The sequence below is a fragment of the Belnapia sp. AC561 genome (genome assembly GCF_979252845.1).
The window spans coordinates 1-53636 of the sequence record NZ_CEEDBP010000042.1 but is presented as its reverse complement, the minus strand read 5'-3'; the positions used below and the strand labels follow the sequence as shown (position 1 = coordinate 53636).

Here is a 53636-nt window from a genome sequence, read left to right as displayed (position 1 = left end):
ACCGCGGGGTGGAGCAGCCCGGTAGCTCGTCAGGCTCATAACCTGAAGGTCACAGGTTCAAATCCTGTCCCCGCATCTCCCCCAACTCACACCCACAGGGCGCTGACCAATCGGTCAGCGCCTTCGCCAATTCCGGGCCTACAAAAACCCAATCGAAACCCACGGCACCGCTGCAATCACCATCGTCCCGATCAGCAGCGCCAGCATATACGCCCAGATCTCTCGCATTCCCTCATCCGGGCCGATCCGGCTAATCGCGCAAGCCGCGTAATACCCCACACCAAATGGCGGCGCGAATAGCCCGATCCCCATCGAGAGGATCACCACCATCGCGTAGTGCACCTCATGCACGCCCATGTCGCGCGCGATAGGGAACAGCAGCGGCCCAAACAGCACGATCGCCGGAATGCCTTCCAGCACGCTTCCCAGCACGACGAAGGCGAGGATCGAGACCGCGAGAAACCCCGCCTGCCCACCCGGCAGCCCGGCCATCATCATGGCCAGCTGGCGAGAAAAGCCGGATTGCGTAAGCGCCCAGGCCATAGCCGTCGCCGCCCCGATGATGAGCAGGATGGCCCCCGACAGTGCCGCGGTATCAACCAGCATCGGCACCAGCCGTCTCCAGTCGAATTGTCGATAGATCAACAACCCGGCCAGAAAGGCATAGGCGATGCCGATGGTCGACACTTCCGTCGCGGTGGCAACGCCCTCCACAACGGCAGCCCGGATCAAGAAGGGCAGCGCAAGCGCCGGCAAGGCGATAACGAAAGCCCGTCCGATCTGCCGCCCATCGAGCTTCGGCGTCCGGGACAGATCCTGCCCACGGTGTCGCCACCACACCACGCCGCACAATACGAAAGCCAACAAGGCACCCGGCAGCAGCCCACCGGTAAACAGCGCCCCGATGGAAACGCCGGTGACCGAGCCTATGGTGATCAGCACCAGGCTTGGCGGCACCGTCTCGGTCTGTGCCCCCGTCGCCGACAGCAGCGCGACCAGATCACCCGGCTTTGCGCCTCGCTCCCGCATCTCGGGAAACAGCACCGGCGCAACCGCCGCCATGTCAGCCGCCTTGGCGCCGGAGATGCCGGAAACCAGGTACATCGCCCCCACCAGCACATAGGACAGTCCGCCCCGCACATGCCCCAGCAGGCTGGCCAGGAAGCGGATCATCGCCCGCGCCATGCCGGTCATCTCGATCAGGCTGCCGAGAAAGATGAAGAGCGGCACCGCCAGCAGGATCAGGTGCGACATTCCCTCATCCATCCGGCCGACCACCACCATCACCGGCACCCGTGTCGTCAGCGCCAGATAGCCGAAGGTGGCGAGGCCGAAGCAGAAGGCGATCGGCACGCCAGCCAAGACAGTCGCTGCGACGAGGCCGACGAAGAAGATCAGCAGGTTGAGGTTGCCGAGCGGCTTCAACGCCGGCCCGGCCAGCAGAAATGCCCCGGCCACCACCCCGACCAGCGCTGCAGCCACCAGGGCGCGACCGAAACCGGCCATCCGAAACAACCGCACAAGCGCGACCAGCAGCATCAGCCCGAGCCCGACCGGCAGCGCTGCCGCCCGCCAACTGCCCGGGATCTCCATCGCCGGGGTCACGATGAAGCTCTCCTCGATCATGTAATCCCAAGCCGGCTGCAGCAGCATCAGCAGGAAGCCGATCGGCGCTGCCACCGCCAAGGCTTCGAGGAAATGCCGCAATCCCGCAGGTGCCAATGCCACCAGTGCAGTCATCCGCATGTGCTCGCCACGGCGGAAGGCGACCACGGCGCCCAACATCGCCAGCCAGAGAAACAGCACCGAAGCCAGTTCATCCGACCAGACGAGCGAGTTGTGGAAGACATAGCGGGCCAGGATGCCGGTCAGCAGCAGCATCGTCTCCGCCGCCACCAGCGCTGCCGCCGCAAGCTCCACGACCCGGCCTAGCTTGGCTTCCACCAATCCAGGCCAGGATCTGCCAAGGCCAGGCTGCACCATGCTCGTCAGGCCAGCTTGCCGGTGCTCTGCTCGAGGATGGACCAGGCCTCATCCCCATAGCGCGTCTTCCATTGGCCATAGAAGCCGGCCTTGCGCAGGGCCTCGCGGAAGACCGCGGCATCCACCGTATTGAAGGTCAGCCCCTGCTTCGCCAGCTCTGCCTGCAGGCCGGCGTTGAGCTGCGCCGTATCGCCTCGTTCCGCCAAGGCGGCAGCGTTCCAATGCTTCGCCACGATGGTCTGCGCCTCGGCCGGCAGGGCAGCCCAGGCGCGGCGATTCCCCAGCATCCAGAAGCCGTCCCACATATGGTTGGTCAGGGCGCAGTATTTCTGCACCTCGAACAGCTTGGCGGTGGAGATGATCGCCAGCGGATTCTCCTGGCCATCCACGACCCGCGTCTGCAATGCGGAATAGGTCTCACTGAAATTGATGCTGGTCGGCGCGGCGCCGAAAGCCTGGAACAGGGAGGTCCAGAGCGGGCTGACCGGCACCCGGATCTTGAAATTCTGCAGATCCTCCGGCCGGGTGATGGGACGGGTCGAGGAGGTGATCTGGCGGAAGCCGTTGTCCCAGATGCGGTCCATGACGACGAGGCCGGCCCGGCCGATCTGCGTCCGGATATGCGCGCCGAGCGGCCCATCCATCGCCTTCCAGACCGCGTCGTAATCGGTGAAGGCGAAGCCCACGCCATTGATCGAGGCCGCAGGAACCAGCGTCGACAGAATCAACCCGGACAGGGTGAAGAATTCGATGGCGCCCGACCGCACCTGGCTGAGCATGTCGGTATCGGAGCCAAGCTGGTTGTTAGGAAAGATCTGAATCTCGACCCGGCCGCCGGTCTCAGCCTTGATCGCCTCCGCCGCTTCCCTGGCACGCAGGTTCATCGGATGGGTCAGTGGCAGGTTGTTGGCATATTTGTAGCTGAACTCGGCCGCCGCAGCGGGGCGGCTTCGCAGCATGGGCATGGCAAGGGTGGTCGCTGCCATGGCACCCAGCAGGTGCCGGCGGTCAAGACTGGCCATGGTTTCCTCCATATGCGGACCTGGGGCGGTGTGTCCCCGGTCTGTCTTTTTGTGGGCCGAGGCCCTGATCCGGTGATAGGCCAAGTATGCCCCGGCGGGGAGGCCCCATTTGCCTGAGGTACCTGCCATGGCCCGGACATGAAAAAGGCCTGGATGCTCTCGCACCCAGGCCTTGTCAGCAATCGCCGCCGCTGATGCGGCCGCGATGTCAGTCGACGGCCGCAACCAGGCTATAGACCGAAGCCTGATCCAGGTTGTAGCGCGTCGGCGTCAGGCTGCTCAGCTTCACGCTGGCATTGCTGCTACGGAACAGGCTGAGCGCCAGTTCCACCTCCCGCGAAAGCTCCTGCTCGGCAACGCTGGCCATCTCATAGCCGTCGAAGCCCGCGAGGTAACAGGACTGGGTGCCGAGCGCCTTGGCGGCGCCGAGCGCCAGCCCGAGCGGACCGGTATCGGAAACCGGGCCGATATGGTCGGGCTGGTCCATGTGCAGCGGCTGCGCCTGGAACACCGAAAGACCGATATCGTCCGGCAGGCAGCCCTGCACCCGCGGCGGGGTGGGGACGACGACTGCGGCGATGCCGGAGAGATGGTCCCGCGTGCCGGTCCGGAAAGCGTCGTGGCCGGGCAGGCAGAGCAGCTGGGTGCCGCCGATCTTCGACGCCAGCGCCAGATGCCGGGAGCTGGCGAACACCACCAGCGCATTGGTCTTGGCAACGAAGCGGCTGATCGCGCTGATATGCCGCGGCACGGAAGGGCCGCCACCGATCAGCAGCACGGTCTTCGAGGCGAAGCTCGAGGCCTGCAGGTCCGGATAGGCCTTGGTATCGACGTCACCGCCGCTCTGCCGCTGCAGGGCCTGGATGATCGAGAGAACCGAGTAGCGGTTCTTCGAGATCCAATCCATGACGTCCTTCTGCGGCAGGTTATTCGCGCCGGAAAGCATGTAGGGCAGGTTGGTGCCCCACTCGTAGACCTTGCGCAGCCCATCGAAAGGCGCCACCGCGCTGCTGAGCGCCTGGTAGTCCAGCGGCTCGTTGCCGCCCTGGCCCGCCAGGTGGATCAGCATGGTTTCGGTGCGCAGGTTGCCGGCGCCGCGTCCCATGCCGGTGAAGGTGCCATCGACCACATCGGCACCGCCCTCGATCGCCGCCAGCGTATTGGCGAAGGCGAGGCACATGTTGTCGTGCCCGTGGAAGCCGATGGTCTTGTTCGGTAGCGCCTCGCGCAACTCGCGGAACAGCTTCGAGACAGCGGACGGCACGCAGCCGCCGTAGCTGTCGACCAGCGCGATGCTGTCGTAGCTGTCGGCTTCGCTGAAGGCGGTGCTGATCTGCGACAGGTCATTCTGGAAGGTCGACAGGTACATGACGTTGAAGCCGACCTTCAGGCCGATCTTCTTCAGCCCCTTGGCGAGGGCCACGCCATGAGCGAGCGCCTTCGGCGCAACCGTGATGCGCACGAGGTCGACGATATCGGCGATCGGCGAGAAGAGCGCGCTGAGGCGCTCCGGCTGATGGTTCTTGCCATCGATGATCACGACGACCTTCTGATCGGGCCGAAGGATGCCGCGGACCATCTTCAGAATTTCTGGCGTCAGGAAATAGTACTCGCCGAAGTAACCTTCGGCCGGATCATTGACGAAGCCAACCTCGACATAGGTGATCGGCAAGCGTGCGACGCTGGCCAAATACGTCCGGACGACTTCGGGATCGAAATCCCAGTTGGTGTAGTACCCGCCATCACGCAAAGTGCAATCGAGTACCTGGACCATGGGACCTCCTGCGGACGGCCGAAAACAAATGGACGAACTGGGCTGATTAACTACCATAACGTGCCCGAGAGGAGCAATCCCCAACCGGGAGTGTCCAACTGGGCCAAGCCAAAGTGGAACCGGCGCTTCCCCTTCCTTCGCAGGTCACGACTTATGGCAGTTGACGCCCTAGATCGTGTCGTCCTTTGAAATCGGCTGAAAGTAACGGTTCGTAATTCCGAGCCAAGCGACCAGAGCGCCGCTTCATCCAAACCAACAGCAGTGTTGCCTTGCCGATGAGTTAATGCCGGGCGCTAGGTCCGGCCGAGCCTGATTGTCCGCCGAGCCCGGACTCGATGCGCCGCCAGTACCACGCCATCCGCGCCTCGGGACGAGACCGGCATCACTCACACGGCGTTACAGTCTGCCCTCGGATGGCGGCAATCCGGCCCTGATCATGCCTTGACCCCAGGCCCATGATCCGGCGTCGAACATCCTTGCAGGAGGACACCATGCGTAGCCTTCTTGTCGCCGCCGCTCTCGGCCTCGGCCTTCTCGCCGCCGGCGCTACCGGCGGAGATGCCGCTGCCAGCCCCTACCGCGGCACCACCCCGGCCATGGGCCCGATGGTCATGCCCGTGCATTACGAGCATCGCGGCTACCACCGTCCGCACTACGTGCCGCCGCCGCGCCATCACTGGCGGCACGCCCCGCCTCCGCCTCGCCATGGCTGGCGCCATCCGCGCGCCCATCACTATCAGTACGGCGCCCGCTGAAAGGTCTCTCCCCTGCCGCAACGGCGGCAGGGGAGCGCATCCCGGCAACGAAATCTCTCCCGGCCCGGCCACCCCGCAGGCCCGTCACGATTTCCGGGCCCAATGCCGTGGCGGATTGACTAGCGCAGGACTTGCCCCCAAATCGAAGGAGAGGCCGTTGCATGCCCGTTCGGGGCGCATCGCCATGATCCTGGCCCAGCACTGACCCGATGCGTGCCGACCCGGAGGGCGCCCCGCCCACCGGTTGCCCTGCTCCCGGAGTGGCTATGACCCGTGTGAACATCGCCCAGCCGGACATCACCTTGATGCTCGACAATGATGGCGTAATCCGCGGCGCCTCGCTCTCCAATGCCGTCGAATCCGAAGCCTTCACCGATTGGCTCGGCCGTCCCTGGGCGGAAACCGTGGGCGAAGTGGGCAGCGACCGGGTCCGCCGCATGCTGGACGATGCCCGCCGCAACGGTGTCTCCGCCTTCCGCCAGGTGACCCAGCGCTTCCCCAGCGGGCTGGAGATGCCGGTCGAATACACCACCGTCCGGCTCGGCGGTGCTGCGGGCCTGCTGGCCGTGGGCAAGAACCTCCAGGCCGTCGCCGAGCTCCAGTCCCGCCTGATCGCCGCCCAGCAGGCACGGGAGCAGGACTACTGGAAGCTGCGCGAGATCGAGACCCGGTCCCGCCTTCTCTTCGATGCCTCCTCCGAAGCCGTCCTGCTGGTCCGTGCCGATACCCTCCGCATCGTCGAGGCCAATCCGGCGGCGATCCGCGCCCTCGGCATGGCCCCGGGCTGGGAATTCCTGCGGGAGGTCGCACCCCGCGACCACGATGCCCTGCAGAACATGCTGCAGCGCGCCCGCAAGCATGGCCGGGTACCCGGCATCCTCATCCATGTCGGTGCCGACCAGGCCCCCTGGGTGGTGCGCGCCTCGATGATGACGGCGGAGCCCGGGCTGGTCTTCCTGCTCCAGCTCGGCCACGTCGGCTCCCCCTTGCCGGCCCCCACGCCGGCCAATGGCATCCCGCTCGATGAGCTGATGGACCGGCTGCCGGACGCCTTCCTCGTGCTCGACCCGCAGGGCTGCATCCGCCGCGCCAACCAGGCCTTCCTGAACCTGGTGCAGGTCACCACCGAATCCTCGATCCTCGGCGCAAGACTCGGCCGCTGGCTTTCCCAGCCCGGTGCCGCCGCCTCCATGCTCTTTGCCCAGCTGCAGCAGCACGGCAGCATCCGCCTCTATGCCACGCAGCTGACCGGCGACCTGGGCGCCGAGGCCGAGGTCGAGATCTCCGCCGCCGGCGTCACCGAAGGCGGCAGCCCCTTCATCGCCATGGTCATCCGCGACGTCAGCCGCCGCCTGCCGATGCATGACGTCCAGGATCGCCTGCGCGCCGCCCTCAGCGCCGTCGCGGAGCGGATCGGCAAGACCCCCTTGCCCGTCATGGTGCGCGATACGGCGGAGGTCGTGGAGCGGCATTGCATCGAGACCGCGCTGCGCCTCACCCATGGCAAGCGCACCGCCGCCGCGGAATTGCTCGGCCTCAGCCGCCAGAGCCTCTATGCCAAGCTCGAACGCTACGGCATCGACGATGCACCGGAAGGGGCGCGGGAGGCGATTGGGTGAACCGCGGGTTCACGCAAGCCCCTTTCCCCTCGCCGGCCTTTGGCCAGGCCGACCTCTCGAATTGCGAGCGGGAGCAGATCCACCTCGCCGCCTCCATCCAGCCGCATGGGGCCCTGCTGCTGGTGCGGGAGGCGGATGGGATCGTGGTCCAGGCCAGTGCCAATGCCGGCGCGATGCTCGGCCGACCCGACGGCCTCCTCGGGCTGTCGCTGCGTGACCTGGGCGGCGACCTGGCGGAGCGCATCGCCCCGCACCTGGCCGACCCGCTGCATGCCTTGGCCGCCCCGGTGCGCTGCCAGGCCGGCACCCCGCCCGCCGGCTTCGACGGCACCCTGCACCGCCCGCCCGGCGGTGGCCTCATCATCGAGCTGGAGCCCGCCGCCGAAGCCGCCGATCCTTCCGCCACGGTGGAGCGCGTCCTGCAGGCCGTGCTCGGCACCTATTCGCCGCGCGTGCTCTGCGACGAGGCCGCCCGGCTGTTCCGTGAGGTCACCGGCTACGACCGGGTGATGATCTATCGCTTCGACGACGAGGGGCATGGCGAGGTCGTCGCCGAGGACCGTCGCCCCGGGGTCGAGGCCTATCTCGGCAACCGCTACCCCGCCACCGATATCCCGCAGATCGCCCGTCGGCTCTATGAGCGCAACCGGGTCCGGGTACTCGTCGACGTGGACTATGCCCCGGTTCCCCTGGTGCCCCGGCTTTCGCCGCTGAGCGGGGAGGAACTGGACATGTCGCTCTGCGTGCTGCGCAGCATCTCGCCGATGCATGTGCAGTACCTGCGCAACATGGGCGTGGCCGCCACCCTGGTCGCCTCGCTGATGGTCGGCGGCAAGCTCTGGGGCCTCGTCGCCTGCCACCATGATACGCCCCGGCCGGCACCCTTCGGCATCCGTGCCGCGGCCGAGCTGCTGGCCGAGGCCGTGGGCACCCGCCTCGCCGCCCTCGAATGCTTCGTCCAGGCGCAGGCCGAACTCTCGGTCCGCCGGCTGGAACAGCGCATGATCGAGGCGATCTCGCGCGAGGGCGACTGGCGCTCCGCCCTTTTCGACAATGCCCATAGCCTGCTGCAGCCGGTCGGTGCGACCGGCGCCGCGCTGCTCTTCGAGGGCCAGACCCTGACCGCCGGCGAGGTGCCCGGCACCCTCGAGCTGCGCGAGCTGGGCCGCTGGCTGGATGGCGCGTCGCGCTCCGCCTCGCATGGGCCGGTCATCGCCAGCACTGCGCTGGGCCTCGAGGAACCGCGCTTCGCCGCCCTCATCCCCATCGCCAGCGGCATCCTCGCCACGCCGGTCTCGGCCTCTCCCGGCGAATACCTCGTCTGGTTCCGGCCGGAGCAGATCCGCACCGTGACCTGGGGCGGCGATCCGACCAAGCCGATGATCGTCGGCGACGACCCCACCCAACTCTCGCCCCGGCGCTCCTTCGCCCAATGGCATCAGGTGGTGGAGGCGACGGCGGAGCCCTGGACCCCGACCGACCTCGCCACCGCCCGGCTGGTCGGCGCGACCGTGACCGATGTGGTGCTGCAATTCCGCTCGGTGCAGATGCTGATCGCCCAGGACCAGCTCAACCAGGTCCGCCAGCAGGTCGGCATCTCCGACCAGCCGGTGGTGGTGGCCGATGGGGAGGGTCGGATCCAGCTTGCCAACGCGGCCTTCGACCAGCTCCTGCCCCCCCTGGGCCAGGCCCCGGCCACGGCTGGGCCGCGCCACATCGAGGATCTGCTGCCGCATTTCGAGGACTCCCCCGACGTGCTGCGGCGGATGCGCGACGTGCTGGAGAATGGCCGCAACTGGCGCGGCGAGGTCCGCATCCGCACCCCGGACGGCACCCGGCCCATGCTGGTCCGTGCCGATCCGGTCTATTCCGCGCCGGAGCGGGTGCTGGGCCACGTCTTCCTCTTCACCGACCTCACCGAGCGCAAGGCGGCCGATGCGGCCCGGCGCCGCTTCCAGGAAGGCATCCTGGCCGAGCAGCAGCCGAAGCCCGGGCGGCTGGATTCCGCGGCCGACCTGGTCTTCCGCAACCTGCTCGCCACCGTCGTGGAGAATGCCCAGCTCGCGGCCCTGGAAATCACCGATGGCGTCGATGTCGCCCGCATCCCCGCCATGCTGGACAGCGTGCGCAGCTCCGCCGCCCGCACCGCGGCCGTGCTGGAGCACCTGATCCGGCATGCCATCCAGGCTGCTGCCCCAACCGCCACCACCCCGGCCACCACCCGTGACCGGGACGCCGGCTGACCCATGGCCGTCTCCGAGGCCCGCGCCTTGCTGCGGGACGCAACCGCCGAGGTCCATGCCCGGCTGCATGCCGTCCCCGCTTTCGAGGCCCTGGCCGCCGGCCGGCTTTCCCTGGCCGGCTATGCCGGGTTGCTGCACCGGCTGCTCGGCTTCCATGCCGCGGTCGAGGAAGCGCTCGCCGCCGCGCCCCCGCTCCGGCCCTATGGCATCGACCTGGCCGAGCGACGCCGCAGCGCCGCCCTGCGCGCCGACCTCGCCGCCCTCGGCCTGCCGGAGGCCGGGCCGCTGGCACCGCTGCCGCCCCTCGGCACCGCCGCCCGGGCCCTCGGCTGCCTCTACGTGGTCGAAGGCTCGACCCTCGGCGGCCGCCAATTGGCCCGCGGCCTCGATCATCTGCTGCCGGCCGGGACGGTCGCCGGGCGCGCCTTCCTGCTTGGCCACGGGCCGCGGCACGGGGCCATGTGGCAGGCCTGCTGCGCCGCCATCGAGGCCTGCGGCACCGAGCCCGGTGGCCTGGCCGGCATGGCCGCGGCGGCGACGGAAACCTTCGCCGCCTTCGAGGCATGGTTCGTCCCAGCGGGGCAGCCGCTGCCGCAATCCTGCCTGTCCTCCTCTGTACCCTAGCCGCGCCGGGCTGCCCCGGCTAAGGAACGGCCATGTTGCGCTCTGCCCCCCGCGTCCGAACCGCCGCCCCCGCCATCCTGCTGGCCGCGGCCATGCTTGGCATCGCTGCCCCGGCGAAGGCGCAGATCCCGCCCCAGTCCCAGGCCGCCGCCCAGGCCAACCGCATCGTCGCCGTGGTGAATGGGGAGGTCGTGAGCCGCTCCGACGTCATCGGCCGGGCCCGCCTCTTTGCCCTCAATGCCGGCATCGCCGTGGCGCCGGAGGTGCTGGACCGCCTCACCCCCCAGGTCACCCGGCTGCTGATCGACGAAAGGCTCCGCCTGCAGGAAGTCCAGCGCCGCCGCCTGCCGGTGACGGATGCCGAGGTCGCCGAGCAGATCACCGAGCTGGAGCAGCGCAACAACCTGCCGAGCGGCGCCCTCCGCGCCCAGTTGCGGCAGATCGGCATCCAGCCGCGCGTCCTCTATGACCAGATCCGCACCCAGATCGGCTGGGGCCGCCTGCTGCGCCAGCAGCTCGGCCCCAATGCCATGCCCGCGGATTCGGAGGTCCAGGAGACCATCCGCAATGCCAAGGCCCGCGCCGGGCAGCCGGAATTCCTCGTCTCCGAGATCTTCATCCCGATCGACGACCCGCGCACCGAGCCGGATACCCGCCGCTTCGTCGATGAGGTGATCCGCCAGCTTCGCGCCGGCACGCCCTTCCCGGTGGCGGCGACCCAGTTCAGCCAGGCGCAGACCGCGCTCCAGGGTGGCGACCTCGGCTGGGTCCGCAAGGAGGACGTGGACCCCGAAGTCGCCGCGATCGTGGAACGCATGCCGCCCGGCGCCATCAGCAATGCCATCAAGGTGCCCGGTGGCTACCAGATCGTCGCCCTGCGTCAGCGCCGTGAATCCGGCCGCGACCTGGCCACCCTGCTGACCATGCGGCAGGCCTATTTCCCCTTCTCCGGCACGCTCGACCCCAACAACCCGACGCAGCAGCAGCGCGACCAGGTGGAGAAGGCCCAGCGCCTCGCCGCCGGTGCCCGCAGCTGCGATGCGGTGGAACAGGCCGCCCGGGGCAGCGGCAGCGGCGGCGACCGGCCGGTGGACCCGGGCCAGATCCGGCTCGAGACCGTGACCCCACCGCCGCTCCGCGCCATGCTCGCCAGCCTCACCCCCGGCAAGGCTTCGCAGCCGATCCTCACGCCCGATGGCGTGCTGGTCATGATGGTCTGCACCAAGGAACAGCGGAACCTCGCCGAATTCACGCCCGAACAGGCGCAGCAGCAGTTGCTGCGCGACCGGGTGGAGCTGCTCTCCCGCCAGCTCCAGCGCGACCTGCGCCGGCGTGCCACGATCGAGATGCGGAGCTGACCGACCTTCCCGCCGAGGGACTTCCCTCCCTCAAGGACACCATCGCCCGGCATGGTCTGGACGCGCGGAAATCCCTCGGCCAGCACTTCCTGCTGGATGAGGGGCTCTGCCGCCGCATCGCCGGCCTGGCCGGCGACCTGGCGGGCAAGCATGTGCTGGAGGTCGGCCCCGGCCCCGGCGGCCTGACCCGGGCCCTGCTCGCCGGCCCGGCCGAGGCGGTGGTCGCGGTGGAGCTCGACCGCCGCGCCGTGGCCGCGCTGGCCGAGCTGGAAGCCGCCTATCCCGGCCGCCTCAGGGTGATCGAGGCCGATGCCCTCGGCGTCGATGTCGCCGCGCTGCTGCCGGCGCCCCGCGCCATCCTCGCCAACCTGCCCTACAACGTGGCAACGCCCCTGCTGGTCGGCTGGCTGCGCCATGCCGCCGGCATCAGCGCCATGGCCCTGATGTTCCAGCAGGAAGTGGCCGAGCGCATCTGCGCCGCGCCCGATACCAGCGCCTATGGCCGGCTGGCGGTGCTGGCCCAATGGCGCTGCAAATGCGAGCTGCTGCTGCGCCTGCCGCCCGGCGCCTTCACCCCGCCGCCGAAGATCTGGTCCGCCGTCGTCGGCTTCACCCCGCATGCCGAAGACCCCGGCGACACGCTGTTCCGCAGCATGGAGCGGCTGACCGCCGCCGCCTTCGGCCAGCGCCGCAAGATGCTGCGTGGCTCGCTGAAGTCGCTGGGCGATGCGGAAGGGCTGCTGGCGGCAGCCGGGATCGACGGCCAGCGCCGGGCGGAGACGCTGACGGTCGGCGAATTCGACCGGATGGCGCGGGTCCTGGCAGGGCGCTGAACGACCGGATCATCCGCGGTTCCACCCCAGCTCCCACTTCCTGCTATGCAGCGCCGATGACCCCAGACAAAGCCTTCGAGATATTCCTGGTGACCGTGCCGGGCCTGGAACCGGCCCTCTGCGCGGAGGTGCGCCTCAAGGGGTTCAAGCAGCCGAAGGCCATCCCCGGCGGCGTCGTCCTCAAGGGCGGCTGGCCGGAGGTCTGGCGCGCCAATCTCTGGGTCCGCGGCGCCGGCCGGGTCCTGGCGCGGCTCGACCAATTCCCGGTCGTGCATCTGGCCCATCTCGACAGCCGGGCCCGCAGCATTCCCTGGGCCAGCGTCCTCCGCCCCGACGTGCCCTTCCGGGTCGAGGTTTCCTGCAGCAAGTCGCGCATCTACCACAGCGATGCCGCGGCCGAGCGGTTCGTCACCGCTATCCGGGAGACGCTGGGTGCCCCGCATGCGGCGGATGCCGCCGTCCTGGTCCGCGCCCGCATCGACCGCGACATCTGCACGGTCAGCGTCGATACCTCCGGCGAGCCGCTCTACAAGCGCGGCTACAAGCGGGCGGTCAATCCGGCGCCGATGCGGGAAACCATGGCCTCGCTGTTCCTGCAGGAATGCGGCTACACCGGCCAGGAACCGCTGCTCGACCCGATGTGCGGCGCCGGCACCTTCGTCATCGAGGCGGCGGAGATCGCCGCGCGGCTCAACCCCGGCCGCGCCCGTGCCTTCGCCTTCGAGCAACTGGCGACCTTCGATGCCGCCGCCTGGCAGGCCATGCGTGCGGTGAAAAGCAGCCGCACCCCCGCCGCTGGCTGCCACGGCAGCGACCGGGACGCCGGCGCCATCGAGATGAGCCGCGCCAATGCCGAGCGCGCGGGTGTTGCCGGGATCACCGAGTTCCGTGAAGCAGGCATCGCGGACCTGACCCCGCCCGCCGGACCGCCCGGCCTGGTCATGGTCAACCCGCCCTATGGCACCCGCCTCGGGGAGAAGGACATGCTGGGCCCACTGTACCAGTCGCTCGGGCAGACGTTGCTGCGCCGCTTCAAGGGCTGGCGCGTCGGCCTCATCGCCAGCGACCCCGCGCTGGCGCAGGCGACCGGCCTGCCCTTCCTGCCGGGCGGCCCGCCGGTGCCGCATGGCGGCCTGCGGATCTCGCTGTACCGGACCGGGCCGCTGGGCTGAGGTCCCGCCTCAGCGCACCCCGAACCACCCGACCAGCACACCGAGCGTCACCACCGAGAGCACGGTGCTGACCAGCACCGTCGCCCCCGACCGCGCCGCGCCCACCTGGTAGCGCTGCGCCAGCAGGAAGGCGTTGGCCCCGGTCGGCATCGCCGCGGCCACCACCGCCACCGCCGTCTCCAGCGGCGAAAGCGCCATCGCCCAGGCCACCAGCCACACCAGCGCCGGCATCGCCAGCAGCTTGAGCACGGTCGCCAGCACCGTCTCCCGCCAGCCCGCGGTAATATCGAATTGCGCCAGGCTGCCGCCGAGGCAGAACAGCGCCACCGGCGGCCCGGCTCCGCCCAGCAGGCCGAGCGTCTGCTTCAGCACGCCCGGCGGCGGCGGCAGCCCCACCAGCCGCCAGACCATGGCCGCCGCCACCGCCATGACGATCGGGTTGCGCGCCACGCCCAGCAGCGTCGCCCGCAGCACCCGCCGCCAGGGCGCATGGGCATGCAGCCCGATCTCGGCGACGATGGTCGCGGTGCCCAGCAGCACCATGGAATGCAGCGCCAGGATCGCCAGCAGCATCGCCAGCGCCGGCGGCCCGAAGGCGGCGAGGATGAGCGGGATGCCCATCATCGCGGTATTCCCGAAGGTTGCATCCAGCGCCAGCATCCCAGCCGGCCCCAGCGGCAGCCGCCGCCGCGCACCCCAGAGCGTCGCCGCATAGAGCGCCGCGGTGCCGAGGAAGAAGGCCAGCGCCGCCCGCCCGCCGCCCATCTCCGCGCTGGTCCCGCCGAGGAACAACAGGGACGGCATGCAGAAGGTGAAGACGAAGCGGGTCAGCGCCTGGAACCCGGCCTCGTCCAGGAAGCGCCGCCGCGCCATCAGCCAGCCCAGGCCGATGATGATGAAGACCGGCCCGACGACCTCGAGAACGGCCTGCATCTAGCCGCGCAGCAGCCCGGCGACGAAATCCCCGAGCCAGGGCTGCCGCGCCCGCCGGGTGCGCGCCGCATGCAGGATGGCGCGGGCAGCGGCCACCGTCGCCGCGAAATCCTCGTTCACCAGCACATGGTCGAACTCGTCCCAATGCGCCATCTCGGTGCGGGAGGCGACCATGCGCCGGGCGATCTCATCCTCCGGATCGGTGCCGCGGCCGCGCAGCCGCCGCTCCAGCTCCGCCAGGCTCGGCGGCAGCAGGAAGATGCCGACCACATCCTCCGGCATCGCCGCCTTCAGCAGCCGGTGGCCCTGCCATTCGATGTCGAACAGCACGTCCCGCCCGGCCGCCAGCGCCTGCTCCACCGGGGCCCGCGGGGTGCCGTAGGACCGGCCGAGGAAGCCCGCATGTTCGAGGAATTCCCCGACTTCGATGCCGGCCGCGAATTGCTCGGGGCTGCGGAAGAAGTAGTGCACCCCCTCCTGCTCGCCGGGCCGCGGTGCCCGGGTGGTGGCGCTGACCGAAAGCTGCAGCTCCGGCTCCAGCTCTAGCAGGGCGCGGGAGATGCTGGTCTTGCCGCCCCCGGGCGCCGCCGCCAGCACCAGGCAGCAGCCCTTCCGCACATGGCTCATTCGATTCACGCTCCGCTCCTCGGCCTGTGGCCTGCGGGGCTGCACGATCGAACGAGGCTCATTCGACGTTCGCCGCCTGCTCCTTCAGCCGCTCGATCGCCGCCTTCAGGTCAAGCCCGATGCGGGTGAGGGCGACCGAAGCCGATTTCGAACAAAGGGTATTAGCCTCCCGCACGAATTCCTGGGTGAGGAAATCGAGCTTGCGCCCGGCTCCGTCGCCGGCGGCCAGCAGGGCGCCCGCCGCCTCGATATGCGCGGCCAGCCGGTCCAGCTCCTCCCGCACGTCGGATTTCTGCGCCAGCAGCGCCACTTCCTGGGCCAGCCGCTCCTCCGGCACCCGCGCCGTGCCGGCCTCGCCGAGCAGCGCCGCGAGTTGTTCCAGCATCCGCGCCCGCTGCGCCGCCGGCTGACCCACCGCCTCGGCCGCGGCCGCCTCGCGCAGCCCGGCGATCTCCGCCAGCAGTCCGCCGAGGATGCCCTGCAGCTTGGCGCCCTCGGACTGCCGCGCCTCGACCAGCCCGCCCAGGGCGCGGTCGAAGGCGCTGGCGAGGTCGCGCCGCTTGCCCTCCTCCAGCGCCTCGTCCGGCTCCGGCACCTCGGTGCGCATCACCCCGGGCAGGGCCAGCAGCGCCTCGGCGCGGGGCGCCATGCTGCCGCGGATCCGGCCGGCGATCTCCAGCGCCAGGGCCAGCGCCTGGTCCAGCGCGGCACGGTCCACCGTCAGCCGCGGCCGGTCCTCCCGCTTCAGGGTCAGGCTGGCGGAGATATTGCCGCGCTTGAAGCGGCGCCCGGCCGCCTCCCGCAGCGGGGCCTCCAGCGCATCCAGCCCATTCGGCAGCCGCAGCCGCAGGTCGAGCCCCCGGCCATTGACGCTGCGCAGCTCCCAGACGAAGGCGGTGCCATCGGCCAGCGTGCCACTCTCGCGCGCGAAGCCGGTCATGCTCATAAGAAGTCCCATGCCCGGGGTTGTCCCGCGCGTTGGGGCGGGATGCAAGCGATGGGTGCGCAACGGCATGTGCTGATAACCGGGGCCTCGGCGGGGCTTGGCCATGCCCTGGCACTGGCCTGCGCCGCGCCGGGGGCCGTGCTGCACCTGTCCGGCCGCGACGCCGCGCGGATCGAGGCCGTCGCCGAGGCCTGCCGGGCCAAGGGCGCCACCGCCTGGCCCCGCGTGGCCGATGTGCGGGATGCCGCGGCCATGGCCGCGTGGATCGGCGGGGCAGGGCGCCTCGATCTCCTCATCGCCAATGCCGGCATCTCCGCCGGGACCGGCGGCGCGGTCGAGCCCGCCGCCACCGCCCGCGCGGTCTTCGAGACCAATGTCACCGGCGTGCTGAATACCGTGCTGCCGGCGCTGGAGGTCATGGCCGCGCAGGCCCCCGGTCCGGATGGCCTGCGCGGCCGGGTCGCGGTGGTCGCCTCGGTCGCCGCCTTCGTCGCGGCCCCGGGCGCCCCGGCCTATTGCGCCAGCAAGGCCGCGGTCCAGCGCTGGGCCGAGGCACTGGATGCCACCGAGCGCCGCCGGGGCATCCGGCTGCATGCCATCTGCCCCGGCTATATCCGCACGGCGATGACGGCACGCAACGAATTCCCCATGCCTTTCCTGATGGAGGCCGAGGAGGCTGCCCGCCGCACCCTGGCCGGCATCGCCGCCGGCCGCACCAGGGTGGCCTATCCCTGGCCGGTCTACTGGGGCGCCCGGCTGGCCGGGGCCCTGCCGCTCGGGTTGCGGGCGGCGCTGTTCAACCGCCTTCCGGCGAAGGCGGCCCAACTGGATTAGGGTTTGGATTGAGCTTCTTGCTGGCCCGCTTGGCCAGCAGGTTCAGCCCCTCAACGGCCGTGGCGAAGGCCATGGCGGCATAGACGAAGCCCTTGGGGAAGTGGACGCCGACGCCCTCGGCCACCAGTACCATCCCGATCATCACCAGGAAGGCCAGGGCCAGCATCACCACCGACGGGTTGCGCTCCATGAAGCGGGACAGCGCATCCATCGAGAAAAGCATGGCGATGACCGAGACGACGATGGCGGTGGCGATGATCCAGAACTCCCGCGTCAGGGCGACCGCGGCCAGGATGCTGTCCACCGAGAAGACCATGTCGAGCAGCAGGATCTGGATCACGGTCGGCCAGAAGCTCGCGGTGACGCCATCCGCCGCATGGCTCTCGGCCTGGGACTGGGGATCCACCCGGTGATGGATCTCGATCACCGCCTTGCCGATCAGGAACAGCCCGCCGCCCAGCAGGATCAGATCCTTGCCGGAGAATTCCAGCCCCAGCACGGCGAACAGCGGCCGGGTCAGGGTCAGCAGCCAGGAGGTCGCGGCCAGCATTCCGAAGCGCATCAGCACCGCCAAACCAAGGCCGATCCGCCGCGCCAGGACCCGCTGCTCCACCGGCAACCGGTTGGACAGGATGGCGATGAAGACAAGGTTGTCGATGCCGAGCACCACCTCCATGGCGATCAGCGCGAACAACGCGACGATGATTTCGCTTTCCATACTTCCTCGTCTCCCGGCCGGGCGGCGTAACGCTTCTTCACCCGGACTGTTGCCGCCCGGGCTTGGATCAGCTTGCGGCGGCCCCACCTCGAAACAAGGTGCCGGAATCGGAGAGATTGATTGCGCATTGCTGGTGAAATGATGCTTGGCCTGCGGCTGGCCCGGCGGGAGCTGCGCGGCGGCATGCGCTCGCTGCGGATCGTGCTCGCCTGCCTGGCGCTGGGCGTTGCCGCCATCGCCGCGGTCGGCACCCTGCGGGCCGGCATCCAGGCCGGGCTGCTGGCCGATGGTGCGCGCATCCTGGGCGGCGATGTCGAGGTCCGCGGCGGCGCCCGGCCGCTGCCGCCCGAGCTGCGCGCCTGGGCCACGGCCCGTGGCGCCTCGGTCTCCGCCATCACCACCATGCGGGCGATGCTGGTCGCCCCCAATGCCGAACGGATGCTGGTCGAGCTGAAGGCGGTGGATGCCGCCTATCCGCTCTATGGCGCCCTGGTGCTGGAACCGGCGGTCCCGCTGGCCCCCGGCACCGTGGCGCTGGACCCGCTGGTGGCCGAACGCCTCGGCCTGGCGCTGGGCGACATGGTCCGCATCGGCGAGGCCCAGCTCCGGCTGGTGGCCCTGGTCGCGCAGGAACCCGACAAGGTGGCGACCCCCGCCATCTTCGGCCCGCGCGCGCTGATGACGCAGGCGACCCTGGCCACCACCGAACTGATCCAGCCCGGCAGCCTGCTGCAGCACGACCTGCGCCTGCGGCTGCCCGCCGCCGCCGCCGCCGACCCGACGGCCGAGGCGCTGCGTACCGAATTCGCCCGCGAGGGCTGGCGCATCCGCACCGCCGGCTCGGCCGAGCCGGGGATGAACCGCTTCCTCGACCGCGCCGCCTCCTTCCTGACCCTGGCCGGGCTGACCGCGCTGCTGGTCGGCGGCATCGGCGTCGCCACCGGGGTGCGCAGCTGGCTGGACGCCCGGGCCAGGTCCATCGCCACCTTGCGCTGCCTCGGCGCACCCTCCTCGGTCATCTTCCTCAGCTACCTCATCCAGGTGCTGGGCTTGGCGCTGCTCGGCATCGTCATCGGGCTGGTGGCCGGCTACGGGCTGACCTGGGCGGCGGCGCAGGCCCTGGCCGGGGCGCTGCCGGTGCCGCCGCGCCTGGCGCCCTATCCGCGGCCGCTGGTGCTGGCCGCGCTCTATGGGCTGCTGACCGCGCTGGCCTTCGCGCTCTGGCCGCTCGGCCGGGCGGCGCGGATCTCCGGCGCGGCGCTATTCCGCGATGCGGTGCAGCCGGCGGGCGGCTTCCCCGGCTGGACCGTGCTGGCGATGAACGGGCTGGCGGCAGTGGCGCTGGTCGGGCTGATCGTGCTGAGCTCGGGCGACCGGCGCTTCGCCGCCGGCTTCTGCGCCGCGGCGGTGGGGGCGCTGCTGCTCTTCCGCCTCGGCGCCTGGGGGCTGGTGGCGCTGGCCCGCAGCCTGTCCCACCTGCGCCGTCCGGCACTGCGCCTCGGCCTCGCCAACCTGCACCGGCCAGGGGCGCCGACCGCGCTGATGGTGGTCTCGCTCGGCATCGGCCTGACCACGCTCGCCGCCATCACCCAGATCGAGGGCAACCTGCGCCTGCAACTGGTCAACGAGATGCCGGGCAAGGCGCCGAATTTCTTCTTCATCGATATCCAGTCCGACCAGGCCCAGCGCTTCGACAGCCTCGCCGCCGGCATCCCCGGCGTGGTCGAGGTCAAGCGGGTGCCGAGCCTCCGCGCCCGGGTCGTCGCGGTGAAGGGCGTCCCCGCCGAGCAATGGGAAACCACGCCCGAGACCGCCTGGGCGCTGCGCGGCGACCGCGGCCTGACCTATTCGGCGCAGCCCCCGGCCGGGACCCAGGTGGTCGCCGGGGACTGGTGGCCGGCCGACTATCGCGGCGCGCCGCTGCTGTCCTTCGATGCCACCATCGCCAAGGGTTGGGGCGTCGGCATCGGCGATACCATCACGGTCAACGTGCTCGGCCGCAACATCGACCTGAAGATCGCCAACCTGCGCAACGTGGACTGGCGCGGCCTCGGGGTGAACTTCACCCTGGTGGCCTCGCCCGGGCTGCTGGAGGCGGCGCCGCATACCCATATCGCCACCGTCCGCGGCGATGCGGCGCAGGACGGCACCATGCTGCGGGTGCTGACCGATGCCTTCCCCAACATCACCGGCATCCGGGTGCGGGATGCGCTGGAGGCCGTGGCCGCGCTGCTCGGCCGGGTCGGCACGGCGCTGACCGCGATCGGCGGCGTCACCCTGCTGGCCGGGGCGCTGGTGCTGGCCGGCGCGGTGGCGGCCGGGCAGCGGCAGCGGGTGCGCGATGCGGTGGTGCTGAAGACCATCGGTGCCACCCGGGCGCAGATCCGCGCCGCCTGGACGGTGGAATACGCGCTGGTCGGGCTGGTGGCCGGGGGCCTTGCGGCCATTGCCGGTAGTGCCGCCTCCTGGGCCGTGGTGGTGCTGGTGATGCAGGGACAATGGGTGCTGCTGCCCGGGACGCTGGCCGCCACGGTGCTGGGCTGCGCGCTGCTGACCTTGCTCTGCGGACAGGTCGGTACGGCGCTGGCGCTGCGGGCCCGCCCTGGCCCCTTGTTGCGGAATGAATAGGCCGGTGTTCACACTTCTTCACGTGTATCCGGCCCAGGCCGTGACCATATGATGCAATGCCGGCGGTTCCCGCGCGCGCCGGCAGGGCGAAGTGCTCGGCCGCTGCCGATTCCCGTTGAAACGGGTTACAGCTTCTCCATATAACCCCGCTGCGGGGATAACCCCCTTTGGGAGGTTCGAGACACCTATGGCCCTTCAACCCGACTATCGTTACACGACGAATGCGCCTGGCTGGGGTCGCACGGCGACTGCCGACGCGGCCGCCGTCGATGCCGGGCTCCGGGGGTACATGCTCCGGGTTTACAACTGGATGGCTTCCGGCCTGGTGCTGACCGGCATCGTGGCCCTTCTGGTTGTGACGGTGCCCGCCTTGCAGGAGCTGTTCTACACCGCAGCCCGCACCCCGAGCGGCCGCATCGTGATGCAGCCGACGATCCTCTTCTGGGTCGCCACGCTCTCGCCGCTCGCCTTCATGCTGGTGCTGAGCTTCGGCTACAACAAGCTGAGCAAGTCCACCGCGCAGATGCTCTTCTGGGCCTTCTGCGCCTGCATGGGCGCCAGCCTCAGCAACCTGGCCTACCGCTACACCGGCGCCTCGATCGCCAGCACCTTCTTCATCACCGGTGCGATGTATGCGGGCATCAGCCTCTATGGCTACACGACCAAGGCCGACCTAACGAAGATGGGCAGCTTCATGATCATGGGCCTGATCGGCCTGATCATCGCCGGGCTGGTCAACATGTTCCTGCAGTCCTCGGCGCTGCAGTTCGCCATCAGCCTGATCGGCGTGGTGGTGTTCCTGGGCCTCACCGCCTTCGACACCCAGCGCATCAAGTCGGACTATGTCGAATACGCCTATGCCGAGGGCACCGAGGAGGCCGGCAAGCGCAGCGTGATGGACGCGCTGGGCCTCTACCTGAACTTCATCAACCTGTTCCAGATGATGCTTCAGCTGGTCGGCGTCCGGCAGGGCAGCGACTAACCGGCGAAAGCCAAAGAAAGGCCCCGGGGAGCGATCCCCGGGGCTTTTTTTATGCCCGCGCTTTCGGCGGCGGTGGCGTCAGCGGGCTGGGCCCGGCTGCGGCGCCATGCCGATCTGCTCCGCCTGCGCCCCGCTATCGGGCCGTGGCTTGGCCAGCACCGGTTCATCCCCCAGCGGGGTGGAGATGATCGGTTCGAACTGGCCCTTGCCATCCTTCATGTGGCTGAAATAGCCATAGGAGAAGCGATTGGCTTCCATCCTGCAGGAAGCTGTTGGGGATCGGCAGCACCCTTTCCATCCCGCCCGGCTCCTCGATCACCACCATTGCTGCTGGTGCATGGCGTCGCGGGCATCAGGAAGGACAGCATGTCCTGCATGCCCGGATCATCCGTCATGCCATAGAACCGCACCGCCAGCGCCCGGCCGGTGCCTCGGCGCAGACATTGGCATACATGCTGTTTGCGCTGTGGCGGCGGCATCCCGGACCGCATCCAGCACCGCTTGCGGCGCTACGTGATGGATCATGTGCCCCGCCCCCGGGACGATCCGCAGCCGGCTTCCGGCCAGGCGCCGGTGCAGGTGGCCCGAGTGGTAGCGGGTATCGAGCACCTGGTCCGCCGCGCCGGCGACGATCTGCACCGGCAGGTCCAGCGTGCCGGCCCGGCGCAGCAGCCCCAGTGCGTCGGGCAGCATCGTCGCGGTATCCGCGGCGCTGGCCCCGAATTGGGAGGGACGGATCGCCAGGGCCAGCGGAAATTGCGTCTCGAATTCTGCGCTCACCGGCTGCGGCGCGAAGGACTGGCGGATGAGCCATCGTCCCAACAGCCAGCCGAGCGGTTGGCTGATGGTATGGCGCAGCAGGCCGCCCAGCAGCGGCATTGCCGCCAGTGCCACGAGCGGGACATCCAGCCGGAGGCTCGGCCGGAAATAGCCCGAAAGCAGTACCAGCGCGCCTGTTTCCTTGGGCTGGTCGAGCGCCATGGCCAGCGCGACCAAGCAGCCCCAGGAATGGCCGACCAGGACCGGCCGAGGGAGGCCCAATTGGCGCAGCGCCTGCCGGATCAGCCGGGCCTGCGCCCTGGCGTTCCATCCCCGGCCGGGCCGCTCGCTATGGCCGAAGCCGGGCCGGTCGAAGACCAGGACCCGGTGCCCTGCGGCGGCCAGCGCCGCGGGCAGGCCGCTGCTGGTGAAATCCTCCACCGAGGCGCCATTGCCATGCAGCAGCACGACCGGGCTGCCCTTGGGGTCACCCTGCTCGAGGACATGCAGGCGGATACCCGCGACGGCGATGACACGGCCAAGCGGCGGATGGCGCCGCTCGCTTCGCCGCGCGACCAGATGATTGGCCAGCGCGGCACCCGCCAGCGCCAGGGCGATGCCGCCCAGCATCGGGACGGACAGGCGTGGCCAGGCTCGCCGGCCTCGGGTCATGCCATGCCTCAACTCAGGGCCTCCGCTCAAGGCCGCAACTGCAGGATCCGGCCCCGCGCCTCGTCGGTCAGAATATACAAGAAGCCATCCGGCCCCTGGAGCACGGTCCGCAGCCGCGTCCGGTTCCACAGCAGGCGTTCCTCCCCGGTCACCCGGTCCCCCTGCGTCGCCAGCCGCACCAGCCCCGGCGGGTTCAGTGCCGCGACGAAGAGGCTGCCGCGCCAGGCGGGGAAGGCATCCCCGGTATAGAAGGCGATGCCGGAGGGGCTGACTGAGGGCGTCCAGTAATGGATCGGCTCCTCCATGTCCGGCCGGGACGCCCCTTCGCCGATCCGGCTGCCGTCATAGTCCACCCCATGCGTCACCACCGGCCAGCCGTAATTCTGGCCCGGCCGCAAAATATTCACTTCATCCCCGCCGCGGGCGCCGAATTCCGCCTGCCACAGGCCGCCGGTCCAGGGGTTGAAGGCCAGGCCCTGCGGATTGCGGTGCCCATAGGTGAAGATCTCCGGCCGCACCCCGGGCCGCCCGACGAAGGGATTGTCACCCAGCGCCGCACCCTGGCGACCCAGCCGCAGCACCTTGCCGCCCAGGTCGTCCAGCCGCTGGGCCCGCTGCTTCTTCACCTGCCTCTCGCCGGTCGAGAGGTACATCGCCCCATCCGGCCCAAAGGCGATCCGGCAGCCATAGTGGTTGCGACCTTCCTCCTGCGGCGGCGTGGCATCCAGCACCGGCGTCACCGCCTCCAGCCCACCGGCATCCTGGGCCAGCCGCGCCCGCGTCAGCCGCGTCAGCGCACCGCCCTGCACCAGCATGGCGTGGCAGAGGTAGACCTCGCGGGTGGTGCTGAAATCGGGCGCCAGGGCGATATCCAGCAGGCCGCCCTGGCCGCGCGCCTCGACCGCGGGCACCCCGGCCAGCGGCGGCGAGACCACGCCGTCGCGCCCGACCAGCCGCAACCGCCCTGGCCTTTCCGAGACCAGCAGCCGGCCATCGGGCAGGAAGGCGCCACCCCAGGGCCGTTCCAGCCCGGTGGCGAATTCGAGGATGCGGAAGGGGGTCTGGGCCGCGGCGGGTAGCGCCAGCAGCAGGGCAAGACCGGCGAGGAAAGGATTCATCCCGCCGATTTGGGGTTCCCGGCCGGGCCGGGAACCCCGGCAGGCTTACGCGAGGGCGCCGGCGATCCAGTCCTTCAGCGCGCCCTTGGGCATGGCGCCGACCTTGGTGTCCAGCAGCTTGCCGTCCTTGAACAGCAGCATGGTCGGGATGCCGCGCACCGCATACTCGTTCGGGGTGCCCGGGTTCTCGTCGATGTTGACCTTGGCGATGGTCAGCTTGCCGCCGTACTCCTGGGCGATATCGTCCAGGATCGGCCCGACCATCCGGCAGGGGCCGCACCACTCCGCCCAGAAATCGACCAGCACGGGGCCGGAAGCATCCAGCACGTCCTGCTTGAAGCTGTCGTCGGTCACGGCCTTGGTGTGTTCGCTCATGCGCTTGCGCCTTGCTCGGAGGGGCCGGGAAGGTCCCAAATCTTGCAGCAAATTCGGAACTCGGGCGGTCGCGGTCAAGGCCACCACCCAAGCGGGTCCGTCATGCGTGGAAGACAGGCATCCCCGGCAGGTGCCGGTCAAGCAAATCCGCCGGCAGCGGCATCAACCGGGCGCCATAGGTCCAGACCAGGGCGCACTCCACCACCCGCCCGGGGAAGGCCTGGCGCAGCACCGCGCGGTAGGCCGCCATCTGCCGCAGGTACAGCGGCGCCACATCGGCCGGCTCGGTCGGCGGCGGACGGTTGGTCTTGTAGTCCAGCACCAGCACCCGGTCCGGCGTCACCACCAGCCGATCCACCTGGCCGGTCACCAACCGCCCGTCCAGCCGCCCGGCGATCGGTGCCTCGGCCAGGCTATCCTCGCCGAAGGCGGCCATCACCTCCGGCGCATCCAGCAGTGCCAGCACCTCGGCCAGGATCTCCGCCTGCTCCTCGCCGGTCAGCCCATGGCCGGGCCGGGCGAGGAAGCGCTTCGCCGCCGCCGAGCGTTCGGCCGCCGGCCGCTCCGGCAGATGCTGCAACAGCGCATGCACCACGCGGCCGCGGCGGAAGCGCCGCCCGCCCGGATCCGCCGCGCCATGCGGCGCCGCGGCCGGCGTCTCATGCTCCCCGGGCAGGGCGGAAGGGTTGAGCGCCGCTTCCAGCACCTCGGCCGGCGCCGGGCGATGCGCCCAGTCGGGTAGCGGCATCAGCGCCGCGGCACTGGGCGTGGCGGCTTGCGGCACCGCCGCCTCCTGCGCCGTCTCCAGCCGCCAGCAGGGGCCGCCCTCGAAGTCGCACCCCGCCGGCGCATCGAAGTCGCCGGGGGTGAATTCGGCCGGGACCGCATCCTCCAGCCGCATGAAGCCGTCCCGCACCAGCGCGTACCAGCCCTTGGCCTCCTTGCCCCAGCCGCAGACCAGCAGCCGGTCCTCGGCCCGGGTCAGCGCCACGTAGAGCAGTCGGTTCTCCTCCTCCTGCCGCTTGCGCTCATCGGCGGCGAGCACATCGGCGAAGGCGGCCGCGTGGAATTCCTTGCGCGGCGCCCAGAGCGGCATCGGCACCCCGTCCAACTCGCCCCAGCGGATCTCCTGCCGCCCCTGGCCGCCGCCGACATCGGGGATGATGACCACCGGCGCCTGCAACCCCTTAGCGCCATGCACGGTCATGATCCGCACCGCATCGGCCGCACCCTCCGCCTCCCGCTTCACCTCGGCGCCGCCGCGGCGGAGCCAGTGGACGAAGCCCTGCAGGCTGGGCGGATGCCGGGCCTCGTGGTCCAGCGCGGCGTTCAGCACCTCGTCCAACGGGTCGGCCGCATCGGGGCCGAGCCGGGCCAGCAGCCGCGCCCGGCCGCCTTCCTCCCCCAGCACCCCGGCCAGCAGGCAATGCGGGGTGATGAGGTCGGCCCGGTCGGCCAGCCGCGCCAGCCAATCCGATGCCCGGCCGAGCGCGTCATCCGCCCCGCGATGCTGCATCAGCGCGCCGAACAGCGATCCGCTGCGGCCATGCGCTAGGGTGAACAACTGGTCCTCGTCCAGCCCGACCAGCGGCGACTTCAGCAGCGCCGCCAATTGCAGGTCGTCCTCCGGCAGCAGCAGCACGTCGCAGAGCGCCAGCAGGTCCTGCACCGCGATCTGCTCGACCAGCTTGAGGCGGTCCACGCCGCCGACCGGGACGCCCTTCTCCTTCAGTGCCCGCACCAGCCGCTGGATGAAGGCGGTGCGCCGCCGCACCAGCACCAGGATGTCGCCCGGACGGACCGGCCGCGCCCGTGCCGGCAGATCCTCGCGCCCGACCATGGCGGCGATCCGTGCCGCCAGCGCCTCGGCCAGCAGGGCAGGGGCATCGGCCACCGCCTCGGGGGATTCCGGCACTTCCCAGGGGGTCGGCTTCGGCTTGTCCGCCGGCCGCAGCAGCGGCCAGAGCTCGACCGTCCCGGCATGGCCCGCCCGGTCCGGCAGATGCCGCAGGACGGCGCCATCCGCCACCACCCCGGCCCGTGCCTCGCCCTCGGCGAAGACCGCATCCACCAGCCCGAGCACCGGCGCGGTGGAGCGGAAGGAAACGTTCAGCTCGACCTTCTCGAAACTCCCGCCCTGGCCGACGACCCGCCGCTGGTAGGTCGTCTCCCAGGTGCCGAAGCCGCGCGCATCGGCGCCCTGGAAGCCGTAGATCGCCTGCTTGATGTCGCCGACCGCGAAGATGGTCCGGCCGATCGGCTTGCGCCGCTCCGCCTCGGCGGCGGCCCCGGCGCCGGCGAAGAATTCCTCGGTCAGCGCCGCGGCGATGCCCCATTGCGCCGGGTTGGTATCCTGCGCCTCGTCCAGCAGCACGTGGTCGAGCCCGCCATCCAGCTTGAACAGCACCCAGGCGCTGCCGGGGTCCTTCAGCACCCGCTGGGCGATGGCGATCAGGTCGTCATAGGCCAGCAGCCCGGCATTGCGCTTGCGCGCCTCGTAATGCTCCAGCACCGGGCCGGCCAGGGCCAGCAGCGCCTCGGTCGCCTGCAGCAGCCGGCAGGCGGCCAGCCGCTGCTGCCCGGCGAGGATGCGCTCGATCTCCGCCGCCATCGCCGGATCATTGGCGAGGGCGGTGCGCGGCGTGCCCTTCTCGGTCAGGAAGCAGCTCGGCCAGGCTTCCCAGTTCTCCACCCGGGTCTCGGGGTCCTGCGTCAGCCAGGCGCGCATCTTCGTCGCCAGATCGCGGGGGATCTTGTTCTTGTGGTTCAGCAGCGCCGCCGCCGCCCGGGCCAGCGCATCCGGCACGTCGCAGAGCGCGGCGGTCACGCTGCCGACGTCCTCGCCATCCTCCAGCCGCAGCAGCCGGCCCAGCCGCAGCACCAGCCCGGGCAGCCCGTTGCTGGCGCGCAGGCATTCCGCCAGCTTCTCCCGGTCGCGCATCAGCGCATTCACGGTTTTCGAGAAATCATCCGCCCCGACCAGCCCGGCCAGCAGCGCCACCTGCGCGCGCGGCGTGGCATTGGCCGCCAGCACCGCCTCCCGCGCATCGGCCAGCAGGCTGGCGGCGTCCATGTCCTCCAGCACGCTGAACTGCGGCGGCAGCCCGGCCTCCAGCGGAAAGGCATGCAGCAGGGACTGGCAGAAGGCATGGATCGTCGAGATCCGCATCCCGCCGGCCAGCTCCAGCACCTCGGCAAACAGCGCCCGCGCCCGGACCCGCAGCGCCTCGCTCGGCGTGCAGCCGAGGCCGAGCAGCTCGGCATTCAGCTTCGGCTCCTCCGCCACCGCCCAGTCGCCGAGCTTGCGCGCCAGCCGCGTCGCCATCTCGGCCGAGGCCGCCTTGGTGAAGGTGAGGCACAGGATGCGGTTCGGCGCCTGGCCATCCTGCAGCAGCAGCCGCAGCACCCGGTCGGTCAGCACCTTGGTCTTGCCGGACCCGGCCGAGGCCGAGACCCAGGCCGAACGCTGCGGATCCGAGGCCAGCTGCTGCCGGTCCGCCGCCTGCTGACGCGCCGTCCTCGTCTCATCCATCAACGGCATCCTCCGCCCCGGCCCATTCCGCCCGGCGCGACAGATGCTGGTAGTCATCCCCCGCCGTCTCCCGCCCCGGATGCGGCCAGGCGGTGAAGGGGGCGGAGCCCAGCAGGAAGCGCGCCGCCAGCGCATTCACCTTGCCGATCGCCTCCTCGGCCAGGGCGGCGATCTCGTCGCGCTCGGTCTGCACCGGCAGCACCTCGCCCGGCTTCGGCCCGCCGGTCAGCTTCCAGTAAACCAGCGCCCCGGCATCCCCCGCCGCCAGATGCGGGAAGGCGCCCCGCGCCGCCATGGCCGCTTCCAGCACGAGCTGCGGCTTGTGGCCTTCCTTGACCGCATTCTTCGAGGGCACCGTCCCGGTCTTGTAGTCGAGGATCGCGAACTGGCCATTGGCCAGCACGTCGATCCGGTCCGCCCGCGCCCGCAGGGTCACCACCCTTCCATCCGGCTGGCGCAGCGGAAGCTCCCCCGCCAGCTCGGTCAGGCTGCGGGCGATGCCGTTGCCGGCCCGCGCCTCGGCCTCCTGCCGCACCACGAATTCGCCGATCCGCGCTAGGCGCGGCTGCCAGAAGGCCAGCAGCCCCGGCCGCGCCCCGGCCTCGGCCAGCGCCACCTCCGCCGCCTCGTCGAACATGGCCCGCGCCGCATCCGGCCCCGGCCAGGGCCCCGCCGCCAGCCGGCGGACGAAGCGCGCCATCGTCGCATGCACCAGGTTGCCATAGTCGGAAGCCCCGACCTCCGCATCCAGCGGATCCACCGGATTCAGCCGCAGCACCCGCCGGGCATAGAAGGCATAGGGGTCGGCCAGCAGCGTCTCGACCTCCGTCACCGAAAGCTGCTGCGGTCTGGCCGCCGCCGGCGGGCGCGGTGCCGGACGCTCGCAGGGGGTGACCCGGGCCGGGCGATCCAGCGCCGCCGCCCAGCCGACCGCCTCGCTCATCCCGAGCAGCAACCCCTTCGGATAGGCCTCGCTCACCTGCCCACGCAGGAAGGTCTCCAGCCGGGTCAGCCAGCGGGCCGGCACGGTCGGCGCCCCGCCGCGCTTGGCCGCGCGGGACAGCACCGCCTCCGGCGCCGAGCAGGCGGAAAACAGGAAATCGGCGCAGACCCGGCCGATCCGGGCCTCGGGCTCCGGCAGGCCGAAGTCGCGCCGCATCGGCCGGCTCATCCAGGGGCCGGGATCGGTCGCCAGCGGCCAGACCGTCTCGTCCAGCGCGCCCAGCACGACGCGGTCGAAGCTCAGCAGCCGGGCTTCCAGCAGGCCGAGGATCTCGACCCGCGGATGCACCCCGCCATCCCGCCCGCGGCTCCCCCGCAGGCTGGGCGCCGCCGCCCCATCCATCGCCGCCTCGAACAAGGCGGGCCAGGAGGCCGGGGCAAGCGGCGGCAGCAGGCCGATCGCCGGCTCGAGGCCCGCGAGGTGCGAGGCCAGCGCCTCGCCTTCCTCCCCGGCATAGAGCCGCAACCCGCCGGCCACGAGGTCGGTCGCCGCCAGCGCCTCGGCCGCCGCCAGATGCTCCTCCAGCAGCCCCAGCGGCGGCCGGGCGATATGCCCCGGCAGGCTGGTGAAGGGCCCCAGCGCCTCGGCCAGCCGGTCGATCAGCGCCATCACCTCGGCCAGGACCTCCGCCCGGTCCTCCCGCTTCAGCCCGGCCTTCGCCGCCGCGCGCAGCCCTTCGACCCCCGGCGCCGGCCGCGGCCCGCGCAGCGCCGCACGTTCCAGCCGCCGCGCCGCCCGGACCCAACGGCCGCGGTCCCAGCCGCCAGCGCAGATCGGATGCTTCAGCACCGCCAGCAGCGGCACCGGTGCCAGCTCGCTCGCCGCCATCTCCGCCAGCAGCCGCAGGAAGCTGCCGGTCGGCGTCTCCCCCAGCGGCTCGCCGGCCGAATCATCGGCGGTGATGCCATGCCGGGCCAGCTCGGAGGAGACCCGTCGGGCGAGGTCGCGGTCCGGCGTCACCAGCGCCGCCCGGGCGCCCTCCTGCTCCAGCGCCTCGCGCAGGGTCAGGGCGATCGCCGCCGCCTCGGTCTGGGCATCGGGCGCGACCAGCAGCGACATGCCGCGCATCGCCGGGACCCAGTCGGAGGGCACGCGGGATTGCCAGGCCGGCAGCCCGGCCGCCGGGCGCAGCGCCATGCCCAGCAGATCCGGCCGGCGGATCGGCGCCGCCTGATCCACCGCCTCCTCATCCGGACAGCCATGCCAGCGCTTGATCGCGTCCTTCTCGACCCCGAGCGCCGTCAGCAACCGCCGCTGGCCGCAGAAGGGATGCGTCGGCGCCTCCGGCACCACCTCCCAGACCTTGGCCTCGGCGGAGGAGGCATCGACGCCATGCAGCACCACCATGCCCTGCGGCAGGTCATGCGCGATCACCCGCAGCAGTTCCTCCGCCGCCGGGATGGTGCCGCCGACGCCGATGCCGGCGGCGATCACCGGATCGGCCGGCGGCCTCTCCTGCCAGTCCCGCGTCTGCGCCCGCAGCGCCTGGGCCCGACGCATGCCGATATCGAGCAGGCCGGCTTCCTCCAGCCAGCCCTGCCAAGCCGCCATGATGCCGCGCAGGAAGGTCAGGGTGATCTGCCAATGCGCCGCATGGGTTTCCGGCACCAGTCCGGCCAGCCGTTGCAGCCAATGCTCGGCCAGTGCCTCCGGTGCGGTCCCGGCCAGCAGCTCGAGGTCCTTCTCCTCCAGTGCGATCTCGTCCAGCAGGGTCGCCAGCGCCCCGGCCAGCGACCAGGCCTGTTCCGGCGTCGCCGGCCCGCCGCGGTCGCGCGGCAGCTTCAGGATGAAGCCGGTCAGCACCGCCTGCCGCCGCAGCGGATCCACCGCCGGCGGCAGGTCGAGCAGCGTCGGCAGCGCCAGCTCGTCCGCATCCTCGGTGGAAAGCCCGGCCAGCGCCCGCATCCGCGGCAGCAGCAGGGTCTGGCCCTTGGACGCCCGCAGGAAGGCGGTCCGCAGCGCCCGGGCCGAGCGCCGGGTCGGCAGCAGGATGGTCACGCGGGAGAGCCGCTCCGGCGCATCCCCCGGAATCGCCGCCAGCACCCCGGCGGCCAAGCAATCGAGGAAGGGCAGATGCGTCGGGATATGGAACAGCGGCACCCGGCATCCCCTTGTTCTAGAATAAGGCCTTCACCAGCCCCGCCTGCATCGAGGCCTCGGCCCTTTCGAGGTCGGCGGGGGTCGAGAGGTGGAACCAGATGCCGTCATGCACCGCGGCATAGAGACGGCCCGATTCGATGGCCCGATCATACAGCAGGTTGAGGCTGAAGGCGCCCTGCGGCGCATCGGCGAAGAAGCCCGGCGTCAGGATCTGCACGCCGGAGAAGATATAGGGCGCCAGCTCCATCTCCTTCGGCCGCCGCACCCGGCCCATCGGGTCCAGGTGGAAGTCGCCGCGCCCGACCTCGCCATCGACCTGCGCCGTGCGGACCACCAGCAGCAGCCCGTCCATCACCGCCGGGTCGAACAGCGAGGCCATGCGCGCCAGGGCCGGGAAGGGCCCGTCCAGCACCACGCTGTCGCCATTCACCACCGCGAAGGGCGCCTCGCCCAGCAGCGGCAGGGCGCGGGTCACGCCGCCGCCGGTCTCGAGCAGCGTCTCCTCCCGCTGCAGGGTGACCGCCGGGCTGGCGCGGCCGGCGACCGCGGCGGCCACCTGGTCGGCGTGCCAATGCGCATTCACCACCGCCTGGCCGATGCCCACCGCCTCCAGCCGGTCCAGCGCCCGGTCCAGCAGGCTGCGCTCCTGCAGCAGCAGCAGCGGCTTGGCGGTCGTCTCGGTCAGTGGCCGCATCCGCAGGCCGAGGCCTGCGGCGAGCACCATGCCATGGGTGAGGGGGATCACGCGGCCTCCAGGGGATTGCGACGCAGGTCGCGCGGAACATGAGTATCGAGGAATTCCCGCAGCGGCGCACAGGCCGGCTGCGACAGGGACCGGTCGAGCAACGCCCAGCAGCGCGGCCCATGGATCAGATAGCCCGGCTTGGCATCCCGCCGCGCCAGCCGCACCCAGAGGGAGGCCACCCGCAGGTGCCGCTGCGCCCCGCAGGCCGCCATGGCGCCGAGGAATTCGCCCCGGTCCAGCCCCGGCCGCGCGGTGAGATAGGCAGCGACCGCGGCCCGCCGCGCCGCCGCCGGCACGTCCCGCCGGGCATCCTCGACCAGGGAGATCAGGTCATAGGCGGGATGGCCGATGGCGGCGTCCTGGAAGTCCAGGATGCCGGTGCGCCGCGGCCCGCTGCGGCGTTCCAGCCGCATGAGATTGGCCGGGAAATAGTCGCGGTGGACGAAGCCGCGGGCCGCGGCGAAGGGCGCCAGCATCGCCCCCAGCGCCGCATCCAGCCCGTCCCGCACCTCGGGCCCGGCGGGGCTGCCGAAGGCCGCCGGCCACCACCAGTCGAGGAAGGTCGCCGCCGTGGCGCGGGCCATCGCCGCGGCGTCCCAGGCGGGCAGGCCGGGCGGCACCGGCGCGGCATGCAGCGCCGCCAGCGTCTCGGCCGCCTCGGTATAGAGCGGGACCGGGTCGGCCCCGGCATCCAGCAGCGCCGCATGGGTCGCGTCGCCGAAATCCTCGAGGATGAGGAAGCCCGCCGCCTCATCCGCGGCGATGATCTCCGGTACCGAGAGCCCGGCCTGGAGCAGGTGCCGCGCCAGCCGGGCGAAGGGCCGCACCTCCTCGGGCGGCGGCGCATCCATCAGCAGCGCCGGGCGCGGGCCGCCGACCAGCCGGGCATAATGCCGGAGGCTGGCATCCGCCTGCAGCGGCCGCCGTTCGGCCGCCGCATAGCCATGCGCGGCGAGGAAGGGTTCCGGATATCTCATTCCAATTCCTGTATCCGATCCGGCCAGCCTTCGAGGGTTGCGATACGCTCATCCTCCGTCCCGCCCTGCGCCAGGGTGAGCGTCAGCGACCCCTCCGGCCGCAGGTGCCCCAGCCGCTCCGGCCATTCCACCAGCACCACCCCGCGCCGCGCCTCGTCCCAGCCCAGCTCCGTCAGGTCGGCCGGGCCGGAGAGGCGGTAGAGGTCGAAGTGATGCACCTCCAGGCCGGAGGGCAGGTCGTAGCTCTGCACCAGGGTGAAGCTGGGGGAGGGCACCTCCAGCGCCGGATCCCCCGCCAGGGCCCGCAGCAGGGCGCGGGCGAAGGCGCTTTTACCCGCGCCCAGCGGCCCTTCCAGCAGCACCGCATCGCCCGGCCGCAGCAGCGGCGCCAGCCGCCCGGCCAGCCGGCCGGTCGCCTCGAGGTCGGGGAGGGTCAGGGTGATCGGGCCTGGCATCGGGGTCCGCGAAGAGGGAGACGGGCTTGGTCGCCGCCGGCATATCCTCTAAGACCCGCCGCCTGTTCGGGGAAGATGCCCATGGCGGCGGTACTGCCCGGCCTCGGTGCCTCAGGCGCCACGGTCGAGACGGATGTGGCGATCATCGGCGCGGGCCCGGTCGGGCTTTTCGCGGTGTTCGAATGCGGGATGCTGCGGATGCGCAGCGTGGTGATCGATGCGCTGGACGCGATCGGCGGCCAATGCACCGCGCTCTATCCGGAGAAACCGATCTTCGACATCCCGGCGCATCCGGCGATCGAGGGCGCGGCGCTGATCCACCGGCTGGAGGAACAGGCGGCGCCCTTCGCCCCGCTCTACCTGCTCGGCCGTCGGGTCGAGGGCCTCGCCCCCACCGAGGACGGCTACGCGCTCCTCACCAGCGCCGGCGACACGGTCCGTGCCAAGGCCATCATCATCGCCGCCGGCGCCGGCGCCTTCGGCCCCAACCGCCCGCCGCTGGCCGGCCTGCCGGGCTACGAGGCCTCCGGCGGCGTCCGCTACCTGGTCTCGAAGCGCGAGGAATTCCGGGGCAAGCGCGTGGTCATCGCCGGCGGCGGCGACAGCGCGGTCGACTGGGCGCTGTCGCTGAAGGAGATCGCGGCCAAGGTCACGGTGGTCCATCGCCGGCCGAAATTCCGCGCCGCGCCGGAAAGCGCCGCCCGGCTGGACGAGGCCGCCGCCCGCGGCGAGATCGAGCTGGCCATCCCCTACCAGCTGCACGGGCTGGAAGGCGACGGCAGCACCCTGACCGGCGTGGTCCTGGCGACCCTCAAGGGGGAGGAGAAGACCATCCCCGCCGACCACCTGCTGGCCTTCTTCGGCCTCTCGATGGAATTGGGCCCGATCGCCGACTGGGGCCTCGGCCTCAGCCACAGCCATGTCACCGTGGCGCAATCGACCTGCGAGACCAGCCTGCCCGGCGTGCATGCCATCGGCGACATCGCCACCTATCCCGGCAAGCTGAAGCTGATCCTGCAGGGCTTCTCCGAGGCGGCGATGGCGGCCCATGCCATCCACCCGCGCGTCTTCCCGGGCGAGGCGCTGCACTTCGAGTACAGCACCAGCAAGGGCGTGCCGGGCGCCTGAGCGCCTTCGGCCGCCGCAACCGAAAGCGCCCGATGACCTTCGCCGCCACCCCGACCCGCCGCCGCCTGGCCCAAGCCGGCCTCGCCCTGGCCGCCGCGCCCACCCTTGCCAGACCCGCCCTGGCCCAGGCCCCTTGGCCCAGCCGGCCGATCACCCTGGTCATCGGCTATGCCCCCGGCGGCCTGACCGACGTGATGGTGCGGATGGTCGCGGAGCGGCTGGGCCGCGAACTGGGCCAGACCGTGGTGGTGGAGAACCGCAGCGGCGGCGGCACCTCGATCGCCTCCACCGCCGTCGCCCAGGCCCGGCCGGACGGCTATACGCTGCTCATCGGCACCAACAGCCTCGCCATCAACCCGGCGCTGCAGCCCGGCAGCACCCCGCGCGACCCGCTGAAGGAGCTGCAGCCGATCGGGCTGGTCTACTACAGCCCCTTCGCCCTGGCGGTGCAGCGCTCGGTCCCGGTCGAGGACCTGGCCGGGCTGGTCGCCTATGCCAAGGCCAATCCCGGCAAGCTGAACTACGGCAGCTCGGGCAATGGCTCGGTCAACCATCTGCTGACCGAATTGCTGCTGCAAAAGGCCGGGGTGCGGATCGAGCACGTGCCCTATCGCGGCGCCGGCCCGGCGCTGCTGGACCTGCGGGCCGACCGCATCCAGATCTTCTACGCGACGCCGCTCGACGTCGCGCCGCTGCTGAACGACGGCACCGTCCGGCTCGTCGCCATCTCCGCGGCGGAGCGGCTGCCGACCCTGCCCGACCTGCCCTCGGTGGCCGAGGCCTTCCCCGGCTGCGCCGGGGTGCTGTGGCAGGGCCTCTTCGCCCCGCCCGGCACGCCCGAGCCGGTGCAGCAGCGGCTCTATGCCGCGCTGCGCGCCACGCTGGAGGATCCGGCGCTCGGCGAGCGGGTCACCCAGCAGGGCGTGGTGCTGATGCAGGGCGACGCTGCCGCGCTGCATGGCCTGCTGGCCTCGGAGATCGAGACCTGGGGCAAGGTGATCCGCGCCAGCGGCATCAAAGCGGAATAGAGCGTGATCGCCTGAGGCGGTAACGCCGAAAGGCGCGGATCACGGTCCAGCGCCGGTCACGCCGCCAGCAGGGCGGCGAAGCTCGGCGCCCCGCCCGCCAGCTTCGGCTCCCGCTGCAGCAGCCGCAGTGCGGCATTGCCATAGGCGACGAAGCGGTCCGCATGCGCCCCGCTGCCCAGCGGGTATTGCAGCATCCGCCAGCGATTGGCCTCCGAGGCATCGTGCCGCAGGCTGCCTGCGTTGTAGATGCAGGCGACCACCGGCGGGTCCAGCCGGCTCCGCCCGGCGGATTGGGCGATGCAGGCCGTGCCGGCCGCGATGGAAAGCTCCGGCCGGCGCAGTTCCTCCGGCGCCACCGGTCGCCCCAGCACCCCGGATGCGGTCGAGACCAGGGTCTGCATGCAGCCGATCGAGACGCGGTGGGGCGTCTCGGCATAGCCGCGGAAGCCCGGCTCCCGCCGTTCCGCACTGGCCGCCGCACGGGCATCGGCCGCCCCGCCGCAGGTCTCGGTGCAGAGGCAGGCGACGATCAGCTCCACCGGCACGCCATGCTGCCGTGCCGCCGCCTGGATCGGCGCCGGGAACCAGTCCCGCAGCACCCGCGCCACCGTCGCGTCATGCGCCGCGCTGGCGGCGACCGTCCCGCTCTCCAGCACCACCCCCGCCGCCGTCAGGGCCCAATTGGTGCCGCCGCCGAAGCGGGCATGCGGCTGCGCCAATTCGGCCAGGGCCGCCGGCGCCAGCCAGGCCGCCGGACCGCTGGCCCGGGCCACCGCCTGCCGTTCCGCCGCCAGCGCGGCGGCATCCCCCGGCACCGGCGGGCCGAGCCGCAGCCGGGCCCAGACCTCCGGCCCGGCGATCCCGTCCACCGCCAGGCCGCAGCCGCGCTGCAGGGCTTCCACCGCCTCCGCCGTGCGGGGGCCGAACAGCCCATCGGCCGCGCGCACCATCGAGGCCACCGCCCCCGGCCAGCCGCCTGCCTGCAACCGCGTCTGCAGCCACAGCACATCCTCCCCCCGCAGCATCGGCCGGGCCAGCCGGAGGGTGCGGGTCAATTCCATCGAGTCGCTCATGGGCAGCCATGGCTCCGGTTCTGTGCGGCAAGGGCCGTGGCCAGCAGGCGGGATTGCGCCTCCCGGCCCGGGATGGCGGCGGCGGCGCGGCAGGCGGCCGGGACGGCGGCCAGGCTCTCGCAGCGCCCGGCGCCGGGGGGCCGCAGCAGCGCCGCCGCGAGCTGCGCCGAGCCGGCGAGGTAGCAGCCTTCCGGATCCGCCGGGGCATCCCGGCGCAGGCCATCGGCGGCCAGCCGCTGCGCGGCGATCATCTCCGCCGGCTCGCCCACCCCTTCGGCCAGCGCCTGCATCGCCGCATGGCCGAGGCTGAGCAGCAGCGGTCGCGGCGCCCCTGGCCCGGCCGCCGCCCGATAGGCCGTGACGGCGCAGCCCAGCCGTCCCAGCGCCCGGCAGGCCTCGGCCCGGATCGCCTGCGCCTGGCGGCATTCCGGCGCCGGTCCGGCACAGGGCGGGGCGCGGTCGGCGATGGCGGCATGGTCGCCCCTGGCCAGCGCCGCCTTGTCCGTTTCCAGCCGCTGCACCGCGCAGCCGCCCAACAGCAGCAGCACCAGCAGCGGCCTCACGGCACCACCCCGGCCGCCATGGCCTCCGCCGCGGCAAGCTGATGCCGCAGCAGCGCCATCGCCTCCTCCCGCTTGAGGTCGGGGCTGCTCGCCATCCCGGTCAGCAGCAGCACCAGGCTGTCGAGGTCGCGGCAGCGCGGGTCGCATCGCAGCATCGCCAGCGCATCCCGCAGCGCCTGCTGCGGCACCGGTGCCACCCCCGTCACCCCGGCCGGGGCCAGGTCGATCGGCACCGCATCCACCGCGTCCAGCGCCTTGTCCAGCAGCCGGCCACGGAATTCCTCCAGCCCGGCCGCGGCCTCATCGGCGCTGGCGAAGCCGCCCTGCGCCAGCAGCGCCTGCCGCGCCACACCGCTCTCCTGCCGGACAAGCGATGCCAGCCGTGCCGCGGTGGCGAAGCGCTCTGCCGGTGCCAGGGCTTCGGTCAGGCAGATGCGGGCGAGGATCGGCGACTGCTCCAGCGCCGCGAGCGCCACCGCCGCATCCACCGGCCCGGGCGGGAAGAGGTTGGTCGTATAGGGCCGGTCCAGCACCCGCGCCTTCCAGCGCTCGAAATGCTCGGTGCCCTGGGCCATAGCCTGGAAGGCGCCGACCCCCACCGCCGCCACCAGCCCGGCCGGCCCGCCCAGCCCCAAGCTTCCCAACCCGAACAGCGCCGCGCCGCGCAGCCCGGCCAGCGCATCCGCGATCACCCCCGTCGCCGGGTTGTCGCGGCCGACGAGGCCCTGGATCAGGCCGGAGGCCGCTTCGGCCGCGCCGGCGATCGCTGCGGCATTGCCGCCATGCAGCGCCGCCGCCGTAGCATCCAGCACCTCCCGCGCGCCGGCCGTCGCCGCCTCGGCCCGCTGCGCCAGCGCGGAGCCCGGTGCCAGCCGTGCCGCCAGCCCGGTCGCCACCCCCGCCGCATCCAGCACGCCGCGCGCCGCCGCCAGCGCCGTGCTGCCGGACGCCGCCTGCCCCGCATCCGGAGACGCGGCCGGCGGCGCCGTCCCCGGCCGCGTCTCCGCGCTGCGGGTGACGAAATAGAAGCTGATGACCGCGCCGATGAAGCCGGTCAGCGCTTCCGCGCTCGCCAGCCCCAGCGGCTTCTGCAGCCCGATCAGCAGGAAGCCGAAGATGATGATGAAGCAGGAGATCAGCGCGCGGATGGTGCCGTCGGGGACCCCGCAGGGCAGCTCGGTCAACCGCGCCAGTGCGGGAGCACCGCCGACCCGCGCCTCCGCCAGCAGCCGCCCGGCGAGGATCGCCAGCAGCCAGGCCATCCCGGCCACGAAGACCACCAATGCGCCGATGACCAGCCCCACGGACCAGGCCATCGGCGTCACCTCCTGTGCCAGGGCCGGCAAGGGCCCGCAGCTCAGGAGAATGGCGGTCGGGGTCCGTGACACTCGCATCGCGCCCTCCTGCAATCGGCAGGAAGGAACGTATTAGCAACGGACCCGGAAGTAAAGCTTATTTTCCTAAAGCGAGGATTTAGTGCGTTCCCGGTCCGCTCTGCAGCTTCGCCCGCAGCCGCTCCGCATCCGCCTTCGGCACCTGCACCTGGAGCCGCACGTCAGACCCCTCACAGAGGATCTCGGCGCTGCGACGGTCCACCGGGCCCTCCCGCACCAGCGTCTCCAGCGCCAGCTTGGCGCTCTCCTGGTCGGGGAAAGGCTGGGTGATCGTGACCTGATCCTTGGTCGCAGCCGGCTTCGAGCCCGCCGGATGCATCATCTCCCCAGGCGGAACGGCACGGGACCCTTGCGAGGTCGTGTTGGACACCGGGTCGCTCGCCGGGAAGGTCTGCTCCACGCCCGCCTCCACGTCATCGTCGGAAGTCGTCGCCGGGTGCTTGTCACTATTCTGGGTCATGGCTGGTCCTCTTCACTCAACGCCCAGAACGCACCGCCACCGGACGGGTTCGCGCAGCCATTTCGGCCCTGAGGCCGATCCACCATCGACCTGTCCTAGGAATTCCGCCCCATCCCCGCCTGCGCCGCCGGCGCGGGGAGGATGGTTGCAGTGCAGCACGATCGGGCGCAGCACTCGCCCCGGCGTGGCGCCCCCAGCCTGGAGAACCCCGATGGATCCCGTCCCTTGCCCCTTCGGCCGCATCGCCCTCGTGCTCCAGGGTGGCGGCGCGCTCGGCTCCTACCAGGCCGGCGTCTACCAGGCGCTGCATGAGGCGAAGCTGGAACCCGACTTCCTGACCGGCGTCTCGATCGGCGCGGTGAATGCCGCGCTCATCGCCGGCAACCCGCCGGAGCGGCGCCTCGCCGCCCTCCGCGAATTCTGGGACCGCATCACCGCCCGCCGCATCTGGCCCTTCGCGCCCGATGGCGACGACCTCCGCCGCGCCCGCAACGGACAGAGCGCCCTGGCGACCATCGCCCTCGGCACCCCCGGCTTCTTCAAGCCCAACCTGCTCAACCCATTCCTCACGCCGCGCGGCGCCACCGGCGCCACCGCCTTCTACGACACCAGCCCCTTGAAGCAGACGCTGGAGGAGCTGGTGGACTGGGAGCTGCTCGCCCAGCCCGGCGGCCATCCCCGCCTCGCGGTCGGCGCCGTCAACGTCACCACCGGCAATTTCCAGTATTTCGACAGCGCCGCGCAGCGCCTCTCGCCCGAGCACATCATGGCCTCCGGCGCCCTGCCGCCCGGCCTGCCCATGGTGAAGATCGACGGCGGCTGGTTCTGGGACGGCGGCCTGGTCTCCAATACCCCGCTGCAATACCTGCTGGAGGACGAGACCGACGGCCGCGACGCGCTGGTCTTCCAGGTGGATCTCTTTCCCGCCCGCGGCCCGCTGCCGCGGGACATGAACGACGTCTTCAGCCGGGAGAAGGACATCCGCTTCTCCTCCCGCACCCGGATGAACACCGATGCCTTCACCCGCCAGCGCCAGTGGCAGCTCCGCCTGAAGCGCGCCCTGGCCAAGGTGCCGGAAGCGGCGCTGACGGCGGAGGAGAAGGCGATGCGCGACCAGCTCGCCACCCTGCCGCAGCTCGCCATCCTGCAGCTGGTCTATCAAGCCAAGGTCTACGAAGGGCAGGCCAAGGACTATGAATTCGGCCCCGAGACCATGCGGGAGCACTGGGCCAGCGGGCATGAGGATACCGTCCGCACCCTGGCCCGGCGGGACTGGCTGCAATTGCCGCCCGAGGACCCCGGCATCGTCACCCACGACCTCCACCGGGAGGCCGAGTAGCGCGCCTATCCCGCGCGCCGCCCCTTCCAGATCTGCCAGCCGATCGCGGCGAAGACGACCAGCATGAAGCCGAGGCCGACCGGCCCGGCCCAGTCCTCCACCAGGTGGAACTGGTCCTCCAGCAGATAGCCGGTGCAGGCCAGCCCGCCGGTCCAGAGCCCGGTGCCCAGCGCCGTCCAGGTGTAGAAGACCGTCCGCGGCAGCGCGACCAGCCCGGCCGGGATGGAGATGCCGGTGCGGATCCCCGGCATCATCCGCGCCAGGCAGACCGCGGCCGGCCCGTTGCGCCGCAGCGCTTCCTCCGCCTTCAGCACGATGTCCCGGCTCAGCCCGACATAGCGGCCGAAGCGGTCCACCATCCGCCGCATCCGCTCGGCGCCATAGGCCCGGGCCAGCTCGTACCAGAAGGCATTGCCCACCAGGGACCCGGCGACGCCCGCCAGCACCACCCCGGGCAGCCACATCTGCCCGCGCGCCGCGGCGAAGCCCGCCAGCGGCATGATCACCTCCGAGGGCATTGGCGGGAACAGGTTCTCCGCCACCATCAGCAGGAAGACCCCCGCCAGCCCGCCCGAGGCCACCAGCCCGGCTGCCCAATCGATCATCGGGCGATCATCCGGCGATCACGGCGTGGTGCGATAGAGCAGCAGCGTGACCCATCGGCCGCGGGAATAATTGAATCCGGTCACGCTGGCGATCTCCTGCGGCAGGAGGCTGAGGATGGTGGCCTGCTGGCGGAAAGCAACCTCCGCCCGGTCCCCCACCGCAACAACCCGGCCTGGGCCACCGGCCAGGAACTGGGCAGCATCGGCACCGGTCCGCAACAATCGCACATCCTGGCCCAGGGCGAAAAGCACGGAAGGCTCGGAATAGCTGGTGATGCCGAACTGGTTGGCGGGCAGGTTAGGCACCCTTGCCGCCAGCACCTCCGCCAGTCGCGGCGCGACCCAGAACGGCGTCAGCCGCGGCACCACGCCTTCCAGCACCAGTGCATAGAAGGGCACTGCCAGCAGCGCGCCGAGCAGGCCCGCCCGGCCGTATTCCCGCCGCCGCGCCGCACCCAGCAGCAAAAAAAGCAGCAGCGCCGCCAGCGGCAGCAGCACCAGCCCGGCCGGCAGCAGGGCCCGCAGCAGATACCAGGACAGGCCCTGCGCCGCGATCGCCATGCCCGCCGCGACCCCGACCAGCGCGGCCACGCCGGCCCAGCGCCAGCCCCGGGCCGGCAGCCGCCGCACCGGGTCCATCGCCCAGGCCGCGCCCAGCAGCATCAGTGCCGGGAACAGCGGCAGGGTATAATGCGGCAGCTTGGTCTGCACCGCCTCGAAGACCAGCCAGGACGGCACGACCCAGGCCAGCAGGAAGCGCGTCGGCGGGTTCAGCCGGTCCCGCCAGGCATTCGGCAGGGCACACAGCACGATCCAGGCGCCGGGGAAGGCGGCGATGCCGAAGCTCAGCAGGTAGAAGCCGGGCGGCCCCCAGTGTTTCTCCTCGCCCGAGCCGATCTTGGACAGCATGTCGCCGCCCACCGCCTGCTCGAAGAAGCGCCCCTCCGTGGCGATGCCGATGGCGACGAACCAGGGTGCCGCCGCGGCGATCATCAGCGGCACGCCCCACCAGGGCCGCAGCGCCCGCAGCCAGGGTGCCTCCTTGTCGATCACCGCCAGGGTGATGCCGCACAGCAGCGGCACCATCGGACCGATCGGTCCCTTCAGCAGCACCCCGAGGCCCAGCAGCAGCCAGAACCCCGCCGCCTGCCGTGCCGTGAAGGCGCCCGGCCTGAGATAGGCCAGGCCGAACAGCCCCATCGCCGCCGTCACCGTCGCCAGCAATGCGGCATCGGTCTTGGCGATATGGGCCTCCGCCACCAGCACCAGCGATGATGCGAGCATCGCCGCCCCCAGCAGCGCCGCCCGCCGCCCGACCAGGGCCCGGCCCCAGTGGAAGGTCGCCAGCACCGCCAGCAGCGCGCCCACGAGGCTCGGCACCCGATAGGCCCAGATCTGGTTGCGGTCGCCCAGCCGCGTCGCCTCCAGCACATGGACGGAGGCCGCCTGCAGCCAATGGATGCCGGCCGGCTTCTTGTTCCGCTCCTCCTCGCCGAAGCGGATGCGGATGTAGTCGCCGCTCTCGACCATCTGCCGGCTGGCCTGGGCGAAGCGCGCCTCGTCCCGGTCCGTCGCCGGCAGGGTGAAGAAGCCCGGCAGCCAGAGCAGCAGGCAGAGCAGGGCCAGGAACAGCTTCGGCCGGCGCTGCAACGCTTCCGGCAGGATGCCGAGGGAACGGTCCGATCGTGCAGGCGGCGATGTATCCATGGAGGCGCGCACTAGCATGGGGCGCGCCCGGGGGCCATAAACCGCCGCACATGTCCTCCCATCTCGGCTCCCCCACCCGCCGCGCCGCCCTCGCCGTGCTCGAAGCGGTCATCACCCGGCATCGCCCGCTGGAAGAAGCGCTCGATGCGCTGCCCAAGGGCATCGCCCCGCGCGACAAGGCCGCCGCCCATCGCATCGCCGCCGCCGTGCTGCGCCGCGCCGGCTCGCTCGATGCCGTCCTCGAACCCTTCCTCCGCCGCGAACCGCCGAGCGAGGTGCGGAACGCGCTGCGGATGGGCGCGGCGGAGCTGCTGCTGCTCGGCACGCCCGCCCATGCCGCCGTCGCCAGCAGCGTCACCCTGGTGCCCAAGCCCTTCGCCGGCCTGGCCAATGCGGTGCTGCGCCGGGTCGCCGAGGCCGGCCCCGCCGCGCTGGAGGGGCTCGACGCCGAACGGCTGGATACCCCGCCCTGGCTCTGGTCCGTCTGGCACGCCGCCTACGGTCCGGCGGTCCGGCAGATCGCCGCCGCGCATCGCCTGGAGGCGCCGCTCGACCTTTCCATCGCCCCCGGCGCCACCCCGCCCGAGGGCGGCACCGAGCTGCCCAACGGCAGCTGGCGCTACCCGGCCGGCACCCATGTCACCGGCCTGGCGGGTTTCGCCGAGGGCGCCTTCTGGGTGCAGGATGCCGCCGCCACCCTGCCGGCCCGCATCCTGGCCCTGCGGCCCGGGGAGAAGGTGCTGGACCTCTGCGCCGCCCCCGGCGGCAAGACCGCCCAGCTCGTCGCTGCCGGCGGCCAGGTCACCGCGGTGGAACGCGAGCCCAAGCGCGCCGCCCGGCTGCGCGAGAACCTCGCCCGGTTGCGCATGGCGGCCGAGGTGGTCGAGGCCGATGCCACCGCCTGGGATGCCGGCGGCGCGCTGTTCGATGCCGTGCTGCTCGATGCCCCCTGCACCGCAACCGGGACCATCCGCCGCCACCCGGACGTGCCCTACCTGAAGCGCTTCCGCGACATCCCGCCCATGGCGGACCTCCAGCGCAAGCTCCTGGCCGCCGCGGCCCAGCGCCTGGCACCCGGCGGCAGGCTGGTCTTCGCCACCTGCTCGCTCCAGCCGGAGGAAGGCGAGGCCCATCTCGCCGCCGCCTTGCCCGGCCTGCGCCCCGTCCCGGTCCGGCCCGAGGAAGTGCCCGGCCTGGCCCATATGATCGTCCCTGGCGGCGCCTTACGCGCGCGGCCGGATTATTGGCCCGAGCTGGGCGGCATGGATGGCTTCTTCATCGCCCGTTGGATGAAAGTCTGAGGAAGGCAATTCACCTCAGGCGCGCATTTCGATCCGATTCTGCAACGCATGACGGATTCCCTGGCTTTCCGGTGGTGCAAAGCATCTGTCACCGCCTTGCCCGCGCCATCCTGCCGCCGCTAGAACCGGGCGGATGCCAACCCGCCCCATCCGGATCGCCCCATCTCTCCTCGCCGCCGACTTCGCCCGCCTCGGCGAGGAGGCGCGCGCCGTCGCCGCCGCCGGCGCGGATTGGCTGCACCTCGACATCATGGACGGCCATTTCGTCCCCAACATCAGCTTCGGCCCGGTCGTGGTGAAGGCGCTGCGCAAGCACCTCTCCATCCCCTTCGACGTCCATCTGATGATCGCCCCGGCCGATCCCTACCTGGAGGCCTTCGCCGCCGCCGGGGCCGACCTGATCAGCCTCCATCCGGAAGCCGGTGCGCACCTGCACCGCAGCTTGCAGACCATCCGTGCCCTGGGCAAACAGGCCGGCGTGGTCCTTAATCCGGCGACGCCTCTCTCGGCGGTGGAGAATGTGCTCGATCTCTGCGACCTCATCCTGGTGATGTCGGTCAATCCCGGCTTCGGCGGGCAATCCTTCCTGGGCAGCCAGCTCGGAAAGATCGCCAGCCTGCGGCGGATGATCGATGCCCATGTCGCCGCCGGCGGGCAGCCGGTGGCGCTGCAGGTCGATGGCGGCGTCACGACCGAGACCGCCCCGCGCTGCATCGCCGCCGGGGCCGATGTCCTGGTCGCCGGCACCGCGATCTTCGGCGCCCCGGACTATGCCGCGGCCATCGCCGCCCTGCGCGTGCCCGCATCCCGAACCGAGGTTTTTGCCTGATGCGCGACATTATCCGCGGCACGCGGCGCTTCATCTCGGGCCTGCGCCCGGTCAAGGTCCCGGATGCCCCGGCCCGGGCCTTCCGGGACCTTTGGCCCGGTGACCCCGGCCGGGGCGCCAGCCTGCTGCGCGGCGATTTCGAGACCGCCGGCACCACCCACCGGCTCGATTCCAGCCCCGAGGCACCGTCCGGCTGGGATGCCGCCGCCGGCCCCCTCGCCTGGCGCCGCGCCGCGCATGGCTTCGCCTGGCTGCGCGACCTCCGGGCGCTGGGCACCGATGCCGCCCGGACCCGCGCCCGCGACCTGGCCGAGGATTGGCTTGGCCGCGGCGCCGAGGAGCCGCTGGCCCAGGCCCCGGAGGTCGCCGCCGCCCGCGTCTCCGCCTGGCTCGGCCATTGGGACTTCCTCGCCGCCACCGCGGACGACGGCTTCCGCAAGCGCCTGCTGGTCCGCCTCGCCCAGGATGCCCGCGGCGTCGTCGCCGCCCTGCCGGCCGAGGCCATGCACCGCGGTGCCCTGGTCACGCTGAAGGGCGCCATCGCCGCCGCCGTGGCGCTGGAGGACGAGGGCTGGATGACCCGGGCGCTGCGTTTCCTGCCCGGCGAGCTGGAACGCCAGTTCCACCCCGACGGCGGCCATATCGAGCGCTCCCCCGCCCAGCTCCTGCTCGCGCTGCAGGACCTGATCGAGATCCGCAACCTGCTGAACGGCGCCGGCATCAACCCGCCCGCCCTGCTGGCCACGGTGCTGGAACGCGCCGGCCAGGCGCTGCGGCTGTTCCGCCACGGCGACGGCGGCCTCGCCCAGTTCAACGGCACGCGGGAGGATGGCGCCGGCCTGGTCGACCTGGTCCTGACCCAGGGCCAGGCCCGCGGCCGGGCGCCGATGCTGCTGGAGGAAAGCGGCTTCCACCGCCTCCAGGCCGGCCGCACCCTGATCATCGCCGATGCCGCCGCGCCGCCGCCCGCCCGCGCCAAGGATGCGGCGACCGGCCTGCCGCGCGGCGCCGACCGCTTCGCCCATGCCGGCACGCTGAGCTTCGAGATGTCGGTCGGCCGCGACCGCCTCATCGTCAATTGCGGCGCCGCCCCGGCGGCGGCGCCCGAATGGCGCGATGCCCTGCGCGCCACCGCCGCCCATTCCACCCTGGTGCTGGCCGATACCAACAGCAGCGAGCTCAGCGAGGAAGGCCTCGGCCGCCGCCCGGAACGGGTGGAGCAGGAACGCCAGGAACAGAACGGCGCGCAATGGCTGGAAGCCAGCCACGACGGCTACCGCAAGCGCTTCGGCGCGGTGCATCGCCGCCGCCTGTACCTGGCGGAAACCGGCGACGACCTGCGCGGCGAGGACATCATCGAGATGGCCGAGGCCGGCGCCCGCCCGCCCGGCTTCGCCGTCCGCTTCCACCTGCATCCCGCCGTCAACGCCAGCCTGCAGGAGGAAGACGGCGCGGTGCTGCTGCGCCTGCCCTCCGGCCAGGGCTGGCGCCTGCGGACCAAGGGCGCCAAGGTCGGGCTGGAGGAGAGCGTCTACCTCGGCGGCGACCAGCGGCAGAACAGCCAGATCGTGCTGACCGCCGATCCGGGCGAGGAGATCGTCCAATGGGCGCTCGAGCGGTTGATCGCCGGCGGGCCGGGGGAAGGCTGACGCCTCCCCTGCCTTGAAACTGGCCGAGGTCACCAATGTCGACTTCTCGCTGCGGCACTTCCTGCTGCCGCTGATGCGCGGCGCCCGCGACCGCGGCCATGAGGTCGTCGGCCTCTGCGCCGAGGGCCCGTTGCTGGATATCCCGCGCGCCGAGGGCTTCCGCATCATCCCGGTGCCCATGGCCCGCAGCCTGAACCCCCGGGTCCAGGCCCGCTGCTACGCCGCCCTGCGCGAGGTCTTCCGCACCGAGCGCTTCGACCTGGTGCATGGCCACATGCCGATCAGCGGGCTGCTGGCCCGCGCCGCCGCCCGGGCCGCCGGGGTGCCGCATATCGCCTATACCTGCCACGGCTTCCTCTTCAACCAGCCCGGCCCGGCCTGGCGGCGCGGCCTCTCGCTCGGCCTCGAATGGACCGCCGGCCGCATCACCGAGACCTTTCTCACGGTCAGCGCCGAGGAGGCGGCCGATGCCCGCCGCCTCGGCATCCATCCCCGCGCGACGGCCGTGCTGAACGGCCGCGACCCCGCGCTGTTTCACCCCGACCCCGCTGCCCGCGCCGCGCTGCGCGCCGAATTCGGCGCCGGGCCGGGGGATTGCGTCATCGTCGCCGTTTCCCGCCTGGTCCGGCACAAGGGCTATCCGGAGTTGCTGCGGGCGATGGAGGTCGTCCCCGGCGCGCATCTCTGGGTGGTCGGCGAACGCCTCGCCTCGGACCACGGCGCCGACCTCGAGCCCGACTTCGCCCGCGCCGCCACCCGGCTCGGCCCCCGCTTCCGCCGCCTCGGCTATCGCCACGACGTCGCCCGGGTGCTGGCCGCCGCCGATGCCTTCACCCTGCCGAGCCATTTCGAGGGCCTGCCGATGTCGATCATCGAGGCCATGCTGACGGGCCTGCCGGTGGTCGCCACCGATATCCGCGGCTCCCGCGAGATGGTCCTGCCCGGCCAGACCGGCTTCCTCGTCCCCCCCGCCACCATCGCGCCGTTGGCCGAGGCGCTGGCCGCCCTCGCCGCCGACCCGGCGCTGCGCGCCCGCCTCGGCGCCGCCGGCCGCACCCGCGCCCTCGACCTCTTCGATGAGGAAAAGGTGGTCGGCCGCACGCTCGATCTGCTGGGCCTCTAGCGCTACACTCCCCCGGTGAGCGATGCCCCTCCCTTCTGGAAGACCAAGACCCTCGGCACGATGAGTCGTGCGGAATGGGAAAGCCTCTGCGACGGCTGCGGCCGCTGCTGCCTGCACAAGATGCGGGACGAGGATACCGAGGAACTGGTCTTCACCAATGTCGCCTGCCGCCTGCTGGACACCGGCAGCTGCCTCTGCCGCGACTATCCGAACCGCAAGCAGCACGTCCCCGATTGCGTGAAGCTGACGCCCGCCAAGGTCGCCGCGATCGACTGGCTGCCGCCCACCTGCGCCTATCGCCTGGTGAAGGAAGGCCGCGACCTGTTCTGGTGGCATCCACTGCTCTCCGGCAGCCCCGATACCGTGCATGAGGCCGGCGTCTCCGTCCGCGGCCGCGCCGTGACCGAGCGCGAGGCCGGTGCCTTCGAGGACCATATCGTCCGCTGGCCGGGCACCTTGCCCCGCTCGGCGAAACCTCCAAAACCCACAAAAGGAAAAGCGTGATGAAGGATGCCCTCTTCGGCGGCGTGAATGCCGCCGTGCTGACCGCGATGAAGCCGGACATGTCGCCCGACCTCGACCGCATGGCGGCGCATGCGCATTGGCTGCTGGCCAATGGCTGCAACGGCCTCGGCATCCTCGGCACCACCGGCGAGGCGGCCAGCTTCGGCCTCACCGAGCGCAAGCAGATCCTGGAAGGGCTGATCGCCCGCGGCATCCCCGCCGGCGTCATCATGCCCGGCACCGGCACCGCCAACTTCACCGACACGGTGGAGCTGATCCAGCATGCCCGCGCCCAGGGCTGCCGCGGCGTGCTCGTGCTGCCGCCCTTCTACTACAAGGCGCCGAGCGACGACGGGCTGTTCGCCTACTTCTCCGAGGTCATCACTCGGGTCGGCGGCGGCATCGCCATCTACCTCTATCACTTCCCGCAGCAGTCGGCGGTGCCCTTCAGCCTCGACATCATCGCCCGCCTGCTGAAGGCCTTCCCCGGCGCGGTGAAGGGCGTGAAGGACAGCAGCGGCGTCTATGCCAACATGAAGGCCATGGTCGATGCCTTCGCCAAGGACGGCTTCGAGGTCTACTCGGGCTCCGACGAATTCCTGCAGACCATCCTGGCCGATGGCGGCGCCGGCTGCATCACCGCGGCGAGCAACACCAACAGCCACTGGGGCGGCATCGTCTATGCGAAGCGCACCGGGCCGGAAGCCGATGCCGCGCAGGCCGTGCTGAACGCCACCCGCAAGGCCGCGACCAGCGTGCCGCTGATCCCCGGCCTGCGCGAGATCATCGCCCGCTCCACCGGCGACGACGGCTGGCGCACCATCCGCCCGCCGCACCTGAAGCTGGAGAAGGCGCAGGCCGATGCGGTGTGGTCCGCCTTCCAGGCTGCGGGCGCCATCCCGCTGCCGGGCCTCGCGGTGAAGGCCGCTGCCGAATGAGCGAACCCTTGCGCTGCCGCGAACCGGCGACGGGCACCGTGCAGATCGACGACGAGAACATCCGCGTCACGCGCTGGGATTTCAATCCCGGCGCGGAGACCGGCTGGCATCGCCACGGCTGGCTCTACGTCGTGGTGCCGATCCACGACGGCACGCTGATGATCGAATTGCCGGGCGGCGAGACCATGACCGCGGAGCTGAAGGCCGGCGTCTCCTATACCCGCGTCGCCGGCGCCGAGCACAACGTGGTCAATGGCGGCACCGGCTTCCTGTCCTTCGTCGAGACCGAACTCAAGAGCCTCGCCGGCTGACGAAGCCGCGCGACGGCGACCCCGTCGCGCAACAGCCCGTGTCAAGCGGTTGAAGTTTCGACCGCGAGATGCGCATTGTGATCCCATGGATCAATTCGAAGACGGGGCCGTCTCCCTCCAGCAGGGGGAGACGGAGCAGTTGCTGTCGTGCCCCGTCCTGCCGGGTCCAGTGCTATGGCGCCGGTCGTCCCGCGCCCAGCGCGTCAGCCTGCGGATCGATGCCCGCCGCGGCGCCGTGGTCGTCACCCTGCCGCAGCGTGCCGGCCGCCAGGCCGGCGTTGCCCTGCTCGCCACCCATGCCGCCTGGGTGCGGGAAAAGCTCGCCGCGCTCGCTCCGCCCATCGCGCTGGAACCCGGCTCTGAAGTCCCGCTCGGTGGCGCGCTGCATGTCATCCGCGCCGTGCCTGGCCATGCCGGCGATACCTGGCTGCGGCCCGGCGCCATCATCACCGGCGGGGATGCCGCGGCTGCACCGGCCCGCGTCGCGCAATTCCTGCGGGACGAAGCCCAGCGCCGCATCGAGGTCCTGGTCGCCGGCCACGCCGAGACGCTCGGCGTCACCTGGCGCCGGCTGCGCCTGAAGGATACCCGCAGCCGCTGGGGCAGCTGCGCGCCGGACGGCACGCTCGCCTTCTCCTGGCGGCTGGTGATGGCGCCGGGCTGGGTGCTCGACTACGTCGTCGCGCATGAGGTCGCGCATCTGCGGGAGCTGAACCATTCCCCACGCTTCTGGGATATCCTCCAGCAACTCACGCCGAACCGCGAGGCCGCGGTGGCGTGGCTGAAGGAGAACGGGCCGGCGCTGCTGCGCGTCGGCTGATCAGCGAGGCAGGAAGCCCACCAGCCGCTCCGCCTCGGTCACGATCGGCTCGGCGATCGCCGCCGCCCGCTGCGCCCCGAGGCGCAGCGCCGCATCCAGCGCGCCCTTGTCCTCCAGCAGCCGGTTCATCTCCGCCTGGATCGGCGAGAGATGCGCGACAAGGGCTTCCGCCAGCACTTCCTTGAAGGCGCCGAAGCCCTTGCCACCATGCTCGCGCAGCACCGCATCCGGTGTGGTATTGCCGATGCCGGCCAGGATGCCGACCAGGTTGCGCGCCTCGGGCCGCCCCTCGAAGCCGCCCACATGCTCGGGCAGCGGCTCCGGGTCGGTCTTGGCGCGGCGGATCTTCAGCGCGATGGCATCGGCATCGTCGGTCAGGTTGATGCGCGACTGGTCGGAGGCATCCGACTTCGACATCTTCTTCGAGCCGTCGCGCAGCGACATGACGCGCGCCGCGACCGTCTGGATCATCGGCTCGATCGTCGGGAAGAACTCCACGCCGTAGTCGTGGTTGAACTTCTGCGCGATGTCGTTGGCGAGCTCGAGGTGCTGCTTCTGGTCGTCGCCGACCGGCACCTTCACCGCGTGATAGGCGTGGATATCGGCCGCCATCAGGTTCGGATAGACATAAAGGCCGGCGGAGGCCGACTCCCGGTCCTTGCCCGCCTTGTCCTTGAACTGGGTCATCCGGTTCAGCCAGCCGAGCCGGGCCACGCAATTGAAGATCCAGGCCAGCCGGGCATGCGCATGCACATGGCTCTGCACGAACAGGATGCAGCGATGCGGGTCGAGCCCGCAGGCGATCAGCGCCGCCGCCATCTCCCGCGTCTGGGTCGCCAGCTCCTTGGGGTCCTGCCAGACGGTGATGGCATGCAGGTCCACCACGCAGAAGATGCTCTCATGCGTGTCCTGCATCGGCACCCAGTTGCGGATGGCGCCGAGGTAATTGCCGAGGGTCGGGATGCCGGAGGGCTGGATGCCCGAGAAGACGCGCTGCATGGCTATGGCACCGTGGAAAGGGGTGGCGGCGGTGATCCTCCGGCCCGCCGCCCAGGTCAAGCGACCTTGTAGCCTTCCTCGGTGATGGCCGCCGCCACGGCGTCCCGTGCCAGGCCGGTCTCGGCCTGCACGGTCTTCGTCGCCAGGTCCACCTGGACCTTGGCCGCGGGGTCCAACGCCTGGATCGCCTGGGTCACCGCGCGGACGCAATGGCCGCAGGTCATGCCGTCAACATGCAGGGTGATCATCCTGTTTTTCTCCAATCCTTTGGGCCAATCCATCGAGTATCGGGCAATCCGGCCGCCCGTCGCCGTGGCAATGGGAGGCCAGGTGCCGCAGGCTGGCCGCCATGGCGGCGAGGCTCGCCGCCTTCTCCTCCAGCGCCGCCACATGGGCCAGGGCGATGCCCCGGACCTCGGCGCTGGCCCGGCCGCGGTCCTGCCACAGGGCCAGCAGCTTCCGCACCTCCTCCAGCGGGAAGGCCAAGTCCCGGGCATGGCGGATGAAGCGCAGCACGGCGATATCGGCTTCGGCATAGCGCCGGTAGCCATTCGCCTGCCGCACCGGTGCCAGCAGGCCGATCGCCTCGTAATGCCGGATCATCTTCTCCGAGACGCCGGAGCCGCGCGAAGCCTCGCCGATATTCATGCGCGCGGCCTCCACCGGGCCAGCAGCAGGGCATTCCCCAGCACCGAGACCGAGGACAAGGCCATCGCCGCCCCCGCCACCAGCGGCGAGAGATAGCCGAAGGCCGCCAGCGGCACGCCCACCAGGTTGTAGCCGAAGGCCCAGCCCAGATTCTGCCGGATCTTCACCAGCGTCCGCCGGGTGACGTCCAGCGCCGCCGGGACCAGCGCCGGGTCGCCCCGCAGCAGGGTGATCCCCGCCGCCTGGATCGCCACGTCGGTCCCGGTGCCCATGGCGATGCCGAGCTCGGCCGCCGCCAGGGCAGGGGCGTCGTTCACCCCGTCGCCCACCATCGCCACCCGATCCCCGGCCTGCTGCCAGGCGGCGACGCGCTCCGCCTTGCCGGCCGGCAGCACCTCCGCCGCCACGTCGTCGAGGCCCAGCCGCGCGGCCACCGCGCCGGCGGCCGCCTTGCTGTCGCCGCTGATCATCGCCGCCTTCACGCCGAGTGCCCGCAGCCCGGCGATGGCCGCCGCCGCGCCCGGCTTCTCCGCATCCTCGAAGGCCAGCATCGCCAGCACCCGCGGATCGGGCGCCGTCTCCACCAGCCAGGCGAGGGTCCGGCCCTGGGCAGACTCCGCCTCGGCGGCGGCGGCCAGCGCACCCGCCTCGGCCCCGCTCTCGCCCAGCGCCCGCGGGCTGCCCAGCAGCAGCGCCTGCCCATCGATCGTCGCCGAGACGCCGCGGCCGGGCAGGGCGCGGAACGCCTCGACCTTCGGCACGTCGCCGCCCGCCCGGGCCAGCACCGCCCGCGCCAGCGGATGCTCGCTGCCCGCCTGCAGCCCGGCCGCCAGCCGCACCGCCCCGGCCTCGGTCACGCCCGCGGCGACATGCACCGCCGCCAGCCGCGGCCGGCCCTCGGTCAGGGTGCCGGTCTTGTCGAAGGCAACCAGGGTCACGCCCTGCGCCCGCTCGATCGCCTCGGCATCGCGGATCAGGATGCCCGCCCGTGCCGCCGCCCCGGTCCCGGCCATGATCGCCGCCGGCGTCGCCAGCCCGAGCGCGCAGGGGCAGGCGATGACCAGCACCGCCACCGCCCGCATCACCGCCACCTCGCCCCCGGCGCCCGCCAGCAGCCAGCCGAGCAGGGTCACCAGCGCGATGCCGACCACCACCGGGACGAAGACCGCGCTCACCCGGTCCACCAGCCGCTGCACCGGCGCCCGGCTGGCCTGGGCCGCGGCGACCATGGCGGCGACCCGCGCCAGCACCGTCTCGGCGCCGATCGCCCGGGCCTCGATCACCAGCCGGCCGTCGAGCGCGATGGTCCCGGTCGAGACCTTCGCGCCTGGCTCCTTCTCGACCGGCACGCTCTCCCCGGTCAGCGCGCTCTCATCCACCCCGGCGCGGCCCTCCCGCACCAGCCCATCGGCCGGGATACGCTCGCCCGGCCGCACCGCGACCAGGTCGCCCACCACCAAGGCGGCGGCCGGCACCTCCTCCTCCACGCCATCGGCGCCGATCCGATGCGCGGTGCGCGGCCGCAGCTCCAGCAGGGCGCGGATCGCCGCCCCGGTCGCCCGCCGCGCCCGCGCCTCCAGCCACTTGCCCAGCAGGATGAACAGGATGACGACCGCGCTCGCCTCGAAATACAGGTGGTGCCCGGCATGCGCGGCGCCGCGCGTCAGCAGCATCCAGGCGGAAAGCCCGAAGGCCGCCGAGGTCCCGAGCGCCACCAGCAGGTCCATGTTGCCGGTCCCCGCCCGCAGCGCCGCCCAGCCGGCCCGGTAGAAGCGGGCGCCGAGCCAGAATTGCACCGGCGCGGCCAGCGCTGCCTGCACCCAGGGATGCGGCATCCAGTCCTGCCCGAAACCCATCCCGACCATGCCGAGCAGGAAGGGCGCGGCCAGCACCGCGGCCAGGATCAGGTCCCGCTTCTCCCGCCCGCCCTCGGTCCCGGTCCCCTTTGGGGTCCCCTCCGGCGTGCTCTCCCGCAGGCTGTAGCCGGCCTTGGCCACCGCCGCGGCCAGCGCCGCCTCCGGCGTGCCGGCCACCGCCCGCACCATGGCCCGCTCGGTGGCGAGGTTCACGCTGGCCTCCAGCACCCCCGGTACCTTGGCCAGCGCCCGTTCCACCCGCCCGGCGCAGGTCGCGCAGGTCATCCCGCCGATGCCGAGGTCGAAGCGCTGCTCCGGCACGCCATAGCCCGCCTGCACCACCGCCCCGATCGCCGTATCCAGCGGCACGTCCCCCCGCACCTCCGCCCGCTCCGTCGCTAGGTTGACGCTGGCCGCGGTGACGCCGGGCAGCTTGCCCAAGGCACGCTCCACCCGCCCGGCGCAGCTGGCGCAGGTCATGCCGGAGATGGGCAGGCTGAGGATGGGGGTCGGGGGCAGGGGCGCTTCGGGCATGGTCCCGATGTGGGGTCTCCCACTATAGGAAGGTCAAGGG

General features: G+C 71.6%; 47 protein-coding genes and 1 tRNA gene. 22 read left to right on the top strand and 26 right to left on the bottom strand.

Annotation, left to right across the window (positions count from 1 at the left end):
• Window positions 1–2: 2 nt before the first annotated feature.
• A tRNA-Met gene (locus tag AC0IW9_RS25600) sits at window positions 3–76 on the top strand.
• A 62-nt stretch (window positions 77–138) separates the two neighbouring features.
• On the opposite strand, the gene AC0IW9_RS25595 is transcribed toward AC0IW9_RS25600, so the two are convergent.
• The 3 genes from AC0IW9_RS25595 to AC0IW9_RS25585 form a co-directional block, all read right to left on the bottom strand.
• Window positions 139–1944, bottom strand: a complete 1806-nt coding sequence (locus AC0IW9_RS25595; RefSeq protein WP_471651125.1) for a TRAP transporter large permease — start codon at window positions 1942–1944, stop codon at window positions 139–141.
• 44 nt (window positions 1945–1988) lie between these two features.
• Window positions 1989–3005, bottom strand: a complete 1017-nt coding sequence (locus tag AC0IW9_RS25590; RefSeq protein ID WP_471651122.1) for a TRAP transporter substrate-binding protein — start codon at window positions 3003–3005, stop codon at window positions 1989–1991.
• 208 nt (window positions 3006–3213) lie between these two features.
• Window positions 3214–4863 carry a beta/alpha barrel domain-containing protein gene (locus AC0IW9_RS25585; RefSeq protein ID WP_471651121.1) on the bottom strand — a complete coding sequence of 550 codons (1650 nt, stop codon included), beginning with the start codon at window positions 4861–4863 and terminating at the stop codon, window positions 3214–3216.
• A 407-nt stretch (window positions 4864–5270) separates the two neighbouring features.
• Between AC0IW9_RS25585 and AC0IW9_RS25580 the strand changes: the two genes are divergently transcribed.
• From AC0IW9_RS25580 to AC0IW9_RS25550, 7 genes are all read left to right on the top strand, one after another.
• Window positions 5271–5534 carry a hypothetical protein gene (locus tag AC0IW9_RS25580; protein ID WP_471651120.1) on the top strand — a complete coding sequence of 88 codons (264 nt, stop codon included), beginning with the start codon at window positions 5271–5273 and terminating at the stop codon, window positions 5532–5534.
• A gap of 266 nt (window positions 5535–5800) precedes the next feature.
• Window positions 5801–7153, top strand: a complete 1353-nt coding sequence (gene ppsR / locus AC0IW9_RS25575; protein ID WP_471651119.1) for a transcriptional regulator PpsR — start codon at window positions 5801–5803, stop codon at window positions 7151–7153.
• Window positions 7150–9396, top strand: a complete 2247-nt coding sequence (locus AC0IW9_RS25570) for a GAF domain-containing protein (protein WP_471651118.1) — start codon at window positions 7150–7152, stop codon at window positions 9394–9396. The genes ppsR and AC0IW9_RS25570 overlap by 4 nt, the downstream gene beginning before the upstream one ends.
• A 3-nt stretch (window positions 9397–9399) precedes the next feature.
• On the top strand, window positions 9400–10020 hold the full coding sequence (locus tag AC0IW9_RS25565) for a biliverdin-producing heme oxygenase (protein WP_471651117.1): 621 nt from the start codon (window positions 9400–9402) through the stop codon (window positions 10018–10020).
• Between the two features lie 32 nt (window positions 10021–10052).
• Window positions 10053–11378, top strand: coding sequence for a peptidylprolyl isomerase (locus AC0IW9_RS25560; RefSeq protein WP_471651116.1), 1326 nt, complete (start codon window positions 10053–10055; stop codon window positions 11376–11378).
• Window positions 11375–12211, top strand: coding sequence for a 16S rRNA (adenine(1518)-N(6)/adenine(1519)-N(6))-dimethyltransferase RsmA (rsmA, locus tag AC0IW9_RS25555; RefSeq protein ID WP_471651124.1), 837 nt, complete (start codon window positions 11375–11377; stop codon window positions 12209–12211). The genes AC0IW9_RS25560 and rsmA overlap by 4 nt, the downstream gene beginning before the upstream one ends.
• A 56-nt stretch (window positions 12212–12267) precedes the next feature.
• Entirely contained in the window at window positions 12268–13383 is a 1116-nt protein-coding gene (locus AC0IW9_RS25550) for a THUMP domain-containing class I SAM-dependent RNA methyltransferase (protein WP_471651115.1), read from the top strand.
• Window positions 13384–13392: 9 nt separating this feature from the next.
• Here AC0IW9_RS25550 and AC0IW9_RS25545 read toward each other — a convergent pair whose 3' ends face one another.
• From AC0IW9_RS25545 to AC0IW9_RS25535, 3 genes are read right to left on the bottom strand one after another with little or no spacing between them, the layout of a single operon-like run.
• Window positions 13393–14316: an AEC family transporter gene (locus AC0IW9_RS25545; RefSeq protein WP_471651114.1), complete on the bottom strand. Its 924-nt coding sequence runs from the start codon at window positions 14314–14316 to the stop codon at window positions 13393–13395.
• A complete protein-coding gene (gene gmk / locus AC0IW9_RS25540; protein ID WP_471651123.1) occupies window positions 14317–14943 on the bottom strand; it encodes a guanylate kinase in 627 nt (208 codons plus the stop codon).
• 58 nt (window positions 14944–15001) lie between these two features.
• A complete protein-coding gene (locus tag AC0IW9_RS25535) occupies window positions 15002–15901 on the bottom strand; it encodes a YicC/YloC family endoribonuclease (protein ID WP_471651113.1) in 900 nt (299 codons plus the stop codon).
• A 39-nt stretch (window positions 15902–15940) separates the two neighbouring features.
• On the opposite strand from AC0IW9_RS25535, the gene AC0IW9_RS25530 reads away from it, so the two are divergent.
• Window positions 15941–16723, top strand: a complete 783-nt coding sequence (locus AC0IW9_RS25530) for an SDR family NAD(P)-dependent oxidoreductase (RefSeq protein ID WP_471651112.1) — start codon at window positions 15941–15943, stop codon at window positions 16721–16723.
• Here AC0IW9_RS25530 and AC0IW9_RS25525 read toward each other — a convergent pair.
• Window positions 16686–17441 (bottom strand): TerC family protein, encoded by a 756-nt coding sequence (locus AC0IW9_RS25525; RefSeq protein WP_471651111.1) that lies wholly within the window; start codon window positions 17439–17441, stop codon window positions 16686–16688. The genes AC0IW9_RS25530 and AC0IW9_RS25525 overlap by 38 nt on opposite strands.
• Before the next feature lie 138 nt (window positions 17442–17579).
• Between AC0IW9_RS25525 and AC0IW9_RS25520 the strand changes: the two genes are divergently transcribed.
• Together AC0IW9_RS25520 and AC0IW9_RS25515 are read left to right on the top strand one after the other, a co-directional pair.
• A complete protein-coding gene (locus AC0IW9_RS25520; protein WP_471651110.1) occupies window positions 17580–20069 on the top strand; it encodes an ABC transporter permease in 2490 nt (829 codons plus the stop codon).
• 187 nt (window positions 20070–20256) lie between these two features.
• The gene (locus AC0IW9_RS25515; RefSeq protein WP_471651109.1) at window positions 20257–21051 is read left to right on the top strand and encodes a Bax inhibitor-1/YccA family protein; all 795 of its coding nucleotides are present in this window, start codon (window positions 20257–20259) and stop codon (window positions 21049–21051) included.
• Window positions 21052–21129: 78 nt separating this feature from the next.
• Here AC0IW9_RS25515 and AC0IW9_RS25510 read toward each other — a convergent pair whose 3' ends face one another.
• The 9 genes from AC0IW9_RS25510 to tsaE form a co-directional block, all read right to left on the bottom strand.
• Window positions 21130–21309 carry a hypothetical protein gene (locus tag AC0IW9_RS25510; protein ID WP_471651108.1) on the bottom strand — a complete coding sequence of 60 codons (180 nt, stop codon included), beginning with the start codon at window positions 21307–21309 and terminating at the stop codon, window positions 21130–21132.
• Between the two features lie 126 nt (window positions 21310–21435).
• Window positions 21436–22482, bottom strand: a complete 1047-nt coding sequence (locus tag AC0IW9_RS25505; protein ID WP_471651107.1) for an alpha/beta fold hydrolase — start codon at window positions 22480–22482, stop codon at window positions 21436–21438.
• A 26-nt stretch (window positions 22483–22508) separates the two neighbouring features.
• Window positions 22509–23600, bottom strand: a complete 1092-nt coding sequence (locus tag AC0IW9_RS25500) for a PQQ-dependent sugar dehydrogenase (RefSeq protein WP_471651106.1) — start codon at window positions 23598–23600, stop codon at window positions 22509–22511.
• A gap of 45 nt (window positions 23601–23645) precedes the next feature.
• Window positions 23646–23975 carry a thioredoxin TrxA gene (gene trxA / locus AC0IW9_RS25495; RefSeq protein ID WP_471651105.1) on the bottom strand — a complete coding sequence of 110 codons (330 nt, stop codon included), beginning with the start codon at window positions 23973–23975 and terminating at the stop codon, window positions 23646–23648.
• 100 nt (window positions 23976–24075) lie between these two features.
• On the bottom strand, window positions 24076–27507 hold the full coding sequence (gene addA, locus AC0IW9_RS25490) for a double-strand break repair helicase AddA (RefSeq protein WP_471651104.1): 3432 nt from the start codon (window positions 27505–27507) through the stop codon (window positions 24076–24078).
• Window positions 27500–30610, bottom strand: coding sequence for a double-strand break repair protein AddB (gene addB / locus AC0IW9_RS25485; RefSeq protein WP_471651103.1), 3111 nt, complete (start codon window positions 30608–30610; stop codon window positions 27500–27502). Before addB ends, addA begins: the two co-directional genes overlap by 8 nt.
• Window positions 30611–30626: 16 nt before the next feature.
• Window positions 30627–31355, bottom strand: coding sequence for a nucleotidyltransferase family protein (locus AC0IW9_RS25480; RefSeq protein ID WP_471651102.1), 729 nt, complete (start codon window positions 31353–31355; stop codon window positions 30627–30629).
• Entirely contained in the window at window positions 31352–32332 is a 981-nt protein-coding gene (locus AC0IW9_RS25475; protein WP_471651101.1) for an aminoglycoside phosphotransferase family protein, read from the bottom strand. The genes AC0IW9_RS25480 and AC0IW9_RS25475 overlap by 4 nt, the downstream gene beginning before the upstream one ends.
• A complete protein-coding gene (gene tsaE, locus AC0IW9_RS25470; RefSeq protein ID WP_471651100.1) occupies window positions 32329–32787 on the bottom strand; it encodes a tRNA (adenosine(37)-N6)-threonylcarbamoyltransferase complex ATPase subunit type 1 TsaE in 459 nt (152 codons plus the stop codon). Before tsaE ends, AC0IW9_RS25475 begins: the two co-directional genes overlap by 4 nt.
• 81 nt (window positions 32788–32868) lie before the next feature.
• Between tsaE and AC0IW9_RS25465 the strand changes: the two genes are divergently transcribed.
• Window positions 32869–33915 (top strand): NAD(P)/FAD-dependent oxidoreductase, encoded by a 1047-nt coding sequence (locus AC0IW9_RS25465; RefSeq protein ID WP_471651099.1) that lies wholly within the window; start codon window positions 32869–32871, stop codon window positions 33913–33915.
• Window positions 33916–33947: 32 nt separating this feature from the next.
• Window positions 33948–34943 carry a Bug family tripartite tricarboxylate transporter substrate binding protein gene (locus AC0IW9_RS25460; RefSeq protein ID WP_471651098.1) on the top strand — a complete coding sequence of 332 codons (996 nt, stop codon included), beginning with the start codon at window positions 33948–33950 and terminating at the stop codon, window positions 34941–34943.
• A gap of 56 nt (window positions 34944–34999) precedes the next feature.
• Here the strand turns inward: AC0IW9_RS25460 and AC0IW9_RS25455 are convergent, their stop codons facing one another.
• From AC0IW9_RS25455 to AC0IW9_RS25440, 4 genes are all read right to left on the bottom strand, one after another.
• Window positions 35000–36016, bottom strand: a complete 1017-nt coding sequence (locus AC0IW9_RS25455; protein ID WP_471651097.1) for a peptidoglycan-binding domain-containing protein — start codon at window positions 36014–36016, stop codon at window positions 35000–35002.
• Window positions 36013–36579 carry a hypothetical protein gene (locus AC0IW9_RS25450; RefSeq protein WP_471651096.1) on the bottom strand — a complete coding sequence of 189 codons (567 nt, stop codon included), beginning with the start codon at window positions 36577–36579 and terminating at the stop codon, window positions 36013–36015. The genes AC0IW9_RS25455 and AC0IW9_RS25450 overlap by 4 nt, the downstream gene beginning before the upstream one ends.
• A complete protein-coding gene (locus AC0IW9_RS25445) occupies window positions 36576–37895 on the bottom strand; it encodes a hypothetical protein (protein WP_471651095.1) in 1320 nt (439 codons plus the stop codon). Before AC0IW9_RS25445 ends, AC0IW9_RS25450 begins: the two co-directional genes overlap by 4 nt.
• Window positions 37896–38052: 157 nt before the next feature.
• Window positions 38053–38433: a hypothetical protein gene (locus AC0IW9_RS25440; RefSeq protein ID WP_471651094.1), complete on the bottom strand. Its 381-nt coding sequence runs from the start codon at window positions 38431–38433 to the stop codon at window positions 38053–38055.
• 211 nt (window positions 38434–38644) lie between these two features.
• Between AC0IW9_RS25440 and AC0IW9_RS25435 the strand changes: the two genes are divergently transcribed.
• Window positions 38645–39772, top strand: coding sequence for a patatin-like phospholipase family protein (locus AC0IW9_RS25435; protein ID WP_471651093.1), 1128 nt, complete (start codon window positions 38645–38647; stop codon window positions 39770–39772).
• A 5-nt stretch (window positions 39773–39777) separates the two neighbouring features.
• Here AC0IW9_RS25435 and AC0IW9_RS25430 read toward each other — a convergent pair whose 3' ends face one another.
• Both AC0IW9_RS25430 and AC0IW9_RS25425 read right to left on the bottom strand, forming a co-directional pair.
• On the bottom strand, window positions 39778–40377 hold the full coding sequence (locus AC0IW9_RS25430) for a DedA family protein (RefSeq protein ID WP_471651092.1): 600 nt from the start codon (window positions 40375–40377) through the stop codon (window positions 39778–39780).
• 18 nt (window positions 40378–40395) lie between these two features.
• On the bottom strand, window positions 40396–42084 hold the full coding sequence (locus tag AC0IW9_RS25425; RefSeq protein WP_471651091.1) for an ArnT family glycosyltransferase: 1689 nt from the start codon (window positions 42082–42084) through the stop codon (window positions 40396–40398).
• Window positions 42085–42134: 50 nt separating this feature from the next.
• Between AC0IW9_RS25425 and AC0IW9_RS25420 the strand changes: the two genes are divergently transcribed.
• The 8 genes from AC0IW9_RS25420 (at window position 42135) to AC0IW9_RS25385 (ending at window position 49559) form a co-directional block, all read left to right on the top strand.
• A complete protein-coding gene (locus AC0IW9_RS25420; RefSeq protein ID WP_471651090.1) occupies window positions 42135–43385 on the top strand; it encodes an RsmB/NOP family class I SAM-dependent RNA methyltransferase in 1251 nt (416 codons plus the stop codon).
• Between the two features lie 133 nt (window positions 43386–43518).
• Window positions 43519–44214, top strand: a complete 696-nt coding sequence (gene rpe, locus AC0IW9_RS25415; RefSeq protein ID WP_471651089.1) for a ribulose-phosphate 3-epimerase — start codon at window positions 43519–43521, stop codon at window positions 44212–44214.
• Complete coding sequence (locus tag AC0IW9_RS25410) at window positions 44214–45863, top strand: heparinase II/III family protein (protein ID WP_471651088.1); 1650 nt, start codon at window positions 44214–44216, stop codon at window positions 45861–45863. The genes rpe and AC0IW9_RS25410 overlap by 1 nt, the downstream gene beginning before the upstream one ends.
• A gap of 13 nt (window positions 45864–45876) precedes the next feature.
• Complete coding sequence (locus tag AC0IW9_RS25405) at window positions 45877–46986, top strand: glycosyltransferase family 4 protein (protein WP_471651087.1); 1110 nt, start codon at window positions 45877–45879, stop codon at window positions 46984–46986.
• Window positions 46987–47001: 15 nt separating this feature from the next.
• Complete coding sequence (locus AC0IW9_RS25400) at window positions 47002–47490, top strand: YcgN family cysteine cluster protein (RefSeq protein WP_471651086.1); 489 nt, start codon at window positions 47002–47004, stop codon at window positions 47488–47490.
• Entirely contained in the window at window positions 47490–48428 is a 939-nt protein-coding gene (locus AC0IW9_RS25395; RefSeq protein ID WP_471651085.1) for a dihydrodipicolinate synthase family protein, read from the top strand. The genes AC0IW9_RS25400 and AC0IW9_RS25395 overlap by 1 nt, the downstream gene beginning before the upstream one ends.
• Entirely contained in the window at window positions 48425–48739 is a 315-nt protein-coding gene (locus AC0IW9_RS25390) for a cupin domain-containing protein (protein ID WP_471651084.1), read from the top strand. The genes AC0IW9_RS25395 and AC0IW9_RS25390 overlap by 4 nt, the downstream gene beginning before the upstream one ends.
• A gap of 85 nt (window positions 48740–48824) precedes the next feature.
• A complete protein-coding gene (locus tag AC0IW9_RS25385) occupies window positions 48825–49559 on the top strand; it encodes a M48 family metallopeptidase (RefSeq protein ID WP_471651083.1) in 735 nt (244 codons plus the stop codon).
• Here AC0IW9_RS25385 and trpS read toward each other — a convergent pair whose 3' ends face one another.
• From trpS to AC0IW9_RS25365, 4 genes are read right to left on the bottom strand one after another with little or no spacing between them, the layout of a single operon-like run.
• Window positions 49560–50558 carry a tryptophan--tRNA ligase gene (gene trpS, locus AC0IW9_RS25380; protein ID WP_471651082.1) on the bottom strand — a complete coding sequence of 333 codons (999 nt, stop codon included), beginning with the start codon at window positions 50556–50558 and terminating at the stop codon, window positions 49560–49562. It lies immediately after the preceding gene.
• Window positions 50559–50614: 56 nt separating this feature from the next.
• Complete coding sequence (locus AC0IW9_RS25375; protein ID WP_471651081.1) at window positions 50615–50806, bottom strand: heavy-metal-associated domain-containing protein; 192 nt, start codon at window positions 50804–50806, stop codon at window positions 50615–50617.
• Window positions 50787–51206, bottom strand: a complete 420-nt coding sequence (locus tag AC0IW9_RS25370; RefSeq protein ID WP_471651080.1) for a MerR family DNA-binding protein — start codon at window positions 51204–51206, stop codon at window positions 50787–50789. The genes AC0IW9_RS25375 and AC0IW9_RS25370 overlap by 20 nt, the downstream gene beginning before the upstream one ends.
• Window positions 51203–53596: a heavy metal translocating P-type ATPase gene (locus AC0IW9_RS25365; protein ID WP_471651079.1), complete on the bottom strand. Its 2394-nt coding sequence runs from the start codon at window positions 53594–53596 to the stop codon at window positions 51203–51205. The genes AC0IW9_RS25370 and AC0IW9_RS25365 overlap by 4 nt, the downstream gene beginning before the upstream one ends.
• Window positions 53597–53636: the final 40 nt, after the last annotated feature.

Bases quoted from the DNA above. Each gene is read 5' to 3' on its own strand.
- AC0IW9_RS25590 (WP_471651122.1), bottom strand. From the start codon at position 3,005: ATGGCCAGTCTTGACCGCCGGCACCTGCTGGGTGCCATGGCAGCGACC.
- AC0IW9_RS25580 (WP_471651120.1), top strand. From the start codon at position 5,271: ATGCGTAGCCTTCTTGTCGCCGCCGCTCTCGGCCTCGGCCTTCTCGCC.
- ppsR (WP_471651119.1), top strand. From the start codon at position 5,801: ATGACCCGTGTGAACATCGCCCAGCCGGACATCACCTTGATGCTCGAC.
- AC0IW9_RS25565 (WP_471651117.1), top strand. From the start codon at position 9,400: ATGGCCGTCTCCGAGGCCCGCGCCTTGCTGCGGGACGCAACCGCCGAG.
- AC0IW9_RS25560 (WP_471651116.1), top strand. From the start codon at position 10,053: ATGTTGCGCTCTGCCCCCCGCGTCCGAACCGCCGCCCCCGCCATCCTG.
- AC0IW9_RS25550 (WP_471651115.1), top strand. From the start codon at position 12,268: ATGACCCCAGACAAAGCCTTCGAGATATTCCTGGTGACCGTGCCGGGC.
- AC0IW9_RS25545 (WP_471651114.1), bottom strand. From the start codon at position 14,316: ATGCAGGCCGTTCTCGAGGTCGTCGGGCCGGTCTTCATCATCATCGGC.
- gmk (WP_471651123.1), bottom strand. From the start codon at position 14,943: ATGAGCCATGTGCGGAAGGGCTGCTGCCTGGTGCTGGCGGCGGCGCCC.
- AC0IW9_RS25535 (WP_471651113.1), bottom strand. From the start codon at position 15,901: ATGGGACTTCTTATGAGCATGACCGGCTTCGCGCGCGAGAGTGGCACG.
- AC0IW9_RS25530 (WP_471651112.1), top strand. From the start codon at position 15,941: ATGGGTGCGCAACGGCATGTGCTGATAACCGGGGCCTCGGCGGGGCTT.
- AC0IW9_RS25525 (WP_471651111.1), bottom strand. From the start codon at position 17,441: ATGGAAAGCGAAATCATCGTCGCGTTGTTCGCGCTGATCGCCATGGAG.
- AC0IW9_RS25520 (WP_471651110.1), top strand. From the start codon at position 17,580: ATGATGCTTGGCCTGCGGCTGGCCCGGCGGGAGCTGCGCGGCGGCATG.
- AC0IW9_RS25515 (WP_471651109.1), top strand. From the start codon at position 20,257: ATGGCCCTTCAACCCGACTATCGTTACACGACGAATGCGCCTGGCTGG.
- AC0IW9_RS25510 (WP_471651108.1), bottom strand. From the start codon at position 21,309: ATGGAAGCCAATCGCTTCTCCTATGGCTATTTCAGCCACATGAAGGAT.
- AC0IW9_RS25505 (WP_471651107.1), bottom strand. From the start codon at position 22,482: ATGACCCGAGGCCGGCGAGCCTGGCCACGCCTGTCCGTCCCGATGCTG.
- AC0IW9_RS25500 (WP_471651106.1), bottom strand. From the start codon at position 23,600: ATGAATCCTTTCCTCGCCGGTCTTGCCCTGCTGCTGGCGCTACCCGCC.
- trxA (WP_471651105.1), bottom strand. From the start codon at position 23,975: ATGAGCGAACACACCAAGGCCGTGACCGACGACAGCTTCAAGCAGGAC.
- addA (WP_471651104.1), bottom strand. From the start codon at position 27,507: ATGGATGAGACGAGGACGGCGCGTCAGCAGGCGGCGGACCGGCAGCAG.
- AC0IW9_RS25475 (WP_471651101.1), bottom strand. From the start codon at position 32,332: ATGAGATATCCGGAACCCTTCCTCGCCGCGCATGGCTATGCGGCGGCC.
- tsaE (WP_471651100.1), bottom strand. From the start codon at position 32,787: ATGCCAGGCCCGATCACCCTGACCCTCCCCGACCTCGAGGCGACCGGC.
- AC0IW9_RS25465 (WP_471651099.1), top strand. From the start codon at position 32,869: ATGGCGGCGGTACTGCCCGGCCTCGGTGCCTCAGGCGCCACGGTCGAG.
- AC0IW9_RS25460 (WP_471651098.1), top strand. From the start codon at position 33,948: ATGACCTTCGCCGCCACCCCGACCCGCCGCCGCCTGGCCCAAGCCGGC.
- AC0IW9_RS25455 (WP_471651097.1), bottom strand. From the start codon at position 36,016: ATGAGCGACTCGATGGAATTGACCCGCACCCTCCGGCTGGCCCGGCCG.
- AC0IW9_RS25445 (WP_471651095.1), bottom strand. From the start codon at position 37,895: ATGGCCTGGTCCGTGGGGCTGGTCATCGGCGCATTGGTGGTCTTCGTG.
- AC0IW9_RS25440 (WP_471651094.1), bottom strand. From the start codon at position 38,433: ATGACCCAGAATAGTGACAAGCACCCGGCGACGACTTCCGACGATGAC.
- AC0IW9_RS25435 (WP_471651093.1), top strand. From the start codon at position 38,645: ATGGATCCCGTCCCTTGCCCCTTCGGCCGCATCGCCCTCGTGCTCCAG.
- AC0IW9_RS25430 (WP_471651092.1), bottom strand. From the start codon at position 40,377: ATGATCGATTGGGCAGCCGGGCTGGTGGCCTCGGGCGGGCTGGCGGGG.
- AC0IW9_RS25425 (WP_471651091.1), bottom strand. From the start codon at position 42,084: ATGGATACATCGCCGCCTGCACGATCGGACCGTTCCCTCGGCATCCTG.
- AC0IW9_RS25420 (WP_471651090.1), top strand. From the start codon at position 42,135: ATGTCCTCCCATCTCGGCTCCCCCACCCGCCGCGCCGCCCTCGCCGTG.
- rpe (WP_471651089.1), top strand. From the start codon at position 43,519: ATGCCAACCCGCCCCATCCGGATCGCCCCATCTCTCCTCGCCGCCGAC.
- AC0IW9_RS25410 (WP_471651088.1), top strand. From the start codon at position 44,214: ATGCGCGACATTATCCGCGGCACGCGGCGCTTCATCTCGGGCCTGCGC.
- AC0IW9_RS25395 (WP_471651085.1), top strand. From the start codon at position 47,490: ATGAAGGATGCCCTCTTCGGCGGCGTGAATGCCGCCGTGCTGACCGCG.
- AC0IW9_RS25390 (WP_471651084.1), top strand. From the start codon at position 48,425: ATGAGCGAACCCTTGCGCTGCCGCGAACCGGCGACGGGCACCGTGCAG.
- AC0IW9_RS25385 (WP_471651083.1), top strand. From the start codon at position 48,825: ATGGATCAATTCGAAGACGGGGCCGTCTCCCTCCAGCAGGGGGAGACG.
- trpS (WP_471651082.1), bottom strand. From the start codon at position 50,558: ATGCAGCGCGTCTTCTCGGGCATCCAGCCCTCCGGCATCCCGACCCTC.
- AC0IW9_RS25375 (WP_471651081.1), bottom strand. From the start codon at position 50,806: ATGATCACCCTGCATGTTGACGGCATGACCTGCGGCCATTGCGTCCGC.
- AC0IW9_RS25370 (WP_471651080.1), bottom strand. From the start codon at position 51,206: ATGAATATCGGCGAGGCTTCGCGCGGCTCCGGCGTCTCGGAGAAGATG.
- AC0IW9_RS25365 (WP_471651079.1), bottom strand. From the start codon at position 53,596: ATGCCCGAAGCGCCCCTGCCCCCGACCCCCATCCTCAGCCTGCCCATC.